Source organism: Daejeonella sp. (assembly GCF_017495225.1).
Lineage (GTDB): Bacteria > Bacteroidota > Bacteroidia > Sphingobacteriales > Sphingobacteriaceae > Daejeonella.
Map to the genome: position 1 here is coordinate 1 of NZ_JAFEIG010000002.1, position 57671 is coordinate 57671.

Genomic DNA, 57671 nt, shown 5'->3' on the forward strand with positions numbered 1-57671 from the left:
AGTATAGCGCCCCTTCAGGGCTAGGATTGCCTAGGCGTATAAAATGCCTTCATATCGTTATCCTAGCATTTAAGTCCCAAACTTATGAATACCGTCATTTCGAACATGCCAAACAAATTGTTCTTAGTTAAATATAGTTGTCTGGCATGGAGAAATCTTATGCTATGAAACACGTATCTTGCTTTCCGCACCATTCATTGACGTTATGAGGTGCCCGGATTTCTCCACTCATCACAATTGTAATAATAACACGCTTACAGTCGAGTGTTCGAAATGACGGGTGTTATTTGCGTTTTTTACCCTGAATGTCACCCTGAACTCGATTCAGGGTCTCCACTCATCATGTTTTAATTTAAATAACTATATCCTAATCGAGTGTTCGAGATGACGGGTGTAATTGACGTTTTTTACCAGAATGTCTCTCTGTGTTTAACTCAGCGTCTCTACTCCTCACGCTCGTACTAAAACTAATCCCTAATAAGTGTTTAAAATGAAAAATTGGTTAAATTTATTTCTTTTTAATAAAAAATATTATAAAAATTAACGTTAATATCCTATATTTAGCCGCTCAAACAGGATTGCCGAGCATTAACTAATTATTTTGAAATTAATTTTTGAATCAATAATAATTTCATATTTTTGATGAACAATGAGTATTAAAACTACTCAATAAGCATGCTCGAAAGTCTCATTACTTCTAAAACAAGAATTAAGCTTTTGCTAAAATTCTTCTTAAATATCAATAATCAAGGCTATTTACGTAGTCTGGAGGCTGAGTTTAATGAGAGCACCAATGGTATCCGCCAAGAATTAAATCGTTTTGAACATGCCGGTTTATTGCTCACCGAATCAGAAGGAAATAAAAAATTATATCGCGCTAATACTGGGCATCCTTTGTTCAAGGATCTCAATAGCATCATTCTAAAATTTGTTGGGGTAGAGGAATTGATTGAACGAGTTATCGACCGACTAGGAAACGTGCAACAAGTTTATTTAGAAGGACGTATAGCGCAAGGTTTAGAATCAGATATCATTGATTTACTGATTGTTGGTGATGATATCGATCGCAATTATCTGAGTGCTTTAGTAGAAAAGACTGAGCCACTCTTAAAAAGAAAAATTCGTTATCTAGTTTTTAATGAATCAGATGCTGAAGTTTATGTAGAGCGTCATTTTAAAGACTTGGTATTAATATTTAATAGTCCTGAATGAAGTGGTACGTATTGTACACCAAATCCAGATCCGAGAAATCGGTTGCAGATAAGTTAAGCTTATCTGGATTTGAAGTATATTGTCCCATTTTAAGAAGGAAAAAACAGTGGAGTGATCGCTGGAAGTGGGTAGAAGAGCCTTTATTTCGCTCTTATTGCTTCGTGCAAGTATCCGACATTGATCGCGAAAGGGTGTTAAGCATACAAGGGGTAGTCCGATATGTTTTTCATTGCGGCAAACCCGCCACCATTAGAGAAAAAGAAATGGAGCTACTTAAAAATTGGCTCCAAGAATATGATCATGAAAGCATTGAAGCGCAAAGTTTCCATGCCAATGATCGAATAATAATAAAATCGGGCGCATTACTCGATAAACAAGCTCAAGTACTAGAAAGCAAAGGGAATTATCTCACGCTTCTCCTACAAGACCTTGGTTTACAGGTAAAAGTCGATTTGAGAAAGAATGTTGTTGAGAAGGTAAAAGGGGTTTAGTGAGGGTGGTTTTTTAAAAATTAATCGGTTCGAAAATGGGACTGAAGGGGCGAAGCCACGCGCGGAGCGCAGTATGCGCGAAGGGCGCAGTTAGCTTTGTCTTTATCAGACTGGGCGGAGAATGGGGGATTGCTAATTTTGAGAAATTGATTTTCGATTAATATTAATGAGTGCAAACCAGGTTATTTTATATCAAGATAATTCGCTTTCTAGTTCTATTGAGGTTCTCATAGAAGATGAAACAGTTTGGTTAACGCAATTACAAATGGCTATTTTGTTTAATGCTACTAAGCAAAATATAAGTTTGCACATTAATAATATTTTTAAGGAGGGGGAGTTAGAGGAAAACTCAACTGTCAAGGAATACTTGACAGCTCAAAATGAAGGCAGACGAAAAGTCAAGCGAAAAGTTAAATTATACAGTCTTGATATTATTATTTCGGTTGGTTATCGCGTTAAATCAAAGACAGGTACACAATTTCGGATTTGGGCTAATTCTATATTAAAGGATTATTTACTCAAAGGCTATGCACTTAACCATCGTGTAGAAGTTATAGAGAAAAAAATCAATTCTTTAGAAATAAAAAATAATGAGTTTGATTTAATCTTAAAACCAAACTTACTTCCAAATCAAGGTATATTTTATGATGGACAAGTTTTTGATGCGTATGAAATTGTATCAAGAATTATAAAGTCAGCTCAAAAATCTATTGTATTAATAGATAATTATTGTGATGAAAGTGTTTTATTATTACTTTCAAAACGATCAGCAAAGGTAAATGCTACAATATATACAAATAAAAAAGATTCCGTATTGGAACTTGATTTAAAGAAACACAATCAACAGTATAATCCCATTTCAATTCAGATTTTGAAAAAATCACATGATCGTTTCTTAATCATCGACAATAAAGAATTATATCACATAGGTGCGTCCTTAAAAGATTTAGGAAAAAAATGGTTTGCTTTCTCCAAATTACAGTTGCCAATTGCTCCTTTTTTAGAACAATTAGTTAAACAATAATTGTCTGAACCATGATTGATTTGATTAAGATGATTTTCATGAATATATTGGATGAGATGTGAGATGTGAGATGTGAGAAATTCCCGCAGTTCTTTTCTCCGCCCAGTCTGACAACAGCCAACAGCCAACTGATTTTTATGTCGCTAGTCTGACAACTGACAACTGACAACCAATCAAATTGTCTGAACCATGATTTGTGAGATTAAGATGATTGATGAGATTTTTAACGGATAATAACCCGAATATTTTTAACCTTAGATGTCGCTTGTCTGACAACTGATAACCGACAACTGATAACCGATAATAGAGATATGAGATTTGAGATGTGAGAAATTCCCGCAGTTCTTTTCTCCGCCCAGACTGACAACCGATAACTGATAACTGACAACCGACAAACAATGAAAACCGCCCTCATCACCGGCATCACTGGCCAAGATGGCTCATATTTAGCAGAATTACTCTTAGAAAAGGGTTATTTTGTGCATGGTATCAAGCGTAGAAGTTCCTCGATTAATACCGAGCGAATCGATCATCTTTATCAAGATCCACATGAGGAGAAGCTCCGTTTTAAATTGCATTATGGCGATTTAACCGATTCAACTAATCTGATTCGTATCATCCAAGAAACGCAGCCGGATGAAATTTATAATCTAGGTGCTATGTCGCATGTGAAGGTATCTTTTGATTCTCCTGAGTATGTAGCAAATGTGGATGGAATAGGTACTTTAAGAATTTTAGAGGCGGTTCGTATTTTAGGTTTAGAGAAAAAAACACGTATTTATCAGGCATCCACGTCCGAATTGTATGGCGGACTCCCTGAAAATATGAACGAGAAAGGCTTTTATGATGAATATTCGCCTTTTTATCCGCGCTCTCCTTATGGAGTAGCTAAAATATATGGCTTTTGGATTACCAAAAACTATCGCGAAGCCTATGGTATTTATGCCTGCAATGGCATTTTATTTAATCATGAATCTCCGCGTCGTGGCGAAACATTTGTTACGCGTAAAATCACTCGTGCTGCGGCCAATATCGCTTTGGGACAACAGAAATGCCTTTATTTAGGTAATTTATCCGCTCAGCGCGATTGGGGACATGCTAAGGATTATGTGGAAGCGATGTGGTTAATCTTGCAACAGGAGAAGCCGGAAGACTTCGTAATTGCAACAGGTATAACCACTACCGTAAGGGATTTCGTGAAAATGAGCTTCGCCGAATTGGGTATTGAGATTGAGTTTAGTGGGAAAGATGAGCAGGAGAAAGGTGTAATTATAGATGTTGATGAGGCTAAAGCAGCAAGCTTGAAGCTGAATACAGATCATTTAAAAGCTGGGACTACAGTTATTCGTGTAGATCCGAAGTATTTTAGACCTACAGAGGTTGATTTATTGATTGGAGATCCAACAAAAGCGAATACGCAATTGGGCTGGAAACCGAAATATGATTTGGCTGGATTGGTGAAGGAGATGGTGGAAGGGGATTTGAAGGTGATGCGTTCTGGGTCAAGCCCGGAATGACAGAGGGTGCCGGGTCAAGCCCGGAATGACAGCAGCTAGGTTCGGTAGGTAAGGTGCATGGCGCTTAAAAAAATCAATTTGAAATTTAAAACGCTGTCATCCCGAAACCTGTTCTTCAGCAGGTGAGGGACCTTCCGAAGGTCAGAAACCTTAATTAAAATATCGATGTTAAAAATAAGAAGCTTCCAAAGAAAATAAAGCAATGCAATTGGATTATTTGGACATCGTTAAGAAAATAGTTTTAAAAAACATACCACAGAATGAATTTGCCGTATTCCTTTTTGGAAGCCGGGCAGCAGGTAATGCAAATTCTTTATCAGATATTGATATTGGATTTCTAGGGACTGATCCATTACCGATTAGTATTTTGGTAAATCTAGAGTCAGATCTGGAGGAGAGTATAGTTCCTTTTAAAATTGACCTTATTGATTTTTATCAGGTGGATAAAGATTTTAAAAATGAAGCCCTAAGTAATGTCCAAATATGGAATTGTCCGAAAAATATAAAATTGAATTAATTAATCTTCAAAAAGCTGTTTCCTCTTTAGAATCTGCTTTAAATGCCTCATTTGAAAACCTGGGTAGCATTGGTAATGATTTAATTAAAAATGGCAAGATTCAAAAATTCGAATACTGTGCTGAGCTTGCCTGGAAGATAAGCAAAATGTATTTAGAACTTTCTGAAGGTATTTTGTCTAATTCTCCAAAAGGTGTTTATAAAAGCATGTTTCAGTCAGCACTTATCACTGAAAATGAATTCCTTGCCTTGTTTAAGACCATCGAAGATCGGAACCTGTTGAGTCATATTTATAAAGAAGAAATGTATCAATCGGTATATGAAAATCTTCAACCCCATTTAATAGCATTTAAGACATTGATAGGCAAATTAGAAAATTTACCGCGCTAATGGGGGTATTGAGATTGCTTTGCTCGCACTGATTGCCGGGTCAAGCCCGGAATGACAGTGGCTACGTTCGGTAGGTATTTGCATGGCGCTTAAAAAAATCGGTGTCATCCCTAAACCTGCCCTTCAGCAGGTGAGGGACCTTCCGAAGGTGAAAGCCCTTCCGCAGTTGAGGGACCTTGGTTAAAACCCGGTCAAGTCAAGAATAACAGGTAATCATTCTAAAATAAAAAGCCATTCAATTTTAGAATAACGAGTAGCTAACAATTAATGAGTAGCACAAAAATATCCATTCGTTTTTTTGACAATCGTGAGGTGCGAGCGGTTTGGGACGAAGAAAATGCCAAATGGTGTTTTTCGGTGTTGGATATTGTAGGCGTGCTTACTGACCAAAACGATTATTCAAAAAACCGTAATTATTGGAAATATCTTAAAGCCAAATTAAAGAAAGAAAACAGTCAAGTGGTTAGTGCCACTACCCAGTTGAAATTTCTTGCCCCAGACGGTAAAAGACGATTATCCGATGCGCTCGATTATCAGGGAATAATTGCCTTAGGTAAAGAGTTCCCAAGTAAAAAAGCAAACCGATTTATCGAATGGTTTACCTACAGTGAAGAAAGCATAGACGGAAAAAGCAAGACAAAAGCTTATGCCCTGTTTGAAAGCTCTTTTATTAACAATATTGAGGTTGGCACTACTAAAGGTTTACAACAAATTCACGCCTATCTCTTTGGTGGATTGTACGATTTTGCAGGACAAATCAGACAAAAAAACATTTCAAAGGGTGGTTTTCAATTTGCTGTTTCTCGTTTCTTGGACGAAACATTAAAGCAAATAGAAGCAATGCCCGAAGCTACCTTTGACGAAATCGTTGAAAAATATGTAGAAATGAACATTGCCCATCCTTTTATGGAAGGTAATGGAAGAAGCATGAGAGTATGGTTAGATCTGATACTTAAAAAAGGTATTAAAAAATGTGTAGACTGGAGTGAGATAAAAAAAGCTGATTATATGAACGCAATGATGTTAAGTCCAACGAACAGCAAGGTCCTAAAAAATTTGATCAATAATGCCCTGACCAACAAAATCAATGACCGTGAAATGTTTATGAAAGGTATCGACTATTCTTATTATTATGAGGAGAACGATTGAGTTTTCGGGATGACACCGCTTTGAATTTGAAATTAAATTTTTAAAACGCTATGCACCTGTCATCCCAAACGTAGAGAGGGAACTTTTTTTAGGACAAGACAGACATTGGTTTTAAGCGCCCTGTCTTTGCGAGGGTTAATTAATGTTATAAAAATCAATATAAATGACGTTAAATTGCAATGCAATAAATTTTCAACTGATTGATTTTATTTATTGCAATGGATTGAAATCCGTTGCTACAAGATGGGTCGTCCCGATGGGACTGGTAAATAGTTCAATACTGGTAAATACATAAAAGAGCCAAGGCTCGACCCATATTTTAAGGCAGGAATTTATTCCTGTTCTGTACCCATGTGAACGGTAAATGGTTCGTCATTGAAAGGGTTAATTAATGTTATAAAAATCAATATAAATGGCCTTAAACTAGCACTGAACATAAATTTCAACTGATTGATTATTAATGAATTATAAAAAATGTCAATGCTAGGAGGCACGACGAAGCAAACTCATTTTAGCAAGGAACAAAAACATTACCACAATTTCCATAACTTTACGGAATTGAAAAATTTTACGATGAACAAACTTTTTAAACTATTAAGTCTTTTACTCTTCTTAAGCATCTCCATGCCGGTTTTGGCGCAGGTAAATCCTCAAAACCTAAGCAATGTTCGTGTGGATGAGTTGAGTGATGATCAGGTGCGTGCATTCATGCGCCAGGTGGAGTCTAGCGGTTTAGGTGATGCGCAGCTAGAGCAAATCGCGCAAGCTCGTGGCATGCGACCAGAAGAGGTTAAAAAGCTTCGCGATCGTGTAGAAAAATTAAAATCTGGTGCCAAGAAATCTGCCGCTAATGCGGATCCTAATAAAGTATCAAAGAATGATAATGGCCGTAGCTTAAACTACGAGCAAGATTCCATACAAGTTGAAAAAGACCCCGAAACTGAAGCCGAAAAAGCCCTTTTAGAGCTTCGCGCGAAGATTTTCGGTGCCGACCTATTCAAAAATAAAAATCAAACCTTTGAACCAAACCTCAATATTGCTACTCCTAAAGGCTATATCATCGGTCCCAATGATGAATTATTAATCGACATCAGTGGAAATTCTGAGGCTTCATACGAATTAAAGGTAAGTCCTGAAGGTTTAATAAAAGTAGAATTTGTAGGTCCCATTCCGGTAGCTGGCTTAACGATTGAAGCCGCAACCGCACGCATAAAATCACGTCTTTCTACGGTGTATGCCGGAATGAGAGATGGTAGCACCCGAGTAAACGTTGCCATTGGCAGCATACGCAGCATCAAAGTAATTTTAACGGGAGAAGTAAAAACTCCTGGGACATATACGCTTCCTTCTTTGGCTACGGTGTTTAACGCTTTGTATTCATCCGGCGGACCGACAGAAAATGGTTCTTTTAGAGCCATTGAATTGATTCGCGCAGGCAAGAAAATTGCTGTTTTAGATATCTATGAATTTTTAATGAAAGGCGAAATTGCCACTAATTTAAAATTACAAGACCAAGACATCATCCGTATTCCTGTTTATCAATCTCGTATAGAACTAGTTGGGGAAGTTAAAAGACCAGGTATTTATGAATTGAAAGCTGGCGAAACTTATGCCAATCTCTTGAATTATGCCGGTGGTTTCACTGAAAATGCCTATCAGGCAAGAGTGAAAGTTCTGAAAAATACCGATACCGAACGTAAGATTGCAGACCTAGCAAAAGAGCAATTTGCTAGCTATCAGCCAACCACAGGTGATAAATATTTTGTAGATCGTGTTTTAGAGCGTTTTACTAACCGCGTGCAAATTGAGGGTGCAGTTTTCAGACCAGGTGCTTATGAATTAGAATCTGGTATGAAGCTTTCTCAATTAATCCAAAAAGCAGACGGATTAAAAGAAGATGCTTTTATGTCTAGAGGCTATATCACCCGACTAAAATCGGATAATCAAACTCAAATCATATCATTTGATGTAGCAGCCATCATCTCAGGTAAAACCCTAGATATCAGCCTTCAAAGAGAAGATATCATCAGTATTTCCTCCATTTTTGATCTTAAAGAAGAATATAAAGTAAGCATTGATGGGGAAGTTAGAGAACCCGGAGAATTTAATTACGCACAGAACATGACCCTCGAAGAATTAATCATTCAGGCGGGTGGTTTCTCCGAAAGTGCTAGTCCGCAGCGTGTAGAAATCTCAAGACGTGTAAAGTCTTCTGATCAAAATTCTGAGCAAGCTAAAACTGCCGAAGTTTTCCAAATCAATATTGAAAAGGACCTCAATCTCTCTGTTCCAAAATTTGAATTGCAGCCTTTTGATATTGTATCAGTACGTAGCTCTATTGGCTATGAGATCCAAAGACAAGTAAAAATTGAAGGAGAAGTGCTTTACCCGGGTATGTACACCATAAGCAATAAGAATGAACGGGTTTCCGACTTGGTAGAACGTGCTGGTGGTTTAACCGCTCTCGCTTATACCAAAGGTGCTTCTTTAAAGCGTGAAGGGGCTACTAAAGTAAGGGGGCTCGATAAAAATGATGCAAAAGCGCAGGCACAATTGGCTGAGGAGGAGAAATTAAAATTGAATAAATTGAAGCGTTTACAAGAGACTGCAATGGATTCAACCGCCACGATTAAGGATGAAGAAGTCCTTAAAAATGTATATGTGGGCATCAATTTGGAGAAGATATTATTAGCACCTAAATCTTCTGCCGACTTAATTTTAGAAGAAGGAGACGTATTACGTATCCCAAAAGAATTACAAACGGTGAAGGTGAATGGAGAAGTACTCTATCCTGTTACCACCAGCTATACACAAGGAAAAACTTTTAAATATTATGTATCTCAGGGTGGTGGCTTCTCTGAACGCTCTATGCGTAAACGCGCTTATGTAATTTATGCGAATGGTTCTGTAAAAAGCACAAGAAAGGTGTTTTTATTCAATAATTTTCCGAGTATTGAGCCAGGTGCAGAAGTTTTTGTACCTAAGAAAGAATTGAAGAAACCAGTTTCTGCAGGTGAGATTGTAGGTATTTCAAGCGCCTTAGCATCTATGGCAGTGATTATTTTAAATTTGGTTAAATAAGATATTAACATATTTATTATTTAATTTATTTAAGAATTATTAGGAGTTTATATTTATTAAACAATAACTTAAAATCATTTTTAAAGTAATTGATTATCTTATTTAATTGTCTAAAAGTACAACTTCATTAAACTAATAACTTATTAGAATAATTTGAAACTTCATTTTGTGACACTTCAATTTTATTTGCATAATAATAAGTTTTGTTTAAAAAAAATAATCTGTAGTGGTTTAAACAATTATTAAAGAACAATCCGATCTTCTACGTGATAATTTAGGATAAATCTAAAACTAAAAGAATTTGTTCAAATTTCCCTTTTGTAGCTTATCTGTTAGCCTGTAACTTTTATTAGAATTACTAGATATTATGTCTGAAATAAAAATAAACAAAAATGATAACTTTAGTGATGAGGTATTACTGAAAGATGTCATTATAAAAATTAGAATATGGTTTAACTATCTATACTCTAAATGGTATTTTATTTTACTAGCTGTAATTATAGGCGCCTTTCTTGGATTGGGTTATTCATATACTTCTAAGCCAGTTTTCATTGCTGAAACTACATTTGTTTTAGAAGATGAAAACTCAGCCGGAGGAATGGGGCAAATAGGTGGGCTAATTGGACTAGTTGGAATAGAGAGCGGTAGTGGTGGGATTTTTCAAGGGGACAATATATTCCAATTATATAGGTCAAATAAACTGGTTGAAAAAACTTTATTAACACCGATGATGGATGGTACCGGGTTGTTGGTAAAAAGATATATTGACTTTATGAATTTAGATGAGAAGTGGAGATCTAGGCCTGAATTACTTAAAATTGATTTTCTTAAACAACGAGGTGTTAGGGTTAGGGATAGTATAATTATAGAAATTATAAATGATATAAATAAAAACAATCTTATTGTTTCAAGACCAGATAAAAAACTTAATGTTATTAGTGTTAAAATCAAGTCATCTGATGAAAAATTTTCGAAAGAATTTGGTGAAGCTTTGGTCAATAATGTAAATCAATTTTATATCGAAACAAAAACTAAGAAATCGTTACAAAATTTGATTATTCTTCAGAAACAAACAGATTCTGTACGAAGCGTTCTCAATGGAGATATTAAAGATATAAGTTACACAACAGATGGAACTCCCAATATCAATCTCTCTAGACAAAAACTACGAGTACCAGTTCAACTTACCCAAATTGATATTGAGGCAAATAGGACAATATTAAATGAATTAGTTAAAAATTTGGAAATGACTAAAATGAGTTTCAGAAAAACAATGCCATTAATTCAAATTATTGATAGTCCTATATATCCTTTAAAAAAAGAAATTGTTAGTAAAATAAATTCTTCTATTTTAGGGGCATTCTTAGGAGGCGTTTTAATAGTATTTTTTTTTACAATTCGATCCGCTCTGAAGAATATTTTTTAATCCTCTAGAGTTATTTCAATATACATTTTTAATCGCAAAAAATTAAAGATATTTTCATGAAAATAATACCATACGGCAGACAAAATATAACACAAGAAGACATTGATTCGGTTATTGAGGTTTTAAAATCCGATTTACTTACCCAAGGACCTCGTATAAAAGAATTTGAAGATGCTTTTGCCGAATATATAGGCTGTAAATATGCAGTAGCTGTTTCAAACGGGACAGCGGCGTTACACCTCTGTGCTTTGGCATTAGGAATTAAAACAGGAGATAAAGTAATAACTACTCCGATTACTTTTGCAGCTTCGGCTAATTGTGTCAAGTATGCTGGAGGGGATGTTGTTTTCGCTGATATTAATCCCGAAACATATCTCTTGGATATTAATGAAGTGGAGAAGCTTTTAAAAGAATCTCCAAAGGGTACTTACAAAGGCATTATTGTTGTCGATTTTGCAGGAAGGGCTGCAGATCTCGAAAAGTTTAGGGAATTGGCAGATAATTACGATTGTTGGATAATTGAGGATTCTTGTCATTCACCAGGTGGTTTCTTTCATGACAATAGCGGTGTTAAGCAAAATTGTGGTAATGGGGTATATGCAGACTTATCGATATTTTCTTTTCACCCGGTAAAGCACATAGCTTCAGGCGAAGGGGGGATGATTACTACTAATTGTCCTGATTTATATAATAGGTTATGTAATCTCCGCACGCATGGAATACAACAAAATCCAGATTTAAAAATCTTTAACCATGGACCTTGGTATTATGAAATGCAGGAACTGGGTTATAACTATAGATTAACCGATTTTCAAGCTGCATTAGGAAGAAGTCAGTTGAAGCGAGCTGAAGAAGGTTTAAAACGCAGGATTGAAATAGCATCAAAATATGAAAAAGCTTTGGCTGATAAAGATTATGTTATTCGTCAGACTGGAGTTGTTGAGGGGCATGCTTACCATTTATATGTTGTAGAATTTAAAGATAGAAAAGGGCTTTATGAATATTTGCGAGAAAAAAGTATTTATACTCAAATTCATTATATACCAGTTCATTTAATGCCTTATTATCGTTCCTTTGGTTCGAAAGAAAATGATTTCCCCAATTCAGAACTTTATTATGAATCTTGTTTAAGTCTACCAATGTATCCAACATTAACAAACGCTGAGCAAGAGTATGTTTTACAGTCTATTAATGAATATTATAATTGTTAACTCTGCATATTCGGTTTTTAATATCTTAAGAGATTTTAATTATATCTCAGTCTTAATTAATTTTTATCAAAAATTAATACTCAGATTATATACTTTAAATATTCATATATAAGACATTCAACAGATATTTTGTTTTACTCCAGTTTAAAATTTAGAATGTTTTTGTTGTATTAAAACATTAAAATTTTTATCCATCATTTTAAATTAGTGTTTCAAATTAAATTGTTCTATTTCCATTAAAAGATGTCTGGCAAATTAATATTTAGAGTAAATGGAAATAATGAAATTGGGCTTGGACATTTATATAGATGTTTAGCTCTTGCAGAATTAGTAAAAAGTAAATTTGAATGTATTTTTGTCACTGAAGCAATACCTGAATCCTTGGTTTTGCAAATAACTGATTCATATCGTTATTTTAAGGTTCATGAGGAAAATGACTTTTTGCTATATGATGATTTACTTGAAAAGGGAGATGTAATAATTCTAGATGGCTATAAGTTTGATTATTACTATCAGATAAGATTAAGATCCTTTGAGGTAAAACTAGTAATTATTGATGATTTTGTTGCTTTGAACTACTCTGCTGATGTTATTATTAATCATGGAATTAGTAATTCTTGTGGATATAATAGTGTTATTAATGATTTATGTAAAGTATATACAGGTTTTGAGCATGTAATTCTAAGAAAAGTATTTTTAGAGCAGACATTTATTCATAAAACTATAGAAAGTATAAATACTTTATTTATTTGTATGGGAGGAGCTGATCCTTTTCAATTAACGCAAAAGGCTTTGAATTCGGCTTTAAAATCACGCCAGTTTAGGCGTATAATAGTTGTAACAGGAGCAGCATTTAATTTTAATTCAACTTTTAGGGATTTAATAAGTAAAAGTTGTTTAGAAATAGAAGTAAGTCATTATCATAATATTTCAGACAGTATTATGGCAAAATTGATGGGTCAAGCACAAATAGCAATTTGTCCCTCCAGTACGATATCTTTAGAGGCCTGTTGCATTAGGATGGGATTGCTTACTGGCTATGGGATTGATAATCAAAGGGCTATACATAATCAATTGATTGAAAGGGAATGTGCTATAAGCGTTGGAGATTTAAATGATATAACAGAAGATAAGTTAATACACGCAATAAAAAAATTGAGCAGAGTAGATGTAGTTCGAAAATTAATTTCTAATCAAAAAGAAATTTTTGATGGATTATCATCAAAAAGAAATTTTGAAATTTTTAGTGAACTTGCTATTTGATTTTTAAAATATGAGAATTGGACTTCTAATTAGTGGTGAATTGGGACACATTTGTTTAACTTCTATATCCCAAGATCACAAAGTCATGTTTGTTTTAACAGACCTAAATTCTGTTGAAATTCAAAAATATTGTGTTAATAGTTTTATACCTTTTTTTACTGGTAATCCTAGAAATGGTAGGGGATATAGTTTTTTGAGTACAATTGAAGTTGATATAATTTTATCTATAAACTATCTTTTTATTGTAGAAAATGACATTATAAAGCATCCTTCTAAATACGCTATAAATTTTCACGGTTCAAAACTTCCTAAGTATCGTGGAAGAACGCCGCATGTGTGGGCGATAATAAACGGTGAGGATGAGATAGGTGTTACTGCACATTTGATCACTGAAGAATGTGATGCTGGTGCTATAGTTCATCAAGTTCCCTTAAAAATAGATAAAGACTGTACAGGTGCTGAGGTTTTGCGAAATTTTTGCAGTGTATATCCTGTTATGGTGCGAGAAGTGATTGAAATGATTGAAGGAAATAGAATTAAACTAATTAACCAAATACATAGTCATGCTACTTATTTTAGCAAGAGAACTCCAAATGATGGGTTAATCTCTTGGAATTGGCAGAAACAAAGAATAAATAATTGGGTTCGAGCTCAGGCAAACCCTTATCCTGGTGCATTTACATATTTGAAAGATACTAAAGTAATCATTAATAAAATTATATATTCGAAACTTGGATTCGACAATTCTTTTGCGAATGGATTTGTGCTCTGTAACGGTGAAAATCCTGTTATAAAAACCCCAAATGGTGCTGTCGAATTAGTTGATTATCAGATTTTGGGTAATGTGAAATTTGAGGAAGGGGATATTTTATCATGAATGATATTAAAATAGGAAATGTAACGATTGGTTCTGCTTTCAAGCCATTTATAATAGCAGAAATGAGTGGTAACCACAATCAATCGCTCGAAATGGCTTTGTCTATAATAGACAAGGCAGCGGAATCGGGTGCCCATGCGGTTAAACTTCAAACATATACTCCAGATACCTTGACTATAAATGCTTCCCATGGGGAGTTTTTTATCAAAGATCCTAAGTCTTTGTGGAAGGGTAAGAATCTGTATGATTTGTATAGTGAAGCATTTACGCCTTGGGAATGGCATGAAGCTTTGTTTAAGCGTGCAAAAGAAAATGGAATTATCTGTTTCAGTACTCCATTTGATGATACTGCAGTGGACTTTTTAGAGGGCTTTGATATGCCCATATATAAAGTTGCTTCATTTGAAAATAATCATCTTCAACTTTTAAAAAAAATTGCAAAAACTGGAAAACCCGTAATTATGAGTACTGGGCTATCTACACTTGCTGATTTAGAAATTGCCGTAGAAACTCTAAAAAGTAATGGATGCAATGATATTGTTTTACTTAAATGTACTAGCACTTATCCAGCAACACCTGAAAATACGAATCTTAAAACTATTCCACATTTAAAGGAATTGTTTAATTGCCATGTAGGTTTATCAGACCATACTTTAGGTATTGGTACATCTATCGCATCGGTGGCTTTAGGAGCTACGGTAATAGAGAAACACTTCTGCTTAGGAAGAGCAGAGGGGGGGGTAGATTCTTCATTCTCTATGGAGCCTCATGAATTTAAAATGCTTGTTGAAGAAAGTGAGCGAGCTTTTCTTAGCTTGGGCCAAGTAAAATATGGAATCTTAGAAGATGAAAAGAAAAGTCTTACTTTTAAGAGATCTATATATATAGTGGCAGATATGAAGGAAGGTGATATTTTTACTGAACAAAATATCCGAGTTATAAGACCAGGTTTAGGCTCGTCTCCTAAATATTATTATGATTTCTTGGGTAAAGTGGTTAAAAGAGATGTTAAAATGGGTACTGCATTAACGTTTGATTTAATTGGATAATGAGTAAAGTTCTAGCAATTATTACTGCAAGAGGTGGAAGCAAAAGGATACCAAGGAAAAATATAAGAAATTTTTTAGGTAAACCCATTATTTCATACTCTATAGAAGCTGCAATAGCATCTGGGATTTTTGACGAGACAATGGTTTCTACTGACGACATTGAGATTGCCGAGATAGCTAAAAGTTTTGGAGCAATTATACCGTTTATGAGATCAGAAGCAAGATCGAATGATCATGCTAATACAGTTGAAGTAATTACGGAGGTTTTGGAAGAGTATAGAAAAAGGGGAAAAGAATTCGAGTACGTTGTTTGTATTTATCCAACAGCCCCTTTTATTACTGCAGAAAAGCTTAGAAATGCATATGATCTCATTCTGCGGTATGATGCGAAATCTGTTGTTCCAATTGTACGTTATAGCTTTCCAATATTAAGGTCCTTTAAAATTGAAGATGGTTTAGTCAAAATGAATTGGCCCGAATATATTAGCGCGCATTCTCAAGATTTACCCCCAGCTTATCATGATTGTGGGCAATTTTATTTTTTGAATACAAGTCAATTTATGATTGAAAAGAAGCTATTCACAGATCTAACTATACCAATCGAAATGCCTGAATCAGAAGTTCAAGACATTGACAATGAGGAAGATTGGAAGTTGGCAGAAATTAAATACAAGAATATATTATGTAAAAAAAGTAAAAATGATTAATTACTGAGTTTGCTTATATAAATAACAATAATTTAACAATTTCAATATGAGATCAATTAAAAAAATAAAAGAAATATTTGAAAGTGGTCAAAATGTAATGGAATTTCTCCGTGACAATAGTAATGGTAATGATATTGACTCGATTTTAATCAGTTATGATCTTCAAGCAGGCTCTTACATAGAATTTTCTAAAAAGAACAAAGATTATATTGACCGTTATACAAATAGTATCTCCGCTGTTATTAACGGATTGGGCTCTTTTGGCAGTATTATGGAAGTCGGCGTGGGAGAAGCTACAGTTATGTGCCCACTTATGAAGAAACTTAATTTGTCTAAAAATGTGGATAAGTTTGGATTCGATATTTCATGGTCTAGATTGCGTTATGCGCAACAATTTTGTAAACAAAATGATATGAATATCAATCTTTTCTTATCAGACCTTTTCCATATTGCTCTTCCGGATAATTGTATTGATATTATTTATACATCACATTCACTTGAGCCAAATGGTGGGAGGGAAGAGGAAGCACTAAAGGAACTGTATAGAGTAGCTTCAAAATATATAGTTCTCTTAGAGCCTGATTATACCAATGCTACTATGGAAGGAAAGAATAGGATTATTAAGCATGGTTATGTTAAAGATTTAGAAATTCATGCAAAAAATCATGGTTTTAAAGTGGTTGAGCATAAACCATTTGATGTCTTTACTAATCCTTTGAATCCTACGGCATTAACAATAATTCAAAAAGATTCTAGTGTTGATAAAGTGCAGTCTGAATATGTTTGTCCAATCACTAAAACATCTCTTGAAAAATTTGACAACGTGTATTTTAGTGAGGAAAGCGGGTTGATTTATCCTATTATTAACAATCTTCCCTGTCTCCTTGAAAGTAGCGCTGTAGTTGGAACGCACTTTAAATCATTTAACAAATAGCTATGTTCCTTAAATATTGTAAGCGATGCTTGAATGTATCTACGCGTCCCAATATTATCTTTTCAGAAGATGGATTATGCCCGCCTTGCAAAAATTATATTCCAGAAAGTCAAATTGATTGGGACAAAAGAAAAGAACAACTTGAAAAAATTATAGCGTTCGCTAAGGAAAACAATCATTCAGGTTATGATTGTGTTGTGGGTGTTAGCGGTGGTAAAGATAGCACAAGACAGGCATTATTTATAAAGGAACATTTAGGTCTGAAACCTCTTTTAGTTTCAATGAATTACCCTCCAGAGCAAATGTCACAAAATGGAGCTGACAATCTTAGCAATTTGATCCAACTCGGGTTTGATTGTATAAATATAAGTTGTTCACCGGTCATTTGGAGAAACTCAATGAGACATGCGTTTTTGAAGTTTGGTAATTGGGCTAAAGCTACCGAATTAGCACTTTTTGCTAGCGTGCCACGACTGGCGATTGCTTATCAAATACCTTTGATTTGGTGGGGTGAAAATGCTGCTGCTGTGCTAGGTGATCTTGCTGTTATGGGCAAAGACCTAAGCGACGGGAATCGCCTCAAATACAGTAATACTTTGCAAGGAGGAAATCTGGATTGGCTCTTAGAGCATGATCTGGAGAGAAGTCAATTATTACAGTATATTTACCCATCCGATGAAGAGATGGAAAGAGCTCAAATTCGTATAGTGTTTATGGATTATTTTATGCGCGAATTTTCACATTTTGCTAGCAGTAACTATTCTGCAGTCAGAGGTCTTTTCATTAGGGAATCTAACCCAATTAAGAACCCTGATTATTTTGGGACATCTATGTTAGACGAAGATTTTATAAATGTTAATATGTTTATTCGATACTTGAAATTTGGGTTTAATAGGACTACTGATTTAGTCAACGAAGAGATAAGGTATGGCAGAATGACTAGGGATGAGGGTATTGACTTAGTAACTAAATATGATGGAAACTATGACCCTGAAATTGTTGAAAAGTTTTGTGAATATATAAAAATTGGGAAAAGCGAATTCTGGAATAACGTTGATAAACATGTCAATTATGAATTATTTGAGAAAATAGACATGGGGAAATATATTCCAAAATTTAAAGTTGGAGTTGGATTATGACTAAGCTTTTGATAAATATTATTGACTATGGAGTAGGTAATACTCATTCTATAGCGCATGTTCTCAAGTATTTGGGATATAGTGTTAGAATAAGTGATAACCATGATGAAATTAAAAATGCTGACGCTTTGATTCTCCCTGGAGTGGGTGCTTTTGATGTGGCCGTTAGCAACTTGCGCGCTAATGGATTAGAAGAGTTATTGAATGAACTTGTGCTCGTAGAAAAAAAACCCATTTTGGGTATATGTCTCGGTATGCAATTAATGGCTACATATTCTGAAGAGTACGGGTATCATAAAGGGCTCGATTGGATAAAAGGGTGCGTCGTCAAACTCGAAACTTCTCCTGAATTCTTGGTGCCCCATGTTGGATGGAATAATATTTTACCAGTACAGAAAGAACCATTATTTAGTAGAGCTGATTCAGAAACAAACTTTTATTTTGACCATAGTTATTACTTTAAAACGGACGAACCAAAGGATATCGCTGCTTATGTTAATTATAGTTTTGATATTACTGCAGCGGTCCAAAAAGACAATATCTGCGGTGTTCAGTTTCATCCAGAGAAGAGCCAAAATAATGGACTTAAATTATTTAGGTCTTATATAAATTCTATAGAACAATATGCTTAAAAAACGTCTTATTGCCATACTCCCTCTGTTTAATGGGATAGTTGTACAAAGTATCAACTTTAACAGGTATTTGCCAGTAGGAAAGCCTGAGGTATGCATAGATTTTTTGAATAAATGGGGAGTTGATGAAATTGTTGCAATAGACATTACTGCTAGAAGGAAACACTCCACAGTCAATTTTGAACAAATTAAAAGAGTGTCAGAGTATTGTTTTGTGCCACTAACTGTGGGAGGTGGAATAAATGAAATTGAAGATATAGATAGACTTTTACAATGTGGTGCTGATAAAATTTCCATTAACAATAATTTATTTAGCAATCCAGATTTAATTTCCAAAGCGGCGAAAAAATATGGAGATCAGTGTGTAGTAGCTTCTATTGATGTGACTAAAAATGAAAATGGCTATTACATTTATAGCTATTTATCTAACCTTGTGACTAATATTCCTCTGGATGAGGCTTTAAGAATTGCAATTGGTAGTGGTGTTGGAGAATTACTCATCAACGCTGTACATCGAGATGGAACATATAAGGGCTATGATATCGAATTATTTAATGAAGTCTGTTCTAAAGTGAGGGTGCCTGTGCTTGCATGTGGAGGGGCAAAAAATGCTTACTGTATGATTGATTTATTTAATAAAACAAACGTTAGCGCTGCTTGCGCAGGTAATTTTTTTCATTTCTCAGAACATAGTGTTAATACTTCGAAACGTTTATTAATAGATAATAAAATAGGGATAAGGCTCGAAACTCACGCGAACTACTGTCTTAATAGTTTTGACTCCAATGGAAGATTGTTAAAGAAGTCAGATGAAACACTAGAAAAACTTCTGTACCTTAAAATAGAAAAGGAAATTATATGAGATACTGCAAACGATGTTTGTATAATGAATTGCACCCTTTAAACCTGGTTATAGATTCAGAAGGGATATGTAGTGGTTGCCGTATACACGAAGAAAAGGATAAGTTAGATTGGGGAAAAAGAGGTCAAATATTGGGGGATATTCTTAGCAATTACAGGAATTCTACTGGCAATAATTATGATTGCATTATACCGGTTTCAGGGGCTAGAGACTCTTATTTTATAGTTGACACTATTAAAAATGTATATGGTATGAATCCATTGCTTGTAACTTATAATAAGCACTACAATACTGATGTAGGGATTCGAAATCTAGCTAATTTGAGAATTAAGTTCGATTGTGATATTATGACACTTACGGTTAATCCGGAGACCGTTAAGAAGATAACAAGGTCCACTTTCCGAAGATTTGGAAGCATTTATTGGCATTGTTTAGCAGGACAAACAGTTTATCCTGTTCAAATGGCTGTAAAACTTAAAATACCGTTGATTATCTGGGGTGTTCACCAGGGTATTGACCAAGTGGGTATGTTTTCCCATACAGATGAAGTTGAAATGACACGTAAGTATCGGAAAGAGCATGATTTGATGGGTTACGAAGCAGAAGACTTGGTCGATTTAAATTTCGATAATTTAACTACTGATGATTTGCGGCCTTATTTTTACCCTGATGACAAGGAGATAGAACATGTTGGAGTTAGAGGGATATATCTTAATAATTATGTAAGATGGGATTCAAGGGCTCAACATGAAGATATGATTAAAAAATTCCAATTTGAGTCACTATCGCAAACAAGAACGTTTGATTCATATAATGATGTAGACTGTTGGAATTACTCTGATATTCACGATTACATCAAACTTGTAAAGTGGGGCTATGGTAAGGTATTAGATCACAGTTGTCGCGAAATACGATTAAGACGAATGACAAGAGAAGAGGGTATCAAACAGGTTTCTAAATATATTTTTAATAAACCAGCATATCTAGATTTATTTCTTGAATGGATTGGAATTACAGAAAATGCATTTCATTTTATCTTAGACCAACACCGTAATAAAATTTTTTGGCGGAGAAATACACAATGGGAATGGGAGTTTCTCCAAGACATACTTTCCTTTGGGACAAAATCTGATGATTTAGATCAAGCTGGGGTTTTTTCTGAATTTAAAATTACTCCAGTAGGTGTTAGTACAGATAATAGCAACAATTACATTTTGATTGGTAAAGGCTACTCATAAATAAAAACGAATATTAATCTCTTGACTTGTTTTTTTTTAATTTATACAAGTTGGATTATTTTTATCTTTTGAGTATAAAACCTTTTTTGATATTTTAACTTGGGAATCAATTCTTATTATTCAAAATACATAAAAACATACCTCTGGCAGGGAGTTTCGTTTATACTTCGCTTCCTATCAATGTTTATTGTAATGCCTTTTTTAAGTAAATCTCCAGGGACTTATGGTATTTATGCTATCTGTATTTCGATAACAATATTTCTGAGTTACGCTGACTTAGGCTTTTTAAGAGCAGGGCAGAAATATGCCACAGAGTCGTATGCAAGAGATGACCGACAGAGTGAAATGAAGTTTATTGGCTTTGGGGCATTTATACTGCTGCTTTTTTCGCTTGTTTGTGCAATTATTTTCTTCTTTTTAAGTTTAAACCCTGAGATTCTGATTAAGAATCTCGGCAATCATGAGAAAATTAAAATAGCTTCAGATTTGCTTCTGATACTTGCGTGTTTCACTCCTATAACGGTCCTACAGCGTATATTTTCAATGATTTTTGATATAAGACTTGAAGGTTACATAATTCAGCGACTTATTTTATTTTCGAGTCTAGTTTCTATTTTATCGGTTTTTTATTTTTTCAGAGAAAATAGTTACGAAATAGTACTATACTTTCTTTTTTTACAAATATTAAACCTCTTAGTAGTAATTGCTAGCGCATTTCTTATAAAAAAAAGATATGAATATGACTTTGTGAAATTGTTAAAATATACTAGGTTTAATCATGAAGTTTATGTTAAAGTAAAGGGGTTAGCATATTCAGGTTTGTATGTTATGGTTGTCTGGATTATTTTTTACGAATTAGATCAAATAGTAATTGGTAAGTTTCTAGGTGTTGAAAAGGTTGCTTTATACTCCATAGCTCTTGTAATTTCTACGTTTTTTCGATCAATATTTGGTATTATATTTTCTCCATTTTCCGTCCAAGCTAATTATTATGTAGGCAATAATGATAATACGGGGTTAAAAAGTTTTTGTCTTCAAATGTACTCCTTATCTGCTCCCGTGGTAATTCTGCCAACTATTGCATTTGCATTGATATCTAATTCGCTTATAATTACATGGGTAGGACCCTCGTATACCGAGAGTATTAAGCTTGCAATTCTTTTTTCACTTTTGTTTTCTGCATGCTTTATTTCATACACTAGTAGTATGATTCTTGTAGCTACTGTTCGTGTTAAAGAGATGTATATCATTGCAACAATTCAGGCTTTAATATTCTGGATAGGAGTTATCACAACCTATTCCTTTTTGGGGCTTTTTTCATTTGCCCTATTTAAATTGATAGCTACTTTTGTTTCAGAGATATATTATATTTTCATATTGAGCGATTTTGTTAAATTAAGCATTATTGATTTAATAGTTAAGGTAGCCTATCCTATTTTAATTCCATTAATATTTTTAATGTTGTCGCTTACGTTTGCAGTTGAGTTTTTCCCTAACACAAAATCTAGTTTAAATCTTTTAATAGTTTTAGGAACTACAGGTCTCTGCCTAGGCATTAGTTTATTTTTATATTATTTTACTTCTTTGGAATTTAGAAATTTCACAAAAGGTTTTGTTTCAAACATTTTAATAAGCAAAAGTTAAAAACCATTTTTCATCTCTAGATTCATATTACATGGAACTCTTATATATTACAGATATATCTCAGATTAAATTCATCTTGGATGTTTCTCCTAACTTACTGGTAAAATTTACTCCAATAACTGGCGACTTAGTTGTTTCTAATGAACTAGAAAATCTTGGGATTAACTTTATTGATGAATGGGATTATTTGACTCCAAAAACTATTGAGTCCAACTGGATTTTATCCAATAAATTAACAAAATGTTGGACTAATGAGGCAGGTATTGACCCTGTTTATTACGAGGATATATCACTTAGTGAATGTGCAGGTCAGGATTTGGCATATTCTTTCGAAGCAGCATTGAACGCTAGGGTAGTTTACGAGAAAATAATAGACACACATAATGTCACTCGTATTGCAGGTTTTTTTTTGCCGGAAATAGCAGTTATTAGAACTGGACCATTTCCAACTCATCGTGCAGTTCGTTCAATTTCTCAAGCTGTGCTATTTTGGATTGCGGAATCTAGAAATATTCCAGTGGAGAAATTAGAATCTACCTACAATCTTTCTAGTGGGATTATAAAACGTAAGCCGCTAGTTGGAAAGCCTTCCACTAAATCGAACATAAAAATTAAAAAGAGTGTTGAGAAAATTGCACTTGTCTTAACAGACGGATTAACACAAGACGAATACAATGCTTTAAAATTAACTTACAATAAATTAGATAAATGGGATATAATTACAGTTACTAAAGATGATATTAAAAATATTGCGGCCCTTACAAATGATCGGTGTGAAGATCCTTTAAATACTTTACAAACTTTTTTATCGTCATATCAAAAATATAGTGGAGATTTTCCTGAGATCTTTGGAAATTTTTATTTTAATTTTCAATTTGAAGGCCTTTTGTCTGAGATTGGTATCGCCTCTCGGCTTTCACATCCATTTTCAGCGTTTCTTGATATTTTGAAGCCAGCTGTAGTAATATTTGGCCATGAAGCTTTTACAATAGAATCCGTATTAGTTGAAATATCTAAGAAAAAACAAATACCTACTGTTTCATTGTTTCATGGTGGTTTAGGTCCGAAATTTTGCTTTAAAGGGTTAGTTGGTAAATCTGACCATATTATTGTTTGGAATCATTGGGATAAGGATATATTACAATCATATGGTGTTGATTCTGATCGTATAAATATAATTGGATCAATTAGGTACGAGCAAAAGTATAGAAGTGAAAATTTAAGTAAAACGGTTCTTGATTTTAATAATAAAGACATTCGATTGAGGAGCTTGGGTTTAGATCCAAATGCTTCTGTGGTTGTTTTATTGACTGCGGCTATTAATTGCGGATTTGCTGCTCCTATTTCAAATCCTAGGCAACATAGAAATGCTTTGAAAGATATTATTGGGTTTATCAAGAGAAGAGCGGATCTTCAATTTATAATAAAGCCACATCCAAGTTTTGATTATTATGATTTATATAGTAATTTAATTAAAGCAAAATTGCCCAACTTATATTTTTTTGAGGAACTAACATTTGACGAAGTTATAGGTATAAGTAGTTTTAGTATATTAATAAACTATTTTACAACTGCGGCATTAGAATCTCTTATTAATAAAACTCCCGTAATTTTTTATCAAAATGCAGTTTATCCATTATCTGACTGGGAATGCAGTATTGTTGATTTGGACATCATTGAGGTTGGTTCAATTTCCGCTTTGGAAAGCTCAATTGATGAGTTAAATAAATCCGTAACAAGCAGATTAAATCTAACCAATAATACCCTCATAGTTGAAAAAGTAATTGGAGTTTCAGAAAAAACAGCCATAGTTAGATTCACTGACTTCATTAATCAGTTGGTTATAGGCAAATGCGATGGGGAGAGAATAGGACGATTGAAGGTTAACCCAATGGGATTTTTAACAGATCAACAGGAAATTTTCGAGAAACGTTATACTAAAAGTGAAATTTTATTTGTGGTTTCCTATATTTCTGGAGCTTTAAAAATTGGGTTGAATTCACTTTTTACGAATAAATTTTCTTTTTCATCTAAAGAGTGGGTTATTATATTTATGTCATACATATATTCAAATAGGAGCAATTCTATTTCAAAAGACTGGAAGTCTGCTTTATTTTTATTAGGATTTATTTTGACACATCCTAATATTTATCTTAGATTAGATTTCAAAAATAGATCAAAAATTAATGAGTTCATGGTTTTAAACGGAGTTACTAATGATTATTTAATAAGTAGGCTTAAAAGAGTTTACATACGACTCTCTAAATATTAACCTATAATGAATATATTTTTCAAAATAATTTAACTGGCTAGTTCTGCAAACACAAAGAGAGTCTATCTATCAGCTTAGAATTGATAATGATTTATGGAAATTAAAAAAGAGAATTTTTAAGTATTATTCTAAATTACCATCTCAAGTTATAACTAACGGGGAAAAAGAAGTTTTAAAATTTTTAGAAATTCATAGTGTTACTAATATTCCTTATAGCTTTCAATTTTAATATTACCCTAAAAGTATAATTGTTCAAACGGACGAGCAGTCTGGGCTAAAATATACGATTTATGAGAATAAAAAATTGTTTTTTAAAAGGAGTTGGTCAGAAGAGAAAATCAGGAAATATTTCAATGAACTTTTGATTGAACAAGATATAAGATCACCTCACCTTTATTTAACCAATGATTTTAACATTACAGAAGAAACTACTATCGCTGATTTAGGTGTAGCAGAAGGAAATTTCTCTTTAAGTGTTGTGGAAAAGTCGAAATCGCTTTATTTGTTCGAGGCTGATAGTGAGTGGATTGAGGCTTTAACGGAAACTTTCGCCACTTGGAAGAATAAAGTAACAATAATTAATAAAATGGTATCTAATATAAATGATTCCGAGCATCTAAGTTTGGATGTGTTTTTTGAGAAAAAAGCAGCATTAAGCTTTTTAAAGATTGATGTTGACGGTGCAGAAAAGGTAGTTATGGAAGGTGCAGAAAAAATAATCACTGAACAAATTCCTCTACAAATAGCTTTATGTACCTATCATAAGCAAGAAGACGAGGGCATATACACTTCATTATTAAACAAAAAAGGTTTTCAAGTTGAGGCTTCTAAAGGGTTTATGATTTTCATAAATGGAGGTTTGAAATTTCTGAATAAACCATTCTTTAGAAGAGGATTAATTAGGGCCTCTAAATATGATTAAAATGACAAATAAAGATAAATTAAGACTAATAGCTTTCTATTTGCCTCAGTTCCACCCAATTCCAGAAAATGACCAATGGTGGGGAAAAGGCTTTACTGAGTGGACAAATGTAGGCAAGGCTAAGCCACTATTTAAGGGCCATTATCAACCGCATGTCCCAGCAGATCTTGGCTATTATGATTTACGACTACCTGAAGTACGAGAGGCTCAGGCTGCAATGGCTCAGGCTGCGGGTATTGAAGGTTTTTGCTATTGGCATTATTGGTTTGGAAATGGTAAAAGACTACTTGAAAGACCTATTAATGAAATTTTAGAGTCTGGAAGCCCAGATTTTCCATTCTGTTTTGCTTGGGCTAATGATAGCTGGAAAGGTATTTGGCATGGACTTTCAAAAGGTAAAGTGCTAATAGAACAGACTTATCCTGGAATTGATGATATTGAGAACCATTTTTACGAAAATTTGACTGCCTTCAAGGACGAAAGATATATCAAAATAGAAGATAAGCCTGTGTTTATGATCTATAAGCCTTTGGACATTCCTAACCCTAATGAATTTATTGATTTATGGCAAAATCTTGCAGTCAAAAATGGTCTAAAAGGGATTTACTTTATTGGACATGCTGTACATACGTGGGAGATTGAACAAATTGAGAAATTTAATTTTGATGCGGTAAACATTGTACGTCTAGCTCATGCCGAAAAGCAATTACAAAGTAAATATTATCGCTTCATGAAAAAATTATTAAAGCTTCCACGATTTGTAAAATATAAGGATGCTATACCTCATTTTCTTGGTGATGAAGAAAAACGTGATAATTGCTTTCCCACTATAATTCCTAATTGGGATCATTCTCCGAGGTCGGGCACCAATGCACTGATTATTCACGATTCTAGACCGGATTTATTCGAGACGCATTTGGTTGAAGTTGTGGAGGCTCTTAAAAGGAAGCCTGAAAATGCAAGAATTGCATTCATAAAGTCTTGGAATGAGTGGGCAGAAGGAAATCATCTTGAGCCTGATTTGAAATTTGGAAATGGTTATCTTGATGTTCTCAAAAAGGTATTACAATTGAAATGAGTATTAACGATACAAATGCAATTTCATTTAGCGTAGTTATTCCGACATACAATCGAGCTCAACTATTGAGAGAGTTGCTTACCTCATTCTTAGCTCAAACCTATAAGAATTTTGAATTGATTATCTGTGATGATGGTTCCACGGATAATACTTCACAGGTAGTATCTGAATTTACCGATCGATTAAGTATAATCTATGAAGTATTTAAGAATACTGGTGGTCCAGCATATCCTCGTAACCGAGGAATAGAACTCTCAAAAAATGATTGGGTATGTTTTTTAGATTCGGATGATCTTTGGACCAATGATAAGCTTCGAGTTTTGGCCGATTATATTTCCTCAGATAAATCCTCTATTTTTTGTCATCCGGTTCACTTGATTAATGGACAGAACGAAAAATTGGGTATAATAGGAAAGTATAAAAAAAGCTTATGTTTAAGCGACTTCGAATCGCTCTTGTATAATGGAAGCCAAATTGTAAATTCATCATTATGCGTTAAAAGATCTCTTTTATCGAAAGATTTTTTTTATAACACAGATTATGATTACCATGCAATTGAAGATTATATTTTTATCTTAAATTTAACCAACTTTGGCCATTCCATAAAATGTATTTCAAAAACACTTGGTTATTATAGGGTGCATGATAGCAACATATCAGCGGATCTGTCCAGACAAATTTCTAAATGGAAAAAATATTTTTCTACCCTACCATTTCGGAAGGTAAATTATGCCAAGATTGATAGTTTGGTATTATATTTAGAAGTTAATTTGGACAAGTTTAGTAAAACTGAGAAAATTTCAGCCTATACAAAATTATTATTTTCAAAAAATAGCAGCTTTGAGATCAAGAAAAAGTCGTTGGCAAAGCTGTTATTGAACATTATAAAGTCATCCTGATTTGTTCAATAAATATACTATGGGTTTTATTGATACCCTTTTCAAGACTCTTATTTACCCTATAATTTTTATCTTGATTAGTGTATTTTTTTTCATTTATCCAAATGAAAAATTCGTTTTAATTATAGCCTTGGTATATACCACTATTTTAATGGTGAACTTATTCATGAAAACTATTAATGTTAAAATTATTAACCTTTTCGTGTTATTTGCATTCTCCTATCTCATACCAGTATATTACTATACTTTTGCAAATAAAATAATTACTTCTTATGATCACTCTAATAATTTAAACTTATTAATTAAATACACATATATATACGGGTTGTTTTTCACAGTATTAGCTTTTTTCCTGCCTAATAGTATTAGCAATAGGGGCATTAGAATAAACAAAAAAGATAATTTCATAATTTTTTATGTCAATGTTTCAATTTGTTTATTCATTGCTTTCTTTTCAAAATCAGGAGAGAGTTTACTTTCATCTGGTGGATATGGTCAAACAGAAATTTCGAATTTAGGTGGATTTGCAATAGGAGAATATTTTTTAATATTCTTTTTTTTAGCATTTAAGTTTTCAGGAAATCAAAAGATTAAAAAATATATCCTTATTATATTAGCAAGTATATATATTATAGAATCCTTGGCTTTTGGTTTAAGAAATGAATTTATCCAATTATCCATTTTGTTATTTATTCTATACTATAAAGAAAATGGGAAGTCATATGGTTACTTTGCATTTATATTATTGGGTTTATACTTCAGTTCAATTTTTGCAGTATTTAGAAGTAATCCTATAGCATTTTTGCAAAGTTCAATAACGGAGAATCTTGCTTTATCAAATGTCATAGATAATGAAAATGATAGTTATATAAGTCACCAAGGCGATGTTATACACAGTTCTTCAAGGATAATTAACTTTCGAGACAATGGTATCACAAGTAATGAAGTTATATACAGTTCAGCAGCATTTTTTGTATTATCAGCAGTAATTCCACAAAAATATTTGCCAGAAGAAGCTAATATAGCTGCATATAAAAAGGATGAATACCCAGCTGGAGGAGGTGGTAGTTTGTTTGCATATTTTTATTTTTGGCTTTGGTATCCAGGAGTTATTATAATTGCAATTTACATAGGATTTTTAATAGGAAATTATTCTAAATATTTGAATTCCATATTTGGAGCGTATATAATTTTAGTATTCTCAACATTCCCCCGTTGGTTTTCATATTCCCCTATTAATTTGTTCAAAATGTGTATGTATAGCTTGGTTATTTATTTTATTTTCTTATTGATAGACCGTCATATTAGAGAATACGTTTCACAAAAAAATCAGTTAGTTAAATGAAAGAAAATTATAAAATTGCCATAGTTGGTTTAGGATATGTCGGACTTCCGCTCGCCATCGAATTTGGAAAAAAATTCAGTACAATAGGTTTTGATATAAACAAAAATCGAATCGATAGCTTAAATAATGGATTAGATGAGACTTTAGAAATCGAAGGTGATGTCTTGGAACAAGTTTTAGTGTCCAATATTGAAGATTTAAATTCGGGAAAAGGACTGTTTTTAACTTCGAAATCGGATCAAATCAAAGACAGTAATATATTTATTATAACTGTCCCCACACCTATAGATAAGAATAATCGACCTGATTTATCACCATTGTTTAAGGCAAGTGAAATGGTAGGCAATGTTTTAAAGAAGGGGGATATCGTTATTTATGAGTCAACTGTCTATCCTGGAGTCACAGAAGATGAATGTGCACCAGTTTTAGAGCGCATATCAGGCCTAAAATTTAATTTAGATTTCTTTTGTGGATATTCTCCTGAAAGAATAAATCCAGGTGATAAAGAACATACTGTATCAAAAATTCTAAAAATTACTTCTGGCTCTAATCCAGAAATAGCTGTTATTATAGATAATTTATATAATACTATAATAACAGCAGGTACCCATTTAGCTCCTTCTATAAAAGTTGCTGAAGCTGCAAAAGTAATTGAAAATGCTCAAAGGGATATTAATATCGCTTTTATTAATGAATTAGCAAAGATATTTAATCGACTTGATATTGACACGAATGATGTTCTAGATGCAGCTGGGACTAAATGGAACTTTCTCCGTTTTAGACCGGGTCTTGTTGGTGGGCACTGTATAGGGGTAGATCCTTATTATTTAGCTCAAAAAGCTCAGGAGGTTGGTTATCATCCTGAAATTATACTTTCTGGTCGTAGGCTAAATGATGGGATGGGTGAGTACGTTGCAAAGGAGGTTATTAAATTAATGGTTAAACGGGATATAAGGATAAATAATTCAAAAGTCCTAATTTTAGGATTCTCGTTTAAAGAAAACTGCCCAGACGTAAGGAATACAAAAGTTATAGATATTGTACGTTCTTTAGATGAATTTGGTGTCAATATCGTTATTTTTGACCCATGGGCGGATCCTCAGGAAGTTAAAAGACAGTATAATCAACTTTCTGTTAGAGAATTATCGCCTTTAGATAAATCCTTTGATGCTATCATACTGGCAGTGGCTCATAGCGATTTCTTAAAATTAAATATATCCGCTTTAAGGGGAACCAAATCTATTGTTTATGATATTAAGGGTATTCTTCCTAAAACTGAAACCGACGCTTGTTTATAAATACTATTATGCAAAATAAAACTTATCACGAAATTGATTTAACAAAGATTAGCTTTTTAATTACAGGAGGTGCTGGATTTATAGGGTGTAATTTAGTAGATTATTTGTTAAGGAATAATGCCGGTAAAGTACGTGTTCTTGATAATTTATCTAATGGTTATTATAAGAATATTGAAAGATTTTTAAATAATAAAAATTTTGAATTTATAGAGGGTGATATTAGAGATTTTGAAACTTGTGAATTGGCAGTGCGTGATATTGACTATGTAAGTCATCAGGCTGCGTTAGGAAGTGTACCTCGGTCAATTAAGGATCCTTTAACATCCAATGAAGTAAATATCAATGGTTTTTTAAATATGTTAACTGCTGTTAAGAACGAGCCAAGGGTTAAGAGAATGGTTTATGCTGCTTCTTCCTCAACATATGGAGATAGTAAAATATTGCCAAAGGTTGAGGGGAATGAGGGAACACCATTATCTCCTTATGCTGTTACTAAACTTGTTAATGAACTTTATGCTGACGTGTTCTCACGAGTCTATGGATTACATACTCTAGGTTTAAGGTATTTCAATATTTTTGGTCCCTATCAGAGTTCAGATAATGCATATGCTGCAGTAATCCCATTGTTTATTAAAGCTGCTAAAGAAGGAAGAGCTCCTGTTATTTTTGGAGATGGATTAACTTCAAGAGATTTTACATTTGTTGAAAATGCAATTCAGGCTAATATAAAGGGGATGTTATTGGAAAAGGAGCTTGTTAAACACGAAGTTGTAAATATAGCATGCGGTGAAACTCATAACCTTCTACAGATTTGGGAAACTCTAAATGACATCACTAAATCAAATATAGAACCAACCTTTTCTTCTGAAAGACCAGGTGATGTTAAGGCAAGTTTAGCAAATATTGATAAGGCATTTGAATTAATAGGATACAAACCACAAGTTTATTTCAAAGAAGGATTAAAGTTCACATATGAGTTCTAATATTATCATAATTAAAGCGAAAAGTTAAATTTTTTTATAAAAATATAATGTGTGGTATAAATGGATTTAATTTTCGGGATCATTCATTAATCGAATTGATGAATCAAAGCTTGCGTCATCGTGGGCCCGACAGTTCTTCAACTTTTGTGAATGATTCACTGAGTTTAGGGCATTCAAGACTCTCAATTATTGACCTTACTGTTGAGGCATCTCAACCTATGACTTACGTTCATAAAAAGAACACATTAAGAATCGTCTTTAATGGTGAGATATATAATTACATTGAAATTAAAGATGAACTTCTTCAACTCGGATATACTTTTGATACATTATCAGATACTGAGGTAATATTAGCATCTTATCTTGAATGGGGAGAGAAATGTGTCGAAAAGTTTAATGGCATGTGGGCATTTTGTATTTATGATGAATGGAATGAAAACCTCTTTATTTCAAGGGATCGATTAGGAGTAAAGCCATTATATTATTTTTATGAAGGTGATAAGTTTGTTTTTAGTTCTGAATTAAAGGGTATTTTAGAGCACACTAGCCTTAAAATAAATAGAAAAGAAAATATAAATATTGATTCTGTTGAACTTTATTTTTCTCTTGGTTACATTCCTGCACCCAATTCGATTTATAATAATGTTTATAAATTAGAGGCTGGAAATAATATTTGCTACGATTTAAAAAAGTCACTAATAACAAAACACTACAAGTTTTTCTATTTAGAAATTCCTAAACCTTCATTCGATAAAATGGAACTATTAGAGGAAGGAAAATTAATTTTTAGTGATGCTACGCAATTGCGAATGAGAAGTGATGTGAGTGTTGGAGCATTCTTAAGTGGTGGTTTAGATAGTTCGGCAGTAGTTGGGGAGATGAGAAAAAGTACAGACCTTAATAGGCTACATACCTTTTCAATTGGTTTTGACGATGTTAAATTAGATGAATCGAAATATATAAACATAGTAAAAGATTATTTTGGAACACAACATCACCATTATATCTACAAAGAACAAGATTTCGAAAAGCTACTTCCATGTTACTCAATTGTATTTGATGAACCCTTTGGAGACTATTCTTCATTTCCCACTCACAAAGTTAGTGAACTTGCCCAAAGTAATGTTAAAGTTGTTTTAAGTGGAGATGGTGGAGATGAAATATTTGGGGGTTATCCAATATATAATATTGGTTTTGCAATTGAAAAATTAAAAAATTTACCAATTCCTGTAAGGAAATTAATGCTTAAAGCTTCCTCAACATTAAAAAATCTGAATCCAATTTGTAATAAAATAAATGAGTTAATAAGGCTATCAATATTAAGTCGTGATTCATTTCATGTAAATATGTTTAATGATCGAAGATATAAACCAAATGTTTACGAGGAGTGGTCTATTAGTAAGATGAAAGATGCTTTGGCACTTTCAAAAAATAATTTAGCAGAAGCTCTTCGAATATATGATTTGTTGAATAATACCCTTGCCGATAATTATTTGGTAAAGGTTGATCGAACTTCAATGTCTAATTCAATTGAAGTTAGAAGCCCATTTTTAGATTATAGATTCGCTCATTTTGCACAAAAAATACCCGTAGAATTTAAAGTTGGAATTAGAGATAATAAAATTTTAATGAGGGATTTAATATCAGGATTAGTTCCAGATTCCATATTAAAAAGAAATAAAATGGGATTTACTCCACCTATTCATGATTGGATATATAATATAATCAGCCCCAAAGATATTACGGATTACTTGAATTTGCTTAGAGATATTAATGAAGATCTTTTTAATTTTTATAATAAAATATTGAACAATACTTCAAAAAATTATATGGATTCATTTTATTTAATTAAGTTGGTCATTTTTGTTAATTGGTATAAGCATTGGATATTGGGTGTAAAGTCAGACTTAACTTTATGATATTAGGAATTGACGCTTCTACACCCGGATCAGGAGGAGGAAAGAGGCATTTAATAGAGATTCTTAAAAGGTTTACTGAGTCTAACAATCAATTTACCATGGTACGGATATGGGGAGTTAACTCATTGTTAGATCAGCTTCCGAATGTTTCTTATATTGAGAAAATATCTCACCCATTTTTAAACAAAGGGTTTTTTTTAAGAATTTTTTGGCAACTTTTTATAAGGGATAGTCAATTTAAAAACAAATTTGATATCCTATGGTGCCCATTTGGAACATATTCCAATAAGAAGTTCCCGTATGTATCAATGTCAAGAAATATGTTAGTTTTTGATCTAAAAGAACAAAATAGATTTGACTTTTTTTTAAAATTAAAATTTAGAATACTTCGATTTAAGCAATCAAATTCTTTTAAAAATGCGAATGGTTTAATATTTCTGTCAAAATATGCACAAGTATTTATTAATAATGAAATTAACCTTTCTAATAAGAATATGAAAATAATTCACCATGGTATTGGTGAAGATTTTAGAGGTATAGCGAAAGTACAAAAGACAATCTCTGAATATTCAATAGAAAAACCTTATGAATTCCTTTATGTATCTTCAATTTGGCCTTATAAACATCATAAAAATGTAGTCAAATCTGTATCTAATTTAAGGAAACTAGGGTATCCAATAATTCTGCGTATAGTTGGCGATAATGACCATCCTTCTAGTGGAGAAATTTTAAAAACCACAATAGAGGAAGAAGATCCTTTTTGTTCTTTTATATTTTGGAAGCAAGGAGTTGCATTAGACGAGATTGCAAATTATTATAAAAACTCTGATGCCTTTATTTTTGCGTCTACTTGTGAAAATATGCCGAACATTTTAGTAGAGGCTATGTCCTCTGGTATCCCAATTCTATGTTCGAATTTTGAACCTATGCCAGAATTTCTTAGAGATGGGGGTATGTATTTTGATCCTACAAATATTGAAGATCTTACATTAAAATTATTAAAGTTTCTTACAAATGCTAAAATCCGAACTAAATTATCAGAATTGTCATTAGAATATTCATATTTATACAATTGGGATAAGTGTGCAACAGAAACTTACAAGTTTCTTTTTGATAATATCAAACTTAATTAATATGTTGAAAGATAAAATTTTATTAATAACTGGAGGAACTGGATCCTTTGGTAATGCTGTTTTAAACAGGTTTTTACACACTGATTATTTTAAAGAAATTCGAGTTTTTTCGAGGGATGAAAAAAAGCAGCATGATATGCGTGTTTCTTTAAATAATCCAAAATTGAAATTTTATATTGGAGATGTAAGAGATAAAACAAGTATTGAGCAAGCTATGTGTGGGGTTGATTATGTATTTCATGCGGCAGCGCTCAAACAAGTTCCTTCATGTGAGTTTTTTCCTTTGGAAGCTACCAAAACTAATGTATTCGGCACACAAAATGTTATCGAGTCTGCAATATCAAATCGTGTAAGTAAAGTTATCTGTTTGAGTACGGACAAAGCCGCCTACCCAATTAATGCTATGGGCATTTCAAAAGCATTAATGGAAAAAGTAGCCATAGCGGCTTCACGAAATATTCCCAATGACACAACGAAGGTTTGCCTAACTAGATATGGAAATGTGATGGCTTCTAGGGGTTCGGTAATACCACTTTTTCTTCAACAAATTATGGATGGTGAAGATATTACTATTACTGATCCTAATATGACACGATTTCTTATGTCTCTTGATGAGGCTGTTGATCTTGTACTATTTGCTTTTGAACATGGTAATCAGGGAGATCTTTTCGTTAATAAGGCTCCAGCAGGTACAATTGGAGATCTTGCACAAGCTTTGTTAGAACTATGTAAATCCAACAATAAAATAAGAATTATTGGGACGAGGCATGGTGAAAAGTTATACGAAACATTATGTACAAGAGAAGAAATGTTAAAAGCAGAAGATATGGGGGAATTTTATCGCATTCCAGCAGATAATCGCGATCTTAACTATAATCAATTCTTCAGTGAGGGGGAGAAAGATATTTCATTGGCTGAGGATTATCATTCTCATAATACTGAGCAAAAGGATATCGAAGGGATGAAAATACTTTTATCTAAATTGCCTTTAATTCGTAAAGAAGTGCTCGGACAAAAGGATGTTTTGCAGTATCCGGATTGATAACAAAACTTAGATTTAAAATATTTTGTTATTTGTTACTTTGAAAATAATATAGTCTAAAGTAACTAACTATTCAAATTAACTTGAGTTAGTAAGGTTAATTAGAGCTTGTGAATATTGATAAAATATATTTATTAGGCAGCTCAAAAAACATTGAATTTAACATTTTTCGGCAAAATAGATTAATAGATTTTATTTGTAAACTTATAAAAAACTATATTTAATGCACAAACCTTATCCTATACAAGGGGTTTGATTTTAATGAATATAATCATTCTTTTTTAAACATTAGCTACGAATTATTATTTTGAGTAAGCGAAATGTTATAAAAATACTAATTCTTTATGAAGAAACTAAAAGTTGCAACAATACTTGGGACTAGGCCAGAGATTATCCGTTTAGCTGAATGCATAAAAAAATGCGATATTTTTTTTGAGCATATTTTAATCCATACTGGCCAAAACTATGACTACGAACTTAATGAAATATTTTTCAATGATTTAGAGATTAGAAAGCCTGATTATTTCTTGAATGTTGCTGGAAATCATCTTGGTGAGACCATAGGAAATGTTATTGCCAAGTCCTATGAGACTCTTGTTAAAGAAATGCCGGATGCTTTATTGGTGCTTGGTGACACAAATAGTGTTTTATGCACCATTGCCGCAAAACGCCTGAAGATCCCAATATTTCATATGGAGGCAGGAAATAGATGTTTTGATCAGAATGTTCCGGAAGAAATTAACCGGAAAATTTCAGATCACATAAGTGATATTAATTTAACTTACACGGAGCATAGTAGAAGATATTTATTAAGTGAAGGTTTTAGGAAAGACCATGTATTTGTTACTGGCTCTCCTCTTAAAGAAGTATTGAATAGGTATTCTGATAAGATTGAAAACTCCGATATATTGAACAAGCTAAATCTTGAGGCGGGAAAATATATAGTTGTCAGTGCGCATAGAGAAGAGAATATTGATTTAAAAAATAATTTTGATATTCTGGCTGAAAGCCTTGATGCTGTGGCTGAAAAATATAAACTCCCAATTATTTTCTCTACTCATCCTAGAACTCAAAATAGAATTAAAAAGAGTGATAAAAAATTTAATCCGCTAATAAAGAATGTGGCTCCTTTAGGTTTTTTTGATTATGTGAAATTACAAAAAAACGCATTTATTGTATTGTCAGATAGTGGAACAATAAGTGAAGAATCAGCAATGATGGGCTTTCCGGCTATAAGCATAAGGACAAGTACTGAAAGGCCTGAAGCTATTGATGCAGGAACTATAATATTGGGTGGGATAAGTAAAGATCAAATGATTCAATCAATTGAAATAGGCAAAGGCTTATTAGGAGTAAATCAAGAACTTCCGTTTGAATATGAAGTAGAAAACACTTCTGCGAGGGTTGTTGCAGTAATTCAGAGCTATACGTCTATTGTGAATAAAGTTACATGGAATAAATGAAAAAGATTTTAGTGATTGGCTCAAAAGGCATGGCTGGGCATGTTATCTTCAGGTATTTAACGCAATTGAATACCTATCAAGTGTATGGAGTTGCTAGAAATGTTGAGAATAGTGATCGAATATTTAATTTGGACATAATTAATACTAATGGTTTAAACAAAATATTTGAATTAAAATTTGATATTGTTATTAATTGTATTGGTATACTAATAAAGGATGCGGAAGAAAATCCCGATAAGGCAATTTGGTTCAATAGTTATTTTCCTCACTATTTAGAAAGTATTACAAAAAATACTAATACCAAAGTTATTAGTATTAGCACTGATTGTGTTTTCTCTGGAGACAAGGGTGACTATACTGAGAAAGACTTCAAAGATGGGAAAGGGTTTTATGCTCAATCAAAGGCATTAGGAGAAATAGTTAATTCGAAAGACTTGACCATTAGAACATCTATTCTTGGCCCAGAATTGAATAAAAATGGTATTGGTTTATTTCATTGGTTTATGAATCAAACTGGGGAAATTAATGGATATTCTCAAGCATATTGGTCTGGTATTACAACTATAGAATTAGCGAAAGCTATAAATCAAATTATTTTGCAAGATTTAACTGGTTTAGTTATACTAGCTGCATCGCCTAAAATTGATAAATACAATTTACTCAAACTTTTTAATCATCAATTCAGAAATGGTAGTATAAAGATTAATTCAGACTCAAATTATAAAGTTGATAAAAGCATGCGTAGCATACGTTCAGATTTTAATTATGAAATTCCGTCTTACGAATCAATGATTTTAGAAATGCGAGATTGGATTAAGAATAATGAAAGTATCTACAATTATAATATTCTCTTATAACTGTCTTAAAAAACATTTTTATAGTCAATGAGAGAAAGTAAAATATGGATTATTTCTGAATTTTATTATCCTGTTGTTACATCTACAGGTTATTATATTACTGAAATTGCTGAATTCCTAGCAAAAAAAAAGAAAAATATCAATGTGATTTGTACTTCTTCAAAGTATAATGATGAAGATGATAGCAAATTTGTCAATGAAGAATATTTAAATGGAGTAAAGATATATAGAACTAAATCTGGTAATCTAGACAAGAATAATTTTCTTCAAAGGACCATTAAGCTTTTTAGTTCAAGTATATTTTTATTTTTTAAAATACTTCATTTAGTTAACAAACGTGACCAAGTTTTAATTGTTACAAACCCGGTATTTCTAATTCTTTTGATGCCAATTCTGAAGCTGCTTAAAGGTTTTGAATATAAGATATTAGTACATGATATATTTCCGGAAAATTTAACAGCAATTGGGAAAATAAGAGCAAATACCTTTTTATATAAAATTCTTAAAAAATTCTTTGATTTTTCATATTCATGCGCCGAATTATGCATTGCTATAGGTCGTGATATGAAAGAGGTTTTAGCAAAAAAAATAGGTGATAATTCAAAAATATGTATTATCCCAAATTGGTCCGATATTGATGATGTAAAACCTTATCCTAAAGAAAGCACTAAAATAATTAATAATTTTAACCTTCGAGATAAATTTATTTTTCAATTTGCCGGGAATTTGGGATATGCGCAGGGACTTGAAAATATAATTGAAGCGATTAAATTAGTAAATAATGACAATTTACACTTTCTTTTTATTGGTTCTGGTGCACTTGAAAATCAAATTGAACAATATGCAAATCAGGAATATGTTACTAATGTTACTAAAATAGGGTTTCAAAAAAGGAGCGATCAAATAGATTTTTTAAATGCTTGTGATGTAGCTATCGTTACTTTAAGTGACGGAATGTATGGACTAGGAGTTCCAAGTAAATCATATAATATAATGGCTGCTGATAAACCAATCTTAATTATAGCTGATCCTAATTCTGAAATAAGTATTTGTGTCAATGAATATAATATTGGTTGGGTGGTTAAGCCCAATGATCCTTATGAGTTGAGTGCAATTTTTCAAAAAATATATTTGGATTTTATTAATAAGAATAAACCTTTTATTAATAGCTCTAGAGAAGTTGCTATTAATTTGTTTTCTAAGGAGATAATTTTGGAAAAATATTCAAGCCTTTTTAAGTAAAAATATTCAATTTTTTAATGATTTTATTAACAGGCTCTAACGGATTTTTGGGCTGTCAAATTCAGAATGTTTTAAATACAACACAAAGTTGTATAACTTTAAGTCGTTCAAATTCTAATATAAATTGTGATATTAGTAATTTTATACCAGTTTTACCTCAGCTTAATATTGTTATCCACACTGCCGGCAAAGCACATTCTGTTCCCCAAACTTCACTAGAGAAGCAAGCTTTTTTTGATGTCAATTTCAAAGGAACTCAAAATTTATTGCAGGGTTTAGAAGAATCCCAATCATTACCTAAAGCATTTATTTTTATTAGTAGTGTTGCCGTTTACGGAAGAGAAAATGGAATCAATATTTCTGAAGATGCTCCCTTATTGGCTAAAGATCCATACGGTTTAAGCAAAATTCGAGCAGAGCAATTAGTAATAGAATGGTGTAAAAAGTACAATGTTATTTGCACTATTTTACGACTTCCTTTATTGGCAGGGGCCAATCCTCCTGGTAATTTGGGAGCAATGATTAAAGGAATTAAAAGAGGGTATTATTTTAATATTGCGGGGGGGAGAGCACAAAAGAGTATGGTTTTAGCCTCTGATGTTGCTCAGTGTATATTAAAAGTTTCAGAAATTGGTGGTATTTATAATTTAACTGATGGCTATCATCCAACTTTTAATGAATTAAGTCGTACTATTTCTTTGCAATTTGGTAGAAAATTTGTACCCAATATGCCTTTGTTTTTTGCCAAAATTTTGGCTAAGATTGGAGATTTAATTGGGGATAAGTTTCCTGTAAATTCTAATAAATTATCTAAAATTATGGCACCTTTAACATTTGATGATTCTAAAGCGAGAAAAGCATTTGGTTGGAATCCAACTCCTGTATTAAAGGGATTTAAAATAGAAGAAAATGCTTAGTCGCCTCCTCGCCCTCCTAATTTTCATTCTTTTATCACCAATTTTTATCTTGGTAGCCTTAGCTATCTTCCTAGAAGATGGTTTTCCAGTATTTTTTAAGCAGAAGCGTGTCGGAATAAATTATTCTTTTTTCCAGATTTATAAGTTTAGGAGTATGAAAAAGAATACGCCTAATGTGGCTACGCATTTATTGGAGAACCCTGAGCAATATTTGCTTAAAATAGGGGGCATCTTGCGGAAATTAAGTTTAGATGAATTGCCTAATTTGATAAATATTATGCGGGGGGAGATGGTGTTTGTGGGTCCGAGGCCGGCGCTGTATAATCAGGATGATTTAATGGCATTGCGCGTGGCAGCGGGGGTAGATAAGTTGAAGCCAGGGATAACGGGCTGGGCGCAGGTAAATGGGCGGGATGAGATTTCTATTGAGGAGAAGGTGGGATTGGAGAAGGAATATTTGGAGAAGAAAGGATTCTGGTTTGACGTGGTGATTGTGGTGAAGACGTTTACGAGTGTATTGGGGAGTAAGGGGGTGGCGCATTGAGGAGGTATTCCCGTCCCCTGAGGTTCTCGAATGGGAGCTTGTCGAATGGAAGAACAGAAGATGTTTGAGAAGCTATGAATCTTACAAACAATTATTTTGGGTCATTATAAAAGCTTGCATTGCGCAAGCTTTTTTGTTTTATAGGTTTAATAAAAACAACTGGAATTTATACGCAAGTCTGAACTAAAGGTATTCAACAAATAATAATTCCTTTTGATGATTTGTGAGAAAAAATCAATTTTGCAAAATAAACCTTTGGTTATGTATCTGATAATGGGTGTATATACGAAGGTTTGTTTCTCAAATACATAAGTTATGCGGTATACTAAAAAGACACAATAATGACAATAACATCTAGTGAATACGGATTTCCAATTTTTATAAGCTCAACGGACTATAATTTAATAGATCTTCGAGCTGAATTGGCCAAATATCTTTCAGACCTTGGTTATAGACCGATTTTAAGCTCGTCCGATGGTTTCCACGACAATTCACCAGACTTGGAGCCATGGGAATCTTGCCTTCAAGTGCTTCAATCGGCATACGTAATGGTGTTAGTTATAGACGGAAAATATGGAGATACATTCGAGTGGAAAAACTTTTCATCAATAATCGGAGAAAGAAAAGTTTCACCGACACATGCAGAGTATTTACTTGCTCACAAGACAAAAATGCGAATGTTAGTTTTTGTCAGAAAAGAGCTATTGACCTATTATCTAACGTACAGAACTGCGATTAAAAACTCCAAAGGTGACAAGGAAAAAGCAAAAGAGAGTCTTGCAATTTCATTACCCAAACACATTGCTTTTGAAACATTAGAATTCATAGAAGAAGTAAAAACTACACGACCAATTCCTTGGATAAAACCATTCGAGAACGTAACAGAAATAAAGCAAGAAATTCAAAAGAAAATGCTGAACGAACTTGCTGAATTATTCCTCTTCAAGAATAAGCATTTAGAAGCTGTAGTTCGTGCTTTTTCAACAGTCTTGGATGACTTGCCAGAAGACAAGCGTAAAGAAACTTTAGAGAAAATAGGCGCTACAAAAGAATTGATAATTGAAATAGAAACTCAGACTAAAGTAATACACGACCTTAAAAAGGAAAAGGAAAAATTACAGTCAGAGTTAAAAGGGAAAGCTGAAGAACTTGAGAAGGCGCAAAAAGACAAAAAGAAAGAAACTTCTAGCCTACAGAAGAAAGTTGAAAAATTAACCGAAGAGCTTGATAGCATTAACACACGAATAATAAGTCACGAACTAAATAACGCTAACTATTTAATTTCAGGCTCAACAATTCCTTATGTAACATTTGGTTCACAAGGCAATTCCGCAAGTTTACTAGGCGGAACGACAAGTGGATTATATTCGACTGGTATTTTGGGTACTGCAAATGCTTCCCCTTTTTCAACCGTATTAGGTACTAGTTTTTTGTATTCAGTTCCACAGATCTGTGACAAGTGTCATACAAATATGTTATCAACAGCATCAGTAGCTTTTGGTTCTCTAAAAACTTGCCCGAGTTGCAATAGAAAACTATGTAGTAGCTGCTTTAATGGAATTGGTACAACAGGATTAGTTTTTAGCAACGTCTGTGCCGACTGTAGAAACGACAGTGCGAAAGCAGTATTGAAGACCAAATAGTACACCGCATAACAAGGGTTTTGCGTTAGTGGGCAGAGAGTGCGAATAGAAACATTTGAGCAATTAATAAACTTGGTGCTGGCAGACAGTTTACGGTTTCAAAAGCCCACCAACGCAAATCCCGAAACCGTTAGCGGTCAGGCTATGACGACAATACAACCGAATAAATAACAGACAATTTGAAATGAAATTTTCACAAAGAATAGGCAAAGTATCAGCGACAAAACAGCTGCAAATTGAATCATTAGACGATGACTTAAAAAATGGTCTTTGGAATGGACTCAAGCTTTATATTCTTGACAATCTTTCAAAGTATGACCAATACAGAAACGATACAGAATTTGATATTTTCTGTTCAATTCTTTGGCATCATCATTACAAGCTACCTATTGACACAATTCCAGAATACGACAAACGCTCTGAACAATTCATTCGTGACAGTTTTTACAAAGGACAATGGTATGAATCATATGACCTCTTAGAATTTGTTGCAAACATTGAATCGGACTCTTTAAGAATTGACACTCATAAATTTAAAGAATTTTGTAATGGAATATTTGAAAGAGAATTTTCTGGTTATCGTTTTATTGACGATAAGATTTCACCAATTACAAATGAAAACGAAATTGAAGAAATTGAAAATGCAATAAACCAATCAGGACATTTTAGTTCGTTAAGGGGAGCTAATATTCATTTGAAATCTGCATTGGAGAAGCTTTCTGACAAAAAAGCACCAGACTACCGGAATTCAATCAAAGAATCTATTTCAGCGATTGAATCTGTTGCAAAAGCAATTTCAGAAAATGCAAAAGACAGTTTAGGTGCAGCACTTGACAAAATAAAAGGCAAGATTAAACTTCATACAGCTTTAGAAAGGGGCTTTAAACAATTATATGGTTACACAAGTGACAGTGACGGTATTCGTCACGCTTTAATGGAAGACCATAATTGCGATTTTGAAGACGCTAAGTATATGCTTGTTTCAAGTAGTGCATTTATCAATTATCTTATTGTAAAAGCAGACAAAGCAGGACTTAAACTAAAATGAGAATGGTTAAGACAATCAGACTACCAGAACGACAAGAAGCCCGAACCGCTAACAGGCGTTTGGCACAATGGCTGGTGACGTGGTTAATTGAACATTCTGCCTCGCTTCAACATTTGTGGTATATTGACAGTTTTGTTCTCCGAAATCTGCCACTGCGCCAAGCCCCCAACCATTGGCGGCAATGCTTTGGCGACATTGCTAACCTCAAGCTTATAGACTATAATTGAAGTAAAAAATACGAATGACAATCAGCGACATCATAACACTGGTAAGTTTAGTAATTGCAGTTGTTGCAATTTTGTCTGAAAAAAACAGAAAGCACTTACTGTTTAAATTTCACATAGTTGACCTTGTTTTATTTGCCAGTTCATTTTTTCTCATAAATTACTTTGTGTTCTACGAAAGCTTTTATGTAAGAGGGCTTTACATTTCACAACTCTACTTTATGGATTTCGGACTTCTCGATCCAAAAAAATATGCATATCTTATTTCAATATCTAGCTTACTCTATTTTCTCTACAAGATTTATTATGCCTTCTACCCTTTCAGTAAAATTCAGAATGTAACAAAATTTTATGGGCAGTTAATTGAAAATGACGAAATCTCTTTTCTCTTAGATTTAATTGACCGTTATCATAAAACAGACATCATCAAAGTTATTGATAGAACTGATGACTATAATCCTGAAGACAATTGGTGGGAACATCGTTTTCATAGAGAAACATTAAAGGAAAAAATAAAGAGGTGGTATGTGAGCGCAATTCAGTTTCTGTTTCCATACTCTTGGTATAACAGAAGGGCTTATGGTGTGTCAGTTCTTCACGGTGTCATAAATGACCCTGCTTTTATTGTTCTTGCCTCCAATTTACGACCTTATTTATTTGCTGAAATCTTTGCTCACTTCAAGAAAACAAAACGAGATGGTTTTCCAAAGGAACTTGTTAATTCATTTTTAAATGAGCTTGTGCAACACAAAAACTTTTGGCTTAAAAAAGAATTGCAGCAGAGCCAAAACAATGACTTCGGACAACCTGAATGGTTTCATAGCGACAATAGAATTCTTTCTGCTTTGCTTAATGATTTAAGTGTTGCAGATGTTAATGAAGTATGGCGACCATTTGGTGACACTGCAGTTGACGAAATTGAAGAAGAAAGAACGAAAGGTTATCAGAGTAAAATGTTTAATGAGTTCAGAGAAGAGCAATTCCTCTGGGAATACAAAACCTATTTTGCAATTCAGTTCTTGAAAATAGTTGTCATTGAAGCATTAGTTAAAAAATATTATGACAACCATTTCTGGCTTTACTATTACAGAAGTGTTACTGATGCTATACTCAAAACTTTTGAAAAGTATCCGCTTAACGATTTTGAAGAAGTGCAAACAGAGTATCATCGTTTCATAGATATAATGATTGGCAATTGTTTCTTGTGGCTTGGTATATCAAATGATAAAGAAGATAAAGGTTTTTATAATAATACACTTTCATGTTTGGGTAGTTTACTTCTTGCAGTTTGCAACAGTCCTTACTACAGCACTAGGGAGAAGGTAAGTTACATTAAAAACCTATTTTCTAAGTATTGCAATTTGAAAAGCAACTCTGAATCAAAAAAAATGAGGGTGAAGATTGGTGAGATAATCGTTAAACCTTCAATGCTCACAAAAGAAGGGGCTGCTTACTATGAATATGTAAAAATAGCTTGGGACAAATTTGATAAAATTCCACATCGAGGAATGGGATTAGTTGAGGATAACGACTATGATTATTTTAGACAATTTAAACAACAAGTTATCATACCGTTAGGACTTGACCCAAATATAAACTGAAAACCTATGTAAAATGACTAAGAAATTCGAAACGACACTTCACCGCCTGAACAGTAGCACAGCCGCCAACATATAAGGACTAAACCGCAGCATAGAGCTACGAAGCTTCGGCTTTAGTCTGATGTTGACTTAGCGTAGTAAGCCTTTAGTCTGGTTTATTATGGTTTTCAAAAATTTATTTGTTTCCATAACGGTATTCATTAAAAATCCAATTGAAACTCTACAATTCGGTCAGTGTTTTTTCTAACTCCAATAGTTCAGCAACAAGTTTATAAACCGTTGTACATGGATTTTGATTAGAAAAATCTATTGAGCTATTATAGGATAGTTCCAATTTTTTAGCGTTTTTAATAGCAAAATTTAAACTCCCATGTTGATTTAATAAATCAAACATGTCTGTTCTGTTTTTAGCGTATTTAAAGTTTTTTAATCCATTATTTTTAAAATGTTTTTCAATTCTATCTTTAAATGTGTTTCTTTTTAAGCTAGCCTCGCAATATTCAAAGTGTTGGAGGTACCAAATTTCAAATGCTTCATTACTCCATGCTGCTTCAACTCTTGGTGTATTTTTACAAAGTTGAATGGCATTGTTAAATGCCAGGGATGGAAAATCATCCTTATCAAAAACAACCCAAAGTTTATCTATTTCTCTTCCTGCCTCAGACTGCCATTTTTCTCTTAACTCGATGGCCTTCTTAACCAAACTTTCTGTATTAAATCCTTTACCTATAATATTAAAATCAGCTACATCTAAAACTCCTTTAGGTAAGGATAGTTTGAGAGATTCAAAATAATTTGGTTCCGTTCTTTCACCCTCGCAAACAATAAGATACTGTCTCCTTTTAGTTTTGAAGTTTATTTTTCTTTTTGCTTCTTTTCTTTCCCATCTTTTTAAATTGACAGAATCAAATTTTATTTTTCTGGCCATTTATTTAGTAAGGTTTTAATATCACCAATATAAGGAATTGCTCCGTAACGTCCTTGTATATAATCCTTTTCAAATGAGCTATCGTTCCTAATCTTTTTCCCGTTTTCACTATAGTCTGCAAGTGAATATAAATCGGAGGCACCATAAATATCTTTTTCCACAAAGAAAACTTGATCCCGTCGATAGTTTCCATAGTATAAAAGATTTGTGTCGTGAGTTGAGAAAACTAACTGTGCGTTTTTTAAATTGTGCTCTTTTGAATTGAATAGTTTTGTAACTGCTAATGTTAATAAAGGATGTAAGCTAGCGTCTAATTCGTCAATTATTAATACACCACCGTCTGAGAGGACGTCAAATATTGGCCCAGAGATATTAAATATTTTATTTGTTCCTGACGATTCTTGACTTCGCATATCAAATTCTTCAAGCATTTCAATTTCATTCTTGTCATTATACTTTTTATGAAGAGTTTTTACACCTATGAATGTTTTTCCTTCAAAATCAGTTACCATCTGCTTAACCAATGCTTCCGGTAAATCTTTAGGAAGTTCATTAGGGTCAAATGTTTTCTTGACAATTTTGATATCGTCAAATCCTAAGTCAAGTCGATTATAGAAATTTTGTAAAACAGGTTTTTGATCTTCATTTTCAAGCATTTTAAAAGTTACTGCTTTATAACTTTCATGGCTAAGACCTGATATAGTTATGAAATTATTAAACCATTGCATAATGGCTTTCGATATTGTGCCATTAAATTGATCAACAACTGCTAAAAACAATGTGTTGTCTCTTGTTTTTTCCTCTAGATCCTTACCTTCTTTAAATGTTGGGAAAACTTCAATTCCATCACTTTCTCTAATAAATAATGGTTTTTCAATATTTTTTTTTGCTTCAAATAACCATTCACTTCTTACACTAGTATTATCAACTTCAAAGCCATATCGATATCTTATATTGTTTACAAGAAATAATACTTCAAATAGAGATGGCTCTGACTCTGAGCCAGTATGTAATAAAAATGGAGTAATATCTAAATCTTGTGTTGAAGATTTTTCAAAAGATTTGAGCACTAGTCTTCTCATAGTACTCATAGCTTTAACGAAATTGCTTTTCCCACTTGCATTTGCTCCATAAATTACAGCTCCTTTTAATAATTTATACCTTTCTGTAATTATAGGAGGATTATCTGGATGATCTTTTATTGAAGTTGCTTGTAAACTCATAGATTTCCTTTCTTTAAAAGAGAGAAAATTAGAAACGGTGAACTCGATTAGCATAGGTCTATTTGTTTAATTATTCGCAATATTATTAAATTTAATCAATTTATTCGCAAAAAATGAGAAATTTTCTCAAAAATTGCATTAAATAAGTCTGTTTTTGAATTATCTATTATCAATTAAACTTTTTGTCTATCTTCCTAGAAGATGGTTTTCCTGTATTTTTCAAGCAGAAGCGTGTCGGGATAAATTATTCTTTTTTCCAGATTTATATTTTAGGAGTATGAAAAAGAATACGCCTAATGTGGCTACGCATTTATTGGAGAACCCTGAGCAATATTTGCTTAAAATAGGGGGCATCTTGCGGAAATTAAGTTTAGATGAATTGCCTAATTTGATAAATATTATGCGGGGGGAGATGGTGTTTGTGGGTCCGAGGCCGGCGCTGTATAATCAGGATGATTTAATGGCATTACGCGTGGCGGCGGGAGTTGATAAGTTGAAGCCAGGGATAACGGGCTGGGCGCAGGTAAATGGTCGGGATGAGATATCTATTGAGGAGAAGGTGAGGTTGGAAGGGGAGTATTTGAGGAGAAGGAGTTTGTGGTTTGATTTTAGGATTGTGGTGATGACGTTTGTTAGGGTGGTGAAGGTTGATGGAGTAAAACATTAAGGTTTTTATTTTTTTATAAGGGAGACCAGAGCAGAGATGTTCTGGTTTTTTTGTGCCTTAGTGTTTGGTTGTCACTGTGTCATTTCGAACATGCCAGTCAAAATGTTTTATTTAATATGGATGTGAGGCATGGAGAAATCTCATGCTATGAAACACAAATGTTATTAACAGCACGATTGTGGTTTTATGGACATTCTCGCTCATAGCCGCGGGGGCCTAGTCCTTTTCCAATAGCTGAAAAGGACCAAGCCGAGGCCCTTCGCCGAGACCATGAGAGCCTTAAAAAACAATAAACAAATTCGAATAACAATCACCGCTGCGTCTGATGCTTCCGGATCAAGTCCGGAAGGACACAGTAATGATTATGTTGTCATCCCGGAATATATCCGGGACGCACCAGCCAAGGCGGAATGACGGTGTGGTTGAGACAGTGCTTTTATTCCTGCTAAATAATGGGATTTTTTAGATACCCGAATGAGATTTCTCCACTCATCACGTTCTTATTTAGATTCACGGTGCTAGCTGAGTGTTCGAAATGACGGGCTAACGTCAAGCCACCACCGCGTCATTTCGAACATGCCAGTCAAAATGTTTTATTTAATATGGATGTGAGGCATGGAGAAATCTCATGCTATGAAACACAAATGTTATTAACAGCACGATTGTGGTTTTATGGACATTCCCGCTCATAGCCGCGGGGGCCTAGTCCTTTTTCTGTAGGAAAAAAGTACCAAAACCCCACCGCTGCGTCTGATGCTATGAAAGGCAGTGGTTAGGCTGGGTAAATCATTGCCGCACCAGCCAAGGCGGAAGATCGGTTAGGTAAAGACAGTGCTAGCAACCCAGTTAAATAATTACATTAGTTTTTCATAGTATTATTTTTAAAAACTACCGTCCAATTTACCTGGGTTTAGGCGTTATGCATGTCCCCCTCTAGAGGGGGTAGGGGGAGGAATTGTAATTTTATTTTTTTATTTTTTTGACAGGATAATTCTGGTTTTATGGGCATTCCCGCTCATAGCCGCGGGGGCCTATTTCTTTTCCTATAGCTGAAAAGAAACAAGCCGAGGCTCTTCGCCGAGACCATGAGAGCCTTTAAAAAACAATAAACAAATTCGAATAACAGCCACCGCTGCGTCTGATGCTATGAAAGGTAGTGGTTAGGCAGGGGTTGTCATTGCCGCACCAGCCAAGGCGGAAGAGAGGTATGGTTAGGACAGTGCTTTTATTCCTGCTAAATAATGAGATTTTTTAGATACCCGAATGAGATTTCTCCACTCATCACGTTCTTGTTTAGATTCACGGTGCTAGCGGAGTGTTCGAAATGACGGGCTAACGTCAAGCCACCACCGCGTCATCTCGAACATGCGAGTCAAGATGTGTTATTTAAGATAAGCGTGTGGCATGGAGAAATCTCATGCTATGAAACACAAATGTTATTAACAGCACGATTGTGGTTTTATGGACATTCCCGCTCATAGCCGCGTTTAGAATGATTTTATTGTTCTGTATTGTGTTTACAATTTTAGCCATAATTTTTTCATTTTCAATCTTGTGCAAATCTGTCTTAGGGTAAGACATGGGATATAAAAATGAGCGTCCGTCGAGAAAACAGGCACTAACTGTTTTTTATGAAAAATGAGCGCTAACCCCTATTTCAACAATATTATGAAAAATGATTTTTTGTCACAATTATTCGTAGATTTGTGACATGAACGAGTCAATAATTGGTCAAATTCAAGCTAGAGTTAAGCGGTCGAAGTCTGGTCAGATCTTTCTGCCTTCAGATTTTAAAGACTTGGGAACTTCTGCTGCCATTAGGAAAGCACTCTCTCGTTTAGTCGAGCAGAAAATTTTAATACGTATGGGTCAAGGTATTTATGTGACTGCTGTTCATGATAAGGTGTTTGGTGAAGTGCTTCCATCCATAGAAGAGATTGCCACATCAATAGCAAAAAAAGAGCATGTGAAAATCATGCTTACTGGACAACATGCATTGAATAAAATTGGACTATCTACTCAAGTACCAATGAAAATGGTTTTTCTAACTAACGGAACTAAGAAAAATATTAATATTGGAAAAAGCTCGATTATTTTCCAACCTACTACAAGCAAAAAATTGGCAATGCTTGGCTCAATCTCAAGTTTACTGTTTTTAGGTTTAGAGGAATTGGACTTAAAACAGCTTTCTAAATCTGAGATAGAAAAAATAATCAGCTTACTCAAAAAAGAAGATACGAAAAAATTGAAGCATGATTTGAAGTTAGCTCCAACAAAAATTAGTGACTTTGTAATTAAAAACTTTGTAAAACAAATGGTATGATTGGGTGGCTTCAAAAACTAGATGATAATTCTCGAAGAATCTCATTGAATCAAGCTTCATTGAATTCGGGAATAACTCCCAAGGCAATTGAAAAAGATTGGTGGGTTACCCTTGCTTTGAGAATGTTGTTCACATCAAGGTTTGCGACGTATTTTGCTTTTAAAGGAGGAACTTCTCTGAGCAAAGGTTGGGGAATTGTAGATCGATTTTCTGAAGATATTGATATTGCTTTAAATTCGGAGGCATTTGGAATCCATTATAAAGAAAAGCCATCTAAAACATTTGTAGAGCAACTTCGAAGAGAGGGATGTTTATTTACAAGTGTTGAAATTGCAAATGAGTTGTGGGCACAGTTTGAAAAACTTCAAATCCCCAATGAATTCTATTCCCTTGAGATAGAAGCTGTAAGAGCTGATATGCCTGACACAGATCCCCAAACGATATATGTCAACTATAAATCCTTATTTGATCCTAACCCTTATTTGCCGGATAGAGTAAAAATTGAATTTAGTGTACGTTCGCGGAAAGAACCAAATGACAGTCGTCAGATGCAAACGCTATTGAATTTGTATTTTCCCAATGATATTTATGGAGAGGAGACATTTCAGGTTACAACTATTCAGCCCAGTAGAACGCTGATTGAGAAAATTTTGTTATTGCATGAAGAATACAATCGTCAAGATAAGGGTAAAATGAGAACATATAGAATGTCTCGTCATTACTATGACCTACACCGCATTTACGCAGAGTATTCAAATACACTAGCAGACATTGAGCTCATTGAAGACATTATTGAACATCGAAAATTATATTCTCGACTAAGACATTTCGATTACAGCACACTTTGTATTGGTCAAATTAAAATAATTCCTTCAGAGGCAATTTTAATAAAATTAAAAAGTGACTATGAAGAAATGGCGAAGGAAATGATGTATGGAGATATACCAACATTTAATGAATTAATGGTTACAGTGAGAAAAATAGAAGATTCTTTCAATCAAAAATCATAATCTTCAAATATATCCCACTGTCCTTAGACTTCAGCGCAGCGGTGTCTACGGATTAATAAATGATAAGAGTCTTCAGACTCGCCTTAAAAAAATAATCTATTTTCTCATGTTCAATAAAAAAATACGGTTTAAGCATACACAAAGCCTAAATAAATTTAATAGACTAATCTTTTAAACAACCAATAGGTACCACCCAAACTCCATCTTTGCGTTGATAAGCAAATTGACCTCCAGTTATAATCATCAAAAAAGAAGCTTTCCCCATTTTTTCGACGTCAATTTTAGCGTTTAATGCTAATAAGTTTTCTGCGGCTGCATCAATTTGCTTTTGTCCCAATTTTACTTCTCTTAGGCTAAGTGACCGACAAATTAAAGCTGTGCTTTTCACAAAAGATAATGGGAAAATAAATAATAATGATTATTAGACTTTAAATAGTGTTTCAAAAGCAACCGCTAGGAGAGAATAACCGAAAGGTTGAAAAATTCAATTGTTTGACAGAAGTGGAGATTTGGAGCAGGAACAACCTATGTTTTGATTGGCTCATAATTGGATCAATTGGCTCATAGAACAAAATAAATAAGCAAATTAATGCAAAAGATGAATTGCCTAATTTGATAAATATTATGCGGGGGGAAATGGTGTTTGTGGGTCCGAGGCCGGCGCTTTATAATCAGGATGATTTAATGGCATTACGCTTGGCGGCGGGAGTGGATATTTGAAGCCAGGGATAACGGGCTGGGCGCAGGTAAATGGTCGGGATGAGATATCTATTGAGGAGAAAGTGAGGTTGGAAGAGGAGTATTTGAGGAGGAGGTTTTGTGGTTTGATTTTAGGATTGTAGTGATGACGATTGTTAGAGTGGTGAAGGTTGATGGAGTAAAACATTAATTCCGGGTCAGGCCCGGAATGACAGGGTGATATTATGGATATAACCAGGACTAAGTAGTTCTGGTTTTTTTGTTTTCAGAAAAATTAGACTAGAATTTCATGATTACATAGAGAATCTTCAGTTTGTTTATTTCCAAATAGCGTATTTTAAATTTTATAAAAAATACCAATTCAAAATTTGATTAATACGCGCTAGAAACTAAGGTTGCTGAATTAAATATTTCACCATCATATTTTAATTTAGTTCTTATAAAATCAAATATTTCAATGAACATTACAACAGAGGCGTAAAGTATATCAGTGGTAAAGAAATCAATATGCTTGTTTTTTTCAAATTTGAATTTCCCAATTGATGTATTAAAATTAAAGTCCTTAATTGGTCGGCTGTTTGTATGTAAAGTATTGCGTAAAACATTGAAGAATTGTAAAAATTCTCTATATTTTTTTAATCCTTTAGCTTCTGATTTTTCAATTTCCAAAGAATTTAATACGTAATTATATTTATTGTTAATTCCAATATAGTCAGATTGCAATTTTGCTTTTATGTGTTTCAGATCTTCTTCACTAATTTTCCCTTCAATTAGACCTCTGATTCTATTAAAATGGGCATATTTATAATTATTCACATCATCTTCGGTAGCAATTTTAGAATAGATAATGTCAATAGAATCTTCAAATACAATCCATAAGTTGGATACAATACCCACTTTTTTCAGATCATGCCATGTTTTTATATATTGATCTTCACAAAGGAAACCTAAGTTTGAATAAAGTTTATTTTCTAAAGAACTAGGGAAATAAGGGCTAAGAACCCCATTTTGAAATGGAATGGAAAGCCGCTTCATAAAATAAGGCTCAATCATTCCAGTATAATAATCATTAATTATTTGCATAATTAGGCTAAAATATGTGTTTCGTACGTCGTTGGGTGAAAACCTTTTGGATTCTTTAAGTAATCTGCATTTTTCTTTTTCTTTCCAGATGTCATTAAGGTGTAATAACAAGTTATTTTGTTCTATTCCTTCCATTTTCAATTATTTAAACAATTCGTCTATTTTAACTTCATTTTGAACAAGTCCTACGTAATTCCCTGAATTTTTAAGTCCGTAACTTGTTATCATAGTAAGAAAAACGGTTTTCTTTGTTTTTGACATTTCTTTAAAGATGTCAATTTTTGCTTGAAGTTCTTTTGCGTAAGATTTTGTTATTTCATATTGATTTATTGAAAATTTTATCTCACATAAATTGATACACCTATCTTGACGATCAATTAATAAATCAATTTGTACCCCACTTTCTCCTTGTTTTGGTAGGTAACGCCACATGGATTGTTCTGTATGAACACTAGCGATTCCCAATGCCCTCTTTAGCTGGTTTATATGTTTTAGACATATATTTTCAAACGCATAGCCACTCCAACTAATCCATGATGGAGTTGTTGAATATTTTGCCCAACTGCCAGGCCCGTTTAGCTTACCATTTTCTATGAATTTATTATAAAACAGTGTGTATTCGTCTACTAATTTATAAACACTATCTTTTTTGTTTTTACCAAATGGGGTGTACGTTTTTACGAATCCAGATTCATAAAGCTCGTCTAGTATTTCTGTTATACCTCCTCCAGATTTTAATTTACATATTTCAATAATTTCATTTCTCGATAGGCCTTTCGCTTTTTTTGCCAATGCTTTAATAATATTCATATGTATTATTGCATTATCAAACAATGAATTAAATAAATTTTTAAACTCATCATTTAAAAATCCATCCTTTGTAAAGCAAATTCTATCTATAGCAGCCATAGCACTTTCTCCTTTTTCTATCATTTTAAGATATTGGGGTACACCGCCCATTATCATATATAGCTGGATTATCTGGTATCTATCTAGCATAATTTTCCTATTTTTTAAAAAGGTTTCCGCTTCAAAAAGTGTAAATGGCATAAGTCGCATCTTTCTTGTAACTCTATTGTGGAGCCCGCCCCTATTATTAATTATGTTTTTTATCATCCAAGCGGCAGCTGAACCACAAATGACAACAACTAAGTTTTTTTCTTTTGATGCCCACATATTCCAAAAGTTTTCAAATGCTTGCATAAATCCCGATCGAGATGTGTGCAGCCAAGGAAACTCATCTATAAATAGTACTTTCTTTTCTTTTTTGATTTGAGGTTTTATATATTCTATCAGAATTGCGAATGCATGAATCCAACTTGTAGGTGTTGCAATTGGGTATCCGGTTGCTTTTGAAAGTGCATTCCCAAACAATTCTAACTGTTGGTTAAGTGTAGCGTTGTGAAGCCCTGAAAATTCAAATATTAGTTGCTTAGCAAATGCATTTCTGATTAAATAGGTTTTGCCAATTCTACGTCGTCCATATATCGCAAGTAGTTCTGCTTCTTGTGATTCTAGAATATTTTTCAACTGTTTTTGTTCGGTTTCTCTTCCTATTATCCTTTCCATTTCATTTTTTTATTTGGGTTGTCTAGGGAATTTTATTAAATCTACAAAAAAAAATATGTGTTTTGGCGAGATATCAATTCTTTTTATTTTGCCAAATCTATAAAAAAATATGTGTTTTGGCGAGATATAATTTTTTTATATTCTATCAAATTCGATAATCATTATTAATGCTGATATAATGTTTGTTGGTATTAAGGTATAATCAGGATGATTTAATGGTATTGCGCGTAGCAGTGGGAGTTGATATTTAAAGCCAGGGATAACGGGCTGGGCGCAGGTAAATGGCCGGGATGAGATATCTATTGAGGAGAAGGTGAGGTTGGAAGAGGAGTATTTGAGGAAGAGGTTTTGTGGTTTGATTTTAGGATTGTAGTGATAACGTTTATTAGAGTGGTGAAGGTTGATGGGGTAAAACATTAATTTTTTTATTTTTTTATAAGGGAGACCAAAGCAGAGATGTTCTGGTTTTTTTGTTTTTTAACAGCACGATAGAGGTGTTATTGACATTTCCGCTCATAGCCGCGGGGGCCTAGTTCTTTTCCAATAGCTGAAAAGAACCAAAACGCCACCGCTGCGTCTGATGCTATGAAAGGCAGTGGTTAGGCAGGGTAAATCATTGCCGCACCAGCCAAGGCGGAAGAGAGGTAAGGAAAGGACAGTACTGGCAATCCTGCTAAATAATTACGTTAGTTTTTAATAGTATTATTTTTATAAACTAAAGTCAAGCGCACTAGGATTTTAGGCGTTGTGCATGTCCCCCTCTAGAGGGGGTAGGGGGAGGAAGTTCAGAAAATCTTTTTTTTCTTAACAGCACGATTGTGGTGTTTTTGACATTTCCGCTCATAGCCGCGGGGGCCTTTCCTTTTTCTGTAGAAAAAATGGACCAAGCCGAGGCCCTTCGCCGAGACCATGAGAGCCTTAAAAAAACAATAAACAGATTCGAATAACAGCCACCGCTGCGTCTGATGCTTCCGGATCATTCCGGAAGGACACAGTAATGATTATGGTGTCATCCCGGAATATATCCGGGACGCACCAGCCAAGGCGGAAGAGAGGTGGGGAAAGGACTTGCTGGCAATCCTGCTAAATAATGGGGTTAGATTTTAATAGCATTATTTTTATAAAATAAATACAAACGTGTAGGAATTTAGGCGTTATGCTTTTTCCCCCAGCAGCAGTAAAACAAAAGGCGAAAGAGGGCCTTGCGCGTTTGGGAGGGGCATTGTTTTACCCTTCAGTAAAACGCAGCCCGTGCGCTTTTGGCTTTTGTGTGTGGTGGGTATGAGCCAGCTGCCTTGGTGGAAAAAATGGGCTTTTGTTTCTTTTGGCCTTCAAAAGAAAGAGTATTCAATTTAGTTGTTAACAGCACACTTGTTGTGTTATTGATATTTCCGCTCATAGCCGCGGGGGCCTTTCCTTTTCCAATAGCTGAAAAGGACCAAGCCGAGGCCCTTCACCGAGACCATGAGAGCCTTAAAAAAACAATAAACAGATTCGAATAAATGCCACCGCTGCGTCTGATGCTATGAAAGGCAGTGGTTAGGCAGGGTAAATCATTGCTGCACCAGCCAAGGCGGAAGAGAGGTAGGGAAAGGTTAGTGCTAGTATTCCTGCTAAATAATGGCATTAGGAGGTTATAGTTTTTTAATCCTAACGTCAATTCACTACAGCGTCATTTCGAAAATGCCAGTCTAAACGTGTTATTTAAGATGAGCGTGTGGCATGGAGACCCTGAATCGAGTTCAGGTAGACAAGCTATAAATTAGAGTCAAATGCGGGAGGTGTATCGTCCTAAAAAATACTATTCTTGATTTTACCAAATCATATTTCCGAATTAACTAATTTTATTTTACAAAAAGTGTTAAAAATTATTATACAATTCGGAAAATTTCCGAATTGTATTCTTATATTTGACAAATGAATAACTTAATGAATTTGTCAAAGTTTAGCGATCAGCCTATTAGCACTCAAATACTTCTTGGATTGCTAAAGGGGTATAGTCGGCCCTATGACAAGATTATGGAAATGGTCAATCAGGGAATTATTTATCAACTGAGAAGAGGACTCTATATAACGACTAATTTGGTTAGTACAAACGCTCCCGAGCCTTTTCTGATAGCAAATCATTTATATGGACCAAGTTATGTATCAATTGATTCAGCCCTGTTTTATTGGGGATTAATCCCTGAGCGAGTTTTTGAGATTTCAAGCGTGACACCTAAAACATCGAAAAGATTTATAACTCAAAATGTAGTCTATAGCTTCACTCATTTGCCCTTAGCCTATTATCCTTTGGGTATTCAATCATTACCTTTAACAGAAACTCAGACTGTTTTGATTGCAAGTCCAGAAAAAGCGCTCTGTGATAAAGTGATTACAACGTCTGGAATCAATCTTCGAAGTAGGCAACAAGCTTTGGATTTTTTAGTTGAAGATTTGCGTATTGAAAAAGATCAACTTCGTGAGCTGAACATACGTGAGATGCTAAAGTGGTTGCCAGTTTGTCCAAAGAGAAGTAGTATTAAAATATTAATTGAAGCCATTGCAGGATTATGATAAAGGACTGGATTGAATCATATAAGCCAAAAAATATTCAAGAAACGGAACAAGCCTTGCGAGAAATAATGCAAGAGATTACGCTTGCAGGTTTATATAGGGCTAATTTTTATAAACATGCTGCATTTTATGGAGGTACCGCTCTTAGAATTTTTCATGGCTTGAATCGTTTTTCAGAAGATTTAGATTTTTCATTATTGGAAAAGAATGCTGAATTTGAATTGGAGCCATTTTTTAGTTCTGTGGTAAATGAATTTAATGCTTTAGGGATGCACATATCATTAAAGCAGAAAACGAAATTCAATACATCTAATATAGATTCTGCTTTTTTAAAGTCAGAAACACTCTGGAGCGAGTTAATATTTGAAAGCACTATCCCTCAAATTAAACTTCCATTAAAGCCAAGTATTAAGATTAAAATTGAGGTAGATACAGATCCACCACTTAATTTTGAAACAGAAAATTTATTACTTACAAAACCATTTTCATTTTATGTAAATTGTTTCACCTTGCCAAATTTGTTCGCTGGTAAAATGCATGCGCTACTTTTTCGTAAGTGGAAGAATAGGGTGAAGGGAAGAGACTGGTATGATATGGAATGGTATATCAGAAATGGTGTAGAGCTGAATTTAGAGCATTTTTGCCAGAGAGCAAGTGAAAGTGGTGATTGGTCAGAAAAATCGATCACAAAAAACCAATTATTGGATTTGTTACATTCAAAAATCAATGCTACTAAAATTGAAAACGTGAAAGAAGACATAATCAGGTTTATTCAATATCCGAATGAGTTAGAGATTTGGTCTCAAGACTATTTTACTAAA

Annotated in this window: 51 protein-coding genes (1 of these 51 running past the window's edge); 46 read left to right on the forward strand and 5 right to left on the reverse strand. The window is 33.6% G+C overall.

From position 1 onward, the window contains the following. Nucleotides 1–675: 675 nt before the first annotated feature. The 38 genes from QZ136_RS00255 to QZ136_RS00440 all read left to right on the forward strand — a co-directional run bounded on the left by QZ136_RS00255 (nt 676) and on the right by QZ136_RS00440 (nt 44792). Nucleotides 676–1212 (forward strand): ArsR family transcriptional regulator, encoded by a 537-nt coding sequence (locus QZ136_RS00255; RefSeq protein WP_291399311.1) that lies wholly within the window; start codon nt 676–678, stop codon nt 1210–1212. Further along, complete coding sequence (locus tag QZ136_RS00260) at nt 1209–1703, forward strand: UpxY family transcription antiterminator (protein WP_291399312.1); 495 nt, start codon at nt 1209–1211, stop codon at nt 1701–1703. The genes QZ136_RS00255 and QZ136_RS00260 overlap by 4 nt, the downstream gene beginning before the upstream one ends. Before the next feature lie 166 nt (nt 1704–1869). After that, entirely contained in the window at nt 1870–2727 is an 858-nt protein-coding gene (gene rhuM, locus QZ136_RS00265) for a RhuM family protein (RefSeq protein WP_291399313.1), read from the forward strand. 398 nt (nt 2728–3125) lie between these two features. Beyond that, a complete protein-coding gene (gmd, locus tag QZ136_RS00270; RefSeq protein WP_291399314.1) occupies nt 3126–4244 on the forward strand; it encodes a GDP-mannose 4,6-dehydratase in 1119 nt (372 codons plus the stop codon). A 202-nt stretch (nt 4245–4446) separates the two neighbouring features. Then, nucleotides 4447–4761, forward strand: a complete 315-nt coding sequence (locus tag QZ136_RS00275) for a nucleotidyltransferase domain-containing protein (protein WP_291399315.1) — start codon at nt 4447–4449, stop codon at nt 4759–4761. Then, entirely contained in the window at nt 4728–5150 is a 423-nt protein-coding gene (locus tag QZ136_RS00280) for an HI0074 family nucleotidyltransferase substrate-binding subunit (protein ID WP_291399316.1), read from the forward strand. The genes QZ136_RS00275 and QZ136_RS00280 overlap by 34 nt, the downstream gene beginning before the upstream one ends. Nucleotides 5151–5417: 267 nt before the next feature. Continuing rightward, nucleotides 5418–6299, forward strand: coding sequence for a protein adenylyltransferase Fic (gene fic / locus QZ136_RS00285; RefSeq protein WP_291399317.1), 882 nt, complete (start codon nt 5418–5420; stop codon nt 6297–6299). 573 nt (nt 6300–6872) lie between these two features. Further along, entirely contained in the window at nt 6873–9380 is a 2508-nt protein-coding gene (locus QZ136_RS00290; RefSeq protein ID WP_291399318.1) for an SLBB domain-containing protein, read from the forward strand. Nucleotides 9381–9747: 367 nt separating this feature from the next. After that, complete coding sequence (locus tag QZ136_RS00295) at nt 9748–10806, forward strand: lipopolysaccharide biosynthesis protein (protein WP_291399319.1); 1059 nt, start codon at nt 9748–9750, stop codon at nt 10804–10806. A 56-nt stretch (nt 10807–10862) separates the two neighbouring features. After that, a complete protein-coding gene (gene pseC / locus QZ136_RS00300; RefSeq protein WP_291399320.1) occupies nt 10863–12017 on the forward strand; it encodes a UDP-4-amino-4,6-dideoxy-N-acetyl-beta-L-altrosamine transaminase in 1155 nt (384 codons plus the stop codon). A 243-nt stretch (nt 12018–12260) separates the two neighbouring features. Beyond that, the gene (gene pseG / locus QZ136_RS00305; protein ID WP_291399321.1) at nt 12261–13280 is read left to right on the forward strand and encodes a UDP-2,4-diacetamido-2,4,6-trideoxy-beta-L-altropyranose hydrolase; all 1020 of its coding nucleotides are present in this window, start codon (nt 12261–12263) and stop codon (nt 13278–13280) included. 10 nt (nt 13281–13290) lie between these two features. Next, nucleotides 13291–14157: a formyltransferase family protein gene (locus tag QZ136_RS00310; protein WP_291399322.1), complete on the forward strand. Its 867-nt coding sequence runs from the start codon at nt 13291–13293 to the stop codon at nt 14155–14157. Beyond that, nucleotides 14154–15206: a pseudaminic acid synthase gene (gene pseI / locus QZ136_RS00315; RefSeq protein WP_291399323.1), complete on the forward strand. Its 1053-nt coding sequence runs from the start codon at nt 14154–14156 to the stop codon at nt 15204–15206. Before QZ136_RS00310 ends, pseI begins: the two co-directional genes overlap by 4 nt. Continuing rightward, nucleotides 15206–15913, forward strand: coding sequence for a pseudaminic acid cytidylyltransferase (pseF, locus tag QZ136_RS00320; RefSeq protein ID WP_291399324.1), 708 nt, complete (start codon nt 15206–15208; stop codon nt 15911–15913). The genes pseI and pseF overlap by 1 nt, the downstream gene beginning before the upstream one ends. A gap of 46 nt (nt 15914–15959) precedes the next feature. Then, complete coding sequence (locus tag QZ136_RS00325) at nt 15960–16847, forward strand: class I SAM-dependent methyltransferase (RefSeq protein ID WP_291399325.1); 888 nt, start codon at nt 15960–15962, stop codon at nt 16845–16847. A gap of 2 nt (nt 16848–16849) precedes the next feature. Continuing rightward, the gene (locus QZ136_RS00330; protein ID WP_291399326.1) at nt 16850–17986 is read left to right on the forward strand and encodes an N-acetyl sugar amidotransferase; all 1137 of its coding nucleotides are present in this window, start codon (nt 16850–16852) and stop codon (nt 17984–17986) included. Continuing rightward, on the forward strand, nt 17983–18618 hold the full coding sequence (hisH, locus tag QZ136_RS00335; protein WP_291399327.1) for an imidazole glycerol phosphate synthase subunit HisH: 636 nt from the start codon (nt 17983–17985) through the stop codon (nt 18616–18618). Before QZ136_RS00330 ends, hisH begins: the two co-directional genes overlap by 4 nt. Beyond that, the gene (locus tag QZ136_RS00340) at nt 18611–19480 is read left to right on the forward strand and encodes a HisA/HisF-related TIM barrel protein (protein WP_291399328.1); all 870 of its coding nucleotides are present in this window, start codon (nt 18611–18613) and stop codon (nt 19478–19480) included. The genes hisH and QZ136_RS00340 overlap by 8 nt, the downstream gene beginning before the upstream one ends. Beyond that, nucleotides 19477–20718 (forward strand): N-acetyl sugar amidotransferase, encoded by a 1242-nt coding sequence (locus QZ136_RS00345; protein ID WP_291399329.1) that lies wholly within the window; start codon nt 19477–19479, stop codon nt 20716–20718. The genes QZ136_RS00340 and QZ136_RS00345 overlap by 4 nt, the downstream gene beginning before the upstream one ends. Nucleotides 20719–20910: 192 nt before the next feature. Further along, a complete protein-coding gene (locus tag QZ136_RS00350) occupies nt 20911–22362 on the forward strand; it encodes a hypothetical protein (protein WP_291399330.1) in 1452 nt (483 codons plus the stop codon). Between the two features lie 31 nt (nt 22363–22393). Continuing rightward, on the forward strand, nt 22394–24634 hold the full coding sequence (locus tag QZ136_RS00355; RefSeq protein WP_291399331.1) for a hypothetical protein: 2241 nt from the start codon (nt 22394–22396) through the stop codon (nt 24632–24634). 304 nt (nt 24635–24938) lie between these two features. Then, nucleotides 24939–25556 (forward strand): FkbM family methyltransferase, encoded by a 618-nt coding sequence (locus QZ136_RS00360; RefSeq protein WP_291399332.1) that lies wholly within the window; start codon nt 24939–24941, stop codon nt 25554–25556. A gap of 1 nt (nt 25557) precedes the next feature. Then, entirely contained in the window at nt 25558–26634 is a 1077-nt protein-coding gene (locus QZ136_RS00365) for a glycoside hydrolase family 99-like domain-containing protein (protein WP_291399333.1), read from the forward strand. Next, entirely contained in the window at nt 26631–27533 is a 903-nt protein-coding gene (locus QZ136_RS00370) for a glycosyltransferase family 2 protein (RefSeq protein WP_291399334.1), read from the forward strand. The genes QZ136_RS00365 and QZ136_RS00370 overlap by 4 nt, the downstream gene beginning before the upstream one ends. A 166-nt stretch (nt 27534–27699) precedes the next feature. After that, on the forward strand, nt 27700–28878 hold the full coding sequence (locus QZ136_RS00375; protein WP_291399335.1) for an O-antigen polymerase: 1179 nt from the start codon (nt 27700–27702) through the stop codon (nt 28876–28878). Beyond that, entirely contained in the window at nt 28875–30176 is a 1302-nt protein-coding gene (locus QZ136_RS00380) for a nucleotide sugar dehydrogenase (RefSeq protein WP_291399336.1), read from the forward strand. The genes QZ136_RS00375 and QZ136_RS00380 overlap by 4 nt, the downstream gene beginning before the upstream one ends. Before the next feature lie 8 nt (nt 30177–30184). Then, nucleotides 30185–31159: an SDR family oxidoreductase gene (locus QZ136_RS00385; RefSeq protein ID WP_291399337.1), complete on the forward strand. Its 975-nt coding sequence runs from the start codon at nt 30185–30187 to the stop codon at nt 31157–31159. A gap of 47 nt (nt 31160–31206) precedes the next feature. Beyond that, nucleotides 31207–33078, forward strand: coding sequence for an asparagine synthase (glutamine-hydrolyzing) (gene asnB / locus QZ136_RS00390; RefSeq protein WP_291399338.1), 1872 nt, complete (start codon nt 31207–31209; stop codon nt 33076–33078). Further along, complete coding sequence (locus QZ136_RS00395; protein ID WP_291399339.1) at nt 33075–34211, forward strand: glycosyltransferase family 1 protein; 1137 nt, start codon at nt 33075–33077, stop codon at nt 34209–34211. Before asnB ends, QZ136_RS00395 begins: the two co-directional genes overlap by 4 nt. A 1-nt stretch (nt 34212) precedes the next feature. Continuing rightward, the gene (locus tag QZ136_RS00400) at nt 34213–35253 is read left to right on the forward strand and encodes a polysaccharide biosynthesis protein (RefSeq protein WP_291399340.1); all 1041 of its coding nucleotides are present in this window, start codon (nt 34213–34215) and stop codon (nt 35251–35253) included. A gap of 344 nt (nt 35254–35597) precedes the next feature. Beyond that, entirely contained in the window at nt 35598–36716 is a 1119-nt protein-coding gene (wecB, locus tag QZ136_RS00405) for a UDP-N-acetylglucosamine 2-epimerase (non-hydrolyzing) (RefSeq protein WP_291399341.1), read from the forward strand. Beyond that, the gene (locus QZ136_RS00410) at nt 36713–37573 is read left to right on the forward strand and encodes a sugar nucleotide-binding protein (RefSeq protein WP_291399342.1); all 861 of its coding nucleotides are present in this window, start codon (nt 36713–36715) and stop codon (nt 37571–37573) included. The genes wecB and QZ136_RS00410 overlap by 4 nt, the downstream gene beginning before the upstream one ends. Nucleotides 37574–37600: 27 nt before the next feature. Beyond that, nucleotides 37601–38815, forward strand: a complete 1215-nt coding sequence (locus QZ136_RS00415) for a glycosyltransferase family 4 protein (protein WP_291399343.1) — start codon at nt 37601–37603, stop codon at nt 38813–38815. 17 nt (nt 38816–38832) lie between these two features. After that, on the forward strand, nt 38833–39732 hold the full coding sequence (locus tag QZ136_RS00420; protein ID WP_291399344.1) for an NAD-dependent epimerase/dehydratase family protein: 900 nt from the start codon (nt 38833–38835) through the stop codon (nt 39730–39732). Continuing rightward, the gene (locus QZ136_RS00425) at nt 39725–40276 is read left to right on the forward strand and encodes a sugar transferase (RefSeq protein WP_291399345.1); all 552 of its coding nucleotides are present in this window, start codon (nt 39725–39727) and stop codon (nt 40274–40276) included. Before QZ136_RS00420 ends, QZ136_RS00425 begins: the two co-directional genes overlap by 8 nt. A gap of 341 nt (nt 40277–40617) precedes the next feature. Further along, on the forward strand, nt 40618–41919 hold the full coding sequence (locus tag QZ136_RS00430; protein ID WP_291399346.1) for a DUF4062 domain-containing protein: 1302 nt from the start codon (nt 40618–40620) through the stop codon (nt 41917–41919). Nucleotides 41920–42103: 184 nt separating this feature from the next. Beyond that, nucleotides 42104–42967 (forward strand): AbiJ-NTD4 domain-containing protein, encoded by an 864-nt coding sequence (locus tag QZ136_RS00435; protein ID WP_291399347.1) that lies wholly within the window; start codon nt 42104–42106, stop codon nt 42965–42967. Between the two features lie 241 nt (nt 42968–43208). After that, nucleotides 43209–44792, forward strand: a complete 1584-nt coding sequence (locus QZ136_RS00440) for a hypothetical protein (RefSeq protein ID WP_291399348.1) — start codon at nt 43209–43211, stop codon at nt 44790–44792. 220 nt (nt 44793–45012) lie between these two features. Here the strand turns inward: QZ136_RS00440 and QZ136_RS00445 are convergent, their stop codons facing one another. Both QZ136_RS00445 and QZ136_RS00450 read right to left on the reverse strand, forming a co-directional pair. Further along, nucleotides 45013–45720 carry an RloB family protein gene (locus QZ136_RS00445; RefSeq protein WP_291399349.1) on the reverse strand — a complete coding sequence of 236 codons (708 nt, stop codon included), beginning with the start codon at nt 45718–45720 and terminating at the stop codon, nt 45013–45015. Beyond that, nucleotides 45705–46943 carry an ATP-binding protein gene (locus QZ136_RS00450; protein ID WP_291399350.1) on the reverse strand — a complete coding sequence of 413 codons (1239 nt, stop codon included), beginning with the start codon at nt 46941–46943 and terminating at the stop codon, nt 45705–45707. Before QZ136_RS00450 ends, QZ136_RS00445 begins: the two co-directional genes overlap by 16 nt. A gap of 154 nt (nt 46944–47097) precedes the next feature. Between QZ136_RS00450 and QZ136_RS00455 the strand changes: the two genes are divergently transcribed. From QZ136_RS00455 to QZ136_RS00465, 3 genes are all read left to right on the forward strand, one after another. Then, nucleotides 47098–47610: a sugar transferase gene (locus tag QZ136_RS00455; protein ID WP_291399351.1), complete on the forward strand. Its 513-nt coding sequence runs from the start codon at nt 47098–47100 to the stop codon at nt 47608–47610. A gap of 1711 nt (nt 47611–49321) precedes the next feature. After that, nucleotides 49322–49933 carry a DUF6088 family protein gene (locus QZ136_RS00460; protein ID WP_291399352.1) on the forward strand — a complete coding sequence of 204 codons (612 nt, stop codon included), beginning with the start codon at nt 49322–49324 and terminating at the stop codon, nt 49931–49933. Continuing rightward, nucleotides 49930–50943 (forward strand): nucleotidyl transferase AbiEii/AbiGii toxin family protein, encoded by a 1014-nt coding sequence (locus QZ136_RS00465; RefSeq protein WP_291399353.1) that lies wholly within the window; start codon nt 49930–49932, stop codon nt 50941–50943. Before QZ136_RS00460 ends, QZ136_RS00465 begins: the two co-directional genes overlap by 4 nt. A gap of 163 nt (nt 50944–51106) precedes the next feature. Here the strand turns inward: QZ136_RS00465 and QZ136_RS00470 are convergent, their stop codons facing one another. Further along, on the reverse strand, nt 51107–51331 hold the full coding sequence (locus QZ136_RS00470; protein ID WP_291399354.1) for a hypothetical protein: 225 nt from the start codon (nt 51329–51331) through the stop codon (nt 51107–51109). Between the two features lie 215 nt (nt 51332–51546). On the opposite strand from QZ136_RS00470, the gene QZ136_RS13425 reads away from it, so the two are divergent. Both QZ136_RS13425 and QZ136_RS13430 read left to right on the forward strand, forming a co-directional pair. Beyond that, entirely contained in the window at nt 51547–51663 is a 117-nt protein-coding gene (locus QZ136_RS13425) for a sugar transferase (RefSeq protein WP_363244530.1), read from the forward strand. Further along, nucleotides 51660–51785: a sugar transferase gene (locus tag QZ136_RS13430; RefSeq protein ID WP_363244532.1), complete on the forward strand. Its 126-nt coding sequence runs from the start codon at nt 51660–51662 to the stop codon at nt 51783–51785. Before QZ136_RS13425 ends, QZ136_RS13430 begins: the two co-directional genes overlap by 4 nt. 229 nt (nt 51786–52014) lie before the next feature. On the opposite strand, the gene QZ136_RS00475 is transcribed toward QZ136_RS13430, so the two are convergent. Both QZ136_RS00475 and QZ136_RS00480 read right to left on the reverse strand, forming a co-directional pair. Further along, nucleotides 52015–52860 carry a hypothetical protein gene (locus QZ136_RS00475; protein ID WP_291399355.1) on the reverse strand — a complete coding sequence of 282 codons (846 nt, stop codon included), beginning with the start codon at nt 52858–52860 and terminating at the stop codon, nt 52015–52017. A gap of 6 nt (nt 52861–52866) precedes the next feature. Further along, on the reverse strand, nt 52867–54294 hold the full coding sequence (locus QZ136_RS00480; protein WP_291399356.1) for an ATP-binding protein: 1428 nt from the start codon (nt 54292–54294) through the stop codon (nt 52867–52869). 259 nt (nt 54295–54553) lie between these two features. Here QZ136_RS00480 and QZ136_RS13435 point away from each other — a divergent pair, with 259 nt between their 5' ends. The 3 genes from QZ136_RS13435 to QZ136_RS00490 all read left to right on the forward strand — a co-directional run. After that, nucleotides 54554–54667: a hypothetical protein gene (locus tag QZ136_RS13435; RefSeq protein WP_363244560.1), complete on the forward strand. Its 114-nt coding sequence runs from the start codon at nt 54554–54556 to the stop codon at nt 54665–54667. A gap of 1544 nt (nt 54668–56211) precedes the next feature. After that, the gene (locus tag QZ136_RS00485) at nt 56212–56850 is read left to right on the forward strand and encodes a hypothetical protein (protein WP_291399357.1); all 639 of its coding nucleotides are present in this window, start codon (nt 56212–56214) and stop codon (nt 56848–56850) included. After that, nucleotides 56847–57671, forward strand: the 5' portion of a protein-coding gene (locus tag QZ136_RS00490) for a nucleotidyl transferase AbiEii/AbiGii toxin family protein (RefSeq protein WP_291399358.1). The gene runs 30 nt beyond the window's last position; only the first 825 of its 855 coding nucleotides appear in the window; its start codon is at nt 56847–56849; the stop codon falls past the right edge of the window. Before QZ136_RS00485 ends, QZ136_RS00490 begins: the two co-directional genes overlap by 4 nt.

Excerpts from the sequence above, each read along its gene's own strand:
- QZ136_RS00375 (WP_291399335.1), top strand. The coding sequence starts at position 27,700 with ATGAAAACTATTAATGTTAAAATTATTAACCTTTTCGTGTTATTTGCA.
- QZ136_RS00310 (WP_291399322.1), top strand. The coding sequence starts at position 13,291 with ATGAGAATTGGACTTCTAATTAGTGGTGAATTGGGACACATTTGTTTA.
- QZ136_RS00395 (WP_291399339.1), top strand. The coding sequence starts at position 33,075 with ATGATATTAGGAATTGACGCTTCTACACCCGGATCAGGAGGAGGAAAG.
- QZ136_RS00465 (WP_291399353.1), top strand. The coding sequence starts at position 49,930 with ATGATTGGGTGGCTTCAAAAACTAGATGATAATTCTCGAAGAATCTCA.
- QZ136_RS00410 (WP_291399342.1), top strand. The coding sequence starts at position 36,713 with ATGAAAAAGATTTTAGTGATTGGCTCAAAAGGCATGGCTGGGCATGTT.
- fic (WP_291399317.1), top strand. The coding sequence starts at position 5,418 with ATGAGTAGCACAAAAATATCCATTCGTTTTTTTGACAATCGTGAGGTG.
- pseI (WP_291399323.1), top strand. The coding sequence starts at position 14,154 with ATGAATGATATTAAAATAGGAAATGTAACGATTGGTTCTGCTTTCAAG.
- pseG (WP_291399321.1), top strand. The coding sequence starts at position 12,261 with ATGTCTGGCAAATTAATATTTAGAGTAAATGGAAATAATGAAATTGGG.
- QZ136_RS00370 (WP_291399334.1), top strand. The coding sequence starts at position 26,631 with ATGAGTATTAACGATACAAATGCAATTTCATTTAGCGTAGTTATTCCG.
- QZ136_RS00355 (WP_291399331.1), top strand. The coding sequence starts at position 22,394 with ATGGAACTCTTATATATTACAGATATATCTCAGATTAAATTCATCTTG.
- QZ136_RS00295 (WP_291399319.1), top strand. The coding sequence starts at position 9,748 with ATGTCTGAAATAAAAATAAACAAAAATGATAACTTTAGTGATGAGGTA.
- QZ136_RS00480 (WP_291399356.1), bottom strand. The coding sequence starts at position 54,294 with ATGGAAAGGATAATAGGAAGAGAAACCGAACAAAAACAGTTGAAAAAT.
- gmd (WP_291399314.1), top strand. The coding sequence starts at position 3,126 with ATGAAAACCGCCCTCATCACCGGCATCACTGGCCAAGATGGCTCATAT.
- QZ136_RS00435 (WP_291399347.1), top strand. The coding sequence starts at position 42,104 with ATGAAATTTTCACAAAGAATAGGCAAAGTATCAGCGACAAAACAGCTG.
- QZ136_RS00260 (WP_291399312.1), top strand. The coding sequence starts at position 1,209 with ATGAAGTGGTACGTATTGTACACCAAATCCAGATCCGAGAAATCGGTT.
- QZ136_RS00330 (WP_291399326.1), top strand. The coding sequence starts at position 16,850 with ATGTTCCTTAAATATTGTAAGCGATGCTTGAATGTATCTACGCGTCCC.
- rhuM (WP_291399313.1), top strand. The coding sequence starts at position 1,870 with ATGAGTGCAAACCAGGTTATTTTATATCAAGATAATTCGCTTTCTAGT.
- QZ136_RS00345 (WP_291399329.1), top strand. The coding sequence starts at position 19,477 with ATGAGATACTGCAAACGATGTTTGTATAATGAATTGCACCCTTTAAAC.
- QZ136_RS00475 (WP_291399355.1), bottom strand. The coding sequence starts at position 52,860 with ATGGAAGGAATAGAACAAAATAACTTGTTATTACACCTTAATGACATC.
- QZ136_RS00460 (WP_291399352.1), top strand. The coding sequence starts at position 49,322 with ATGAACGAGTCAATAATTGGTCAAATTCAAGCTAGAGTTAAGCGGTCG.
- asnB (WP_291399338.1), top strand. The coding sequence starts at position 31,207 with ATGTGTGGTATAAATGGATTTAATTTTCGGGATCATTCATTAATCGAA.
- QZ136_RS00380 (WP_291399336.1), top strand. The coding sequence starts at position 28,875 with ATGAAAGAAAATTATAAAATTGCCATAGTTGGTTTAGGATATGTCGGA.
- QZ136_RS00415 (WP_291399343.1), top strand. The coding sequence starts at position 37,601 with ATGAGAGAAAGTAAAATATGGATTATTTCTGAATTTTATTATCCTGTT.
- QZ136_RS00445 (WP_291399349.1), bottom strand. The coding sequence starts at position 45,720 with ATGGCCAGAAAAATAAAATTTGATTCTGTCAATTTAAAAAGATGGGAA.
- pseF (WP_291399324.1), top strand. The coding sequence starts at position 15,206 with ATGAGTAAAGTTCTAGCAATTATTACTGCAAGAGGTGGAAGCAAAAGG.
- QZ136_RS00255 (WP_291399311.1), top strand. The coding sequence starts at position 676 with ATGCTCGAAAGTCTCATTACTTCTAAAACAAGAATTAAGCTTTTGCTA.
- QZ136_RS00425 (WP_291399345.1), top strand. The coding sequence starts at position 39,725 with ATGCTTAGTCGCCTCCTCGCCCTCCTAATTTTCATTCTTTTATCACCA.
- QZ136_RS00450 (WP_291399350.1), bottom strand. The coding sequence starts at position 46,943 with ATGAGTTTACAAGCAACTTCAATAAAAGATCATCCAGATAATCCTCCT.
- QZ136_RS00440 (WP_291399348.1), top strand. The coding sequence starts at position 43,209 with ATGACAATCAGCGACATCATAACACTGGTAAGTTTAGTAATTGCAGTT.
- QZ136_RS00275 (WP_291399315.1), top strand. The coding sequence starts at position 4,447 with ATGCAATTGGATTATTTGGACATCGTTAAGAAAATAGTTTTAAAAAAC.
- QZ136_RS00485 (WP_291399357.1), top strand. The coding sequence starts at position 56,212 with ATGAATAACTTAATGAATTTGTCAAAGTTTAGCGATCAGCCTATTAGC.
- pseC (WP_291399320.1), top strand. The coding sequence starts at position 10,863 with ATGAAAATAATACCATACGGCAGACAAAATATAACACAAGAAGACATT.
- QZ136_RS00365 (WP_291399333.1), top strand. The coding sequence starts at position 25,558 with ATGACAAATAAAGATAAATTAAGACTAATAGCTTTCTATTTGCCTCAG.
- hisH (WP_291399327.1), top strand. The coding sequence starts at position 17,983 with ATGACTAAGCTTTTGATAAATATTATTGACTATGGAGTAGGTAATACT.
- QZ136_RS00385 (WP_291399337.1), top strand. The coding sequence starts at position 30,185 with ATGCAAAATAAAACTTATCACGAAATTGATTTAACAAAGATTAGCTTT.
- QZ136_RS00430 (WP_291399346.1), top strand. The coding sequence starts at position 40,618 with ATGACAATAACATCTAGTGAATACGGATTTCCAATTTTTATAAGCTCA.
- wecB (WP_291399341.1), top strand. The coding sequence starts at position 35,598 with ATGAAGAAACTAAAAGTTGCAACAATACTTGGGACTAGGCCAGAGATT.
- QZ136_RS00350 (WP_291399330.1), top strand. The coding sequence starts at position 20,911 with ATGCCTTTTTTAAGTAAATCTCCAGGGACTTATGGTATTTATGCTATC.
- QZ136_RS00400 (WP_291399340.1), top strand. The coding sequence starts at position 34,213 with ATGTTGAAAGATAAAATTTTATTAATAACTGGAGGAACTGGATCCTTT.
- QZ136_RS00280 (WP_291399316.1), top strand. The coding sequence starts at position 4,728 with ATGGAATTGTCCGAAAAATATAAAATTGAATTAATTAATCTTCAAAAA.
- QZ136_RS00290 (WP_291399318.1), top strand. The coding sequence starts at position 6,873 with ATGAACAAACTTTTTAAACTATTAAGTCTTTTACTCTTCTTAAGCATC.
- QZ136_RS00325 (WP_291399325.1), top strand. The coding sequence starts at position 15,960 with ATGAGATCAATTAAAAAAATAAAAGAAATATTTGAAAGTGGTCAAAAT.
- QZ136_RS00340 (WP_291399328.1), top strand. The coding sequence starts at position 18,611 with ATGCTTAAAAAACGTCTTATTGCCATACTCCCTCTGTTTAATGGGATA.
- QZ136_RS00420 (WP_291399344.1), top strand. The coding sequence starts at position 38,833 with ATGATTTTATTAACAGGCTCTAACGGATTTTTGGGCTGTCAAATTCAG.